Source organism: Rhodanobacter sp. DHB23 (assembly GCF_014842975.1).
GTDB lineage: Bacteria > Pseudomonadota > Gammaproteobacteria > Xanthomonadales > Rhodanobacteraceae > Rhodanobacter_A.
The window spans coordinates 223100-280770 of the sequence record NZ_JACYXK010000029.1 but is presented as its reverse complement, the minus strand read 5'-3'; the positions used below and the strand labels follow the sequence as shown (position 1 = coordinate 280770).

Here is a 57671-nt window from a genome sequence, read left to right as displayed (position 1 = left end):
GGCCACCAGATCCACGTAGCCCGGGCCGTCCGGCAAGGCGGCACGCTTGATTTCGCTGGCCAGGAAGTCGCCCAGCAGGCGGGTGAAGCACCAGCCCAGCCAGGCCAGGCTCAAGGCCAGCAGCACCCAGGCCAGCGGTTGCACGCGCAGGCGGCGCAGCTCGAGTCGGAACATGGGCAAGAGCCGGCTCATGGTCTCCAAGTACCCCGCGTTGTCATCGAGTGGCTGTCGGGTGGTAGTGCGTGGCGCAGCGCCTGACTGGCCGTCAGGCCAAGCCGCGTGCTGCCGCATGGCGGCCACTCGATGGCAACCCGCAGGGCCGGGTCTGTTTGCCCGCATGCCGGCGTCATCACTCGGTCGTGGACGGACGTCCACTCCCTCCTTCTTCCTTGGCCTGCGCGCAAACAGCTCCCGGCGCGGGGTACTTGGAGACCATGAGCCGGCTCTGTCATGCGGCGCGCGCCTGCATGGCGATCTCGAAGAAGCGGCGCTCCAGGGCGGCATGATCGTCGGCGTGTACCGGGCCTTCGTGGCACAGGCGTCCTTCGTGCAGGATGGCCACGCGGTCGCAGACCGCGGTGACTTCGACCAATACGTGCGTGGAGAGGATCACTGCCGTACCTGCTGCGGCCTGTTCGCGGATCAGCTTGCGCAGCGCGTCGACCTGCACCGGGTCGAGCGCGTTCGCCGGTTCGTCCAGCACCAGCAGGGCCGGCCGATGCAGCAGGGCGCAGGCCAGCCCGAGGCGCTGGCGCTGGCCTTGCGAGAGCGTGCCCGCCAGCCGGCGCAGCAGCGGCTGCAGTTCCAGCCGCGCGACGGTGGCTTCGCGTGCAGCGCACAGTCCGGCACCACGCAGGCCGCGCAGGCGGCCGTGGGCGTCCAGATGCTCGGCCACGGTGAGTTCCGGCCACACCGGCGCGCGCTCGGGCAGCCAGCCGATCAGGTGCCGCGCCAGTTCCGGCTGTTCCAGGAAGTCCTCGCCGTTCAGGCGGATCGCGCCGCTGTCCGGCCGCAACGCGCCGGCGATCATCGCCAGCGTGGTGGACTTGCCCGCGCCATTGACGCCCAGCAGGCCCAGTACCTGGCCGGGCGCCAGCGTGAGGCTGAGGCCTTGCACGGCTTCGCGCCCGGCGCGGCGGCGGGCGACCTGGTCGAGTTGCAGGACGGGCGGTGCGGTGGCTCGGGCGGCGGTCATCCCGCGATTGTCGGGGCGGTCCCGGTTTCACACAACCGGAGGTGGTCGCGGCAAGGCGACCCAAGGGGCCGGGTCCGTTTGCCCGCATGCCGGCGTCATCTCTCGGTCGTGGACAGACGTCCATTCCTTACGCTCTTCCTTGGCCTGTGCGCAGACAGCTCCCGGCGCGAACCACACGGAGACATTGGACAAGCTCTTAACGAAACGACAAGTGGCCATTACCTACCATGTCGGATTCCCAAGCAAACATGCTGGCGAGTACGGCAAACCCTCGCCTAGACTGTCCCCCGAACCCTCCCGAGTCCCGCCCCGATGCTCGATTCCGTGCTGAATTTCCTGACCCATGGCTTCACCCACGCCAGTTGGGTCGGTATGCTGGTCTACCTGCTGGTGGTCACCCAGCTCACCATCTTCACGGTGACGCTGTACCTGCACCGCAGCCAGACCCATCGCGGCGTGGATTTCCACCCGGCGCTGGCGCATTTCTTCCGCTTCTGGGGCTGGCTCAGCACCGGCATGGTCACCAAGGAGTGGGTGGCGGTGCACCGCAAGCACCACGCCAAGGTGGAAACCGAGGAAGACCCGCACAGCCCGGTGATCTACGGCATCAAGAAGGTGTTCTGGGACGGCGTGTCGCTGTACCGCGACGCCTGCGCCTCGAAGGAGGACATGCAGCAGTACGGCCGCGGCACGCCGGATGACTGGGTGGAGCACAAGGTCTATGGCGCGCACCCGTATTCCGGCCCGGCGCTGATGCTGGTGATCAACCTCGCGCTGTTCGGCGTGATCGGCGCGGCGATCTGGGCCGTGCAGATGGTCTGGATCCCGTTCTGGGCCGCCGGCTTCGTCAACGGCATCGGCCACTGGGCCGGCTACCGCAACTTCGAAAGCGCCGACACCTCGCGCAACCTGATCCCGTGGGGCTTCTGGATCGGCGGCGAAGAGCTGCACAACAACCACCATGCCTTCCCCAGCTCGGCCAAGTTCGCGCTGCGCAAGTGGGAGTTCGACATCGGCTGGGCGGCGATCTGCGCCTTCCGCGCCATGGGCCTGGCCAAGGTGCTGCGCGTGGCGCCCACGCTGGACGTGCGCCCCAACGTGCCGCTGCCCGACGCCGAGACGCTGAAGGCCGTGCTCACCCACCGCTTCCTGGCGATGACCGACTACTACCGCAACGTGATCGTGCCCACCATGCGCGAGGAAGCCACGCAGGCCGGCGAGACCATCAAGGCCGTGCCGCGCCGCCTGCGCCGTGCGCTGGCCGATGGCGGCCGCTGGCTGGACACCGACAACAGCAGCAAGCTGCAGGCCATGCTGGCCAAGCGGCCGACCCTGCAGACCGTGTGCGACTTCCGCAGCCGTCTCGCCGTGCTGATGGAACAGCGCGGGGCCGAGCAGGCGCTCAAGGGCCTGCAGCAGTGGATCGTCGAGGCCGAGCAGAGCGGCATCCGCGCGCTGCAGGATTTTGCGGCACGGCTCAAGGGTTACGCGGTCGCCGCCTGATCCGCAAGTCACGCATCGCAAACCAAAGAGCCCGCCAATTGGCGGGCTCTTTGGTTGGTGCAACCGGAAATTCCCGGCTCAGAGCTGGTCGGGCCCCTTGCGCAGCCAGCGGTCGAGCAAGGCCTTCTCGTAGCGCAGGTTGTCGCTGTCCGACAGGTTGATGCTGTCGTAGAGGAAGGCCGGGTCGCGCAGCTTGCGCGTACCTTCGCGCAGCACCTTGCCGTTGGCGTCGAGCAACTGGAAGCGCAGGTCGATGCGCGGCGGGTAGATGTCCTTGACGATGCGCACCTCGCGCATCGGCATGGGACGCCACGGCTCGAAGTTGCCCGCGCGATCGATGTCGGTCACCACGATGGCCAGCCGGTCGCCCGGCGGGAGCATCCTGCTGGCGCGGTCCTCGGTGTACGACTTCAGCACCTTCAGGTAATCGTCGTCGGCAAGCTGGGGCGCCAGCGCGCGCACCTTGTGCGTTTCGGTGAACTGCTCGGGATGGTCGTAGGTGACGGTGACATTGGTGGGGGCTGCCTTCGTCGCCATCGCGGGCGCTCCGAACAGCGCCAGGGCGGCAAGCAGCACATGCAGGGCGGTGCGGCGTTTCATGGCGGTTTCCTCCGGCGGGCGATCTCGCCCGGATATGCACGATAACGCTGCTGCGGCATCGCGGTGTACCGCGCCGGCTTTCCGGTCCGGGCACACGCGTGGCAAGCTCCGGCAGTCCGATGGCGCGTCGAGGGGAGGGCAGGGATGGGGTTGCGGGTGGTCGTCCTTGGCGCGACCGGCGTGTTCGGCTCGCGTATCGCGGCAAGGCTCGCGCACGACGAACGTTTCGAGCTGCTGCTGGCGGGGCGTCGCGCGGCGCCGCTGGAGGGGCTGCGTGCGGCCATGGGCGACGCGCGCGTGCGCATCCATGCGCTGGACACGGCGGCCGCGGATTTTCCGGCGGAACTGGCCGCATTGCGCCCGCAACTGGTGATCCACGCCGCCGGTCCGTTCCAGGGGCAGGACTATCGGGTCGCCGAGGCGTGCATCGATGCCGGCAGCGATTACGTCGACCTTGCCGATGGCCGCGATTTCGTCAGTGGGTTCTCCCGTCTCGACGAACGCGCGCGCCGCGCCGGCCGCCTGCTGGTCAGCGGCGCATCCAGCGTGCCGGCGCTGAGTTCGGCCGTCGTCGATGCCTTGCTGCCGGAGTTCGGCGCGCTGGACGCCATCGAATATGCGATCAACCCCGGCAACCGCACGCCGCGGGGCGATGCCACGGTGGCGTCCATCCTCGGCTATTGCGGGCGCCCCATACGTCTTTGGCGCGACGGTCGCTGGGACGTGGCGCATGGCTGGCTGGACAGCCGGCGGCAGTGGTTTCCTTTCGGGCATCGCCGCGTGGGCGTCTGCGATATTCCGGACCTGGCGTTGTTCCCTGCACGCTATCCACAGGCGCGTTCGGTGGTCTTCCGCGCAGGCCTGGAACTGCCCCTGCTGCAATGGGCCACCTGGGGCATGGGTGTGCTGGTGCGGCTCGGATTGATCCGTGACCTCGCACGGCATGCACCCGCGTTGCGGCGCATGAGCGAGTGGTTCGTGCGCTTCGGTTCGGATGTCGGCGGCATGGCGGTGGAGTTGCGTGGCAGCGATGGGCAGGGCAGCCCGCTGCATCTGTGCTGGTGGCTGGAGGCCGGCGAGGGCGACGGGCCGCAGGTGCCGGCGACCCCGGCGGTCGTGCTCGCGCGCCGGCTGGCGGACGGCCTGGTGGAAGCCAGGGGCGCCATGCCCTGCATGGGCCTGCTCACGCTGGGGCAGATCGTCGAGGGATTCGACGGTTTCGCGTTGCGTACCGGTATCCGGACGGCGCCGGTCAGTCGATGAAACGCCACGCCTGTTCCGGCTCGGGCAGGCGGCATTGCGCGCGCCGGCCGAACAGGCGGTAGCGATGGCGGGCGATCCAGCGATAGGCGGGATCGCGCAGGCGCCGCGGGATCGCGCGCAACGTCGCGCCGGCGATTCGCCACGGTGCGCCCAATTGCCCAAGCACGCGGGCGATCGCATCGGTGTCGCTGTAACCCTGTCCCTGGTCGACCAGCAGGAACGACACCGGATCGTCCGGCGACAGGCCGTGCGCGACGAGCAGGGCACGTCCGTGCTGCCCCTGCATGGCCGCCAGCCGGAAGCGGCCGGCGCGGTCGTGGCGCAGGATGAAATCCACCCAGCGGCTGCACAGCACGCAGACGCCGTCGAAGACGATGACGGCGTGCCGGGATTCAGGCGACATGGTCGATCTCCAGCCAGCCGCGGTAGGCGATCAGTCGGCCGATCCCTGGCAGGCGCGTGTCGATGTCGAAGGCGTAGCGTCCGTCGCGCATGCCGCTGCGCGACAGCACGGTGCCGCAGAGGGCGCGCGGCAACGGCATGCCGAGCAGGCGCACGCCTTGCAGCTGCCATTCGATGGCGTCGCCGTCGCGGTGCAGGGCGAAGTGCAGGGTGACGGGGCCGAGCCGTTCGTGCAGCTGGCCGTCGTGGCCGGCGCGCAGCGTCGAGTGCATCTGGCTGCGGAGGAAGTGGCGACTCCAGCGTTCGTGCGTCGGGTGGCGCTCGATGGTGACCGTGATGGCTTGCCCCGCGCCCGGTTCGGGCAGGGTCAGCAGCCGGCGCAGCAGTCGGGCAGGGAGGTGTGTTTCGCCTGCGACATCGGCTTCGCCGCTGGCCTGGACGATGCGGCCTTCGGCGTGCATGCGTTGCACGGTGGGTGCCAGTTGCGGCCAATCGGCGGGTGGCAGCAGGGTGCGGAACAGGGCGGTGGTCGATGGCATGGAGCCATCTTCGTGGGGGTGGTTGAACGGGGCAAGAAAAAACCCGCCATGAAGGCGGGTTTTTGCGTATCGCGCTTGTCCGGCTTTCGCCGGGATGACGTCATGGCAGGCCACGCGCTGCGCGCGTGGGCCATGACGTCACTTGATCTTGCCTTCCTTGTAGATCACGTGCTTGCGCACGACCGGATCGTACTTCTTGAACTCGAACTTTTCCGGCGTGTTCTTCTTGTTCTTCTGCGTGGTGTAGAAGTGGCCGGTACCGGCCGAAGAAATCAGGCGGATCTTGTCGTTTGCACCCTTAGCCATGACTGTTCTCCTTAGACCTTCTCACCGCGGGCACGCAGCTCGGCGATCACGGCCTCGATGCCCTTCTTGTCGATGGTGCGCAGCGCGTGGTTGGAAACGCGCAGCTTGACCCAGCGGTTCTCGCTGGCGACCCAGAAGCGACGCTCGTGCAGGTTCGGCAGCCAGCGGCGGCGGGTCTTGTTGTTCGCGTGCGAGACGTTGTTGCCGGTCTGCACACCTTTCTTGGTGACTTGGCAAATGCGGGCCATGATGAGCTCCGTAATGTTCTGTTGACCGCCCGTTGGCCAGGGCGACATCGGCCCAGCGGCGCCATTGCGCCACGCGATGCTGGAGGGTGTTGCGCTCGCTGCGCCGCGAGGCCCGCATCGCGTGGCGGGCTCCCCGAACGGGTCGGGTCGGCGTGGTGAGCCGCGCATTATCCAGCAAAAACAGGCTGGTGCGCAATCCGCCAGGCCCGGCGCGGGTGCACGCGGCCGGCAGGTATGAAACAATCGGCCTCTTTTGACGCCAGACAGATCGAGGATTCCCATGGCAGAAGTCGCCTCCAACGGCCAGGCCAGCGCGCAGGGCGGCATGCCGCAGCTGGTGCTGCAGAAGATCTACGTGAAGGACGTCTCCTTCGAGGTGCCGGGCGCGCCGCAGATCTTCCAGGAGTTTTCCGGCGAGTCCGACCAGGTCGCGCCGCAGGTGCAGCTGAACCTGGGCCACAAGGCCATGGACCTGGGCAACGGCCTGTACGAGGTGGTGCTCAGCGTCACCCTCACCTGCACGCTGGGCGAGCGCACCGCCTACCTCGCCGAGGTGGAGCAGGCCGGCCTGTTCGGCATCGCCGGCTTCGGTGCCGAGGAGCTCTCCGGGGTGATCGGCAGCTACTGCCCGAACCTGCTGTTCCCGTATGCGCGCCAGGTGATCTCCTCGATGGTGCTGGAGGGCGGCTTCCCGCCGTTCCTGCTGCAGCCGATCAACTTCGACGCCCTGTACGCCGAACAGCAGCGCCGCATGGCCGGCGGGGACGCGCCGTTCCAGCTCAACAGCTAAGAGCCTGTTCATGGTCTCCAAGTACCTCGCGTTGCCACCGAATGGCCGTCAGGTGGTAGTGCGTGGCGCAGCGCCTGACTGGCCGTCAGGCCAAGCCGCGTGCTGCCGCATGGCGGCCACTCGATGGCAACCCGCAGGGCCGGGTCTGTTTGCCCGCATGCCGGCGTCATCACTCGGTCGTGGACGGACGTCCACTCCCTCCTTCTTCCTTGGCCTGCGCGCAAACAGCTCCCGGCGCGAGGCACTTGGAGGCCATGAGCAGGCTCTGGCCGCATGACGCAGCATCCGACCCTGGCGGTACTCGGTGCCGGTTCCTGGGGCACCGCGCTGGCCGCATTGACGGCGCGCAACGGCGTGCCGACGCGGCTGTGGGGCCGCGACCCGGACGCGCTGGCGGCGATGGCCGCCGCGCGCTGCAACCAGCGCTACCTGCCGGGCATCGAGTTGCCGGCGGTGCTGGGCTACGAGCCGGATCTGGCCACGGCTGTGCGCGACGCCGCCGTGGTACTGCTGGTGGTGCCCAGCCACGCCTTCGCCGCGATGCTGGATGACGTGGCGCCGCTGCTGGCGCCCGGCGCCACGCTGGCCTGGGCCACCAAGGGTTTCGAGCCGGGCACCGGGCGTTTCCTGCACGAGCTGGTGGCACAGCGCCTGCCGGGCCATCCGGCGGCGGTCATCACCGGTCCTTCGTTCGCCAGGGAAGTCGCGGCCGGCCTGCCCAGCGCGGTCACCGTGCATTCGGAAGACGCCGCCTGCGCGCAGCGCGTCGCCAACCTGCTGCATGCGCCCAACCTGCGCGCCTACACCGGCGGCGACATGCTGGGCGCCGAACTCGGCGGTGCGATGAAGAACGTGCTGGCGGTAGCCACCGGCATCGCCGACGGCATGGCACTGGGCCTCAATGCCCGCGCCGGCCTGATCACCCGCGGCATGAACGAGATGCTGCGCCTCGGCGTGGCGCTGGGCGCGCGGCCGGAAACCCTGATCGGCCTCTCGGGCCTGGGCGACCTGGTGCTCACCTGCACCGGCGATCTCTCGCGCAACCGCCGGCTGGGCCTGGCGCTGGGCAAGGGCATCGCGATCGACGAGGCGGTGCGCCAGATCGGCCAGGTGGTGGAAAGCGTGCTCGCCGCCGACGAAGTGGCGCGACTGGCCGACCAGCACGCGCTGGACCTGCCGATCAGCGCCGGCGTGCGCGCCGTGCTGCACGGCGAGGTCACGCCCGCCGAAGGCCTGAGGATGCTGATGGCGCGCGAGCAGAAGCCCGAATACCCGCACGGCCTGTTCGGCAACGCCTGACCGCCCCCGCACCCGGAATGCCGCCATAGGAGCACACCCTGTGCGCGATGGCCTCGTGCTCCGATCGAAGCGCAAGGCCATCGCGCACAGGGTGCGCTCCTGCCCGATCCGCCTGCTAAGCTCGGCGTTTTGGTCGTCGCCACGGGGCGCATGCGCATGCAGCAGCCGGACGGGAAACCACACGCCATGCCGGTCGGCAACCTGCCGACGATCTGGCGTCACCTGCTGGAGACGCCCAGGGCGCCGGCCGGCGGTGAATCCGTCGTGTTGGGCTTTTTCCTCGAGGTGATGCCGGACGAAGGCGCCGCCGCGGCGCACCTCGACGTGGCGCCGGTGCTGCTGGCAGTGGGCGAGCACGGCCGCTACCTGCGACCCACGCCCCTGGACGGCCATCTGCTGGTGCAGGCGCCACTGCCGCCGCACGAGCAGCGCCTTGCAGCCGCCGTGCTCGGCCTGCCGCAGAGCCAGCGCAAGAGCCGCAACTATGCGCGGCTGGGCGGCCACGTCGGCGACAGCCTGCTGGTCGAACTGCTGGACACCGCCCCCTGTTTCCTTGGTGGCCTGGCCGGGCTGCGGCTGTCGCGGGGCCGCGCGCATGCGCTCAACTGGCACTGGCAACTGGAGCCGGACGGCAGCCAGCGCCTGTTGCCGCAGTTGCCGCACAGCCAGCGCCTGCTGCGCATCGACGGCCTGTGGTACCTCGATGCCGAGCACGCCACGCTGGGCCATCTGGAAGCCGCGCCCGAAGAGACGGCATGGCTGGACCTGCCGCCGTTGAAGCACGACTACGGTCACAGTCTCGCCGAGGCGTTGCCGGTCAGCCGGCTGGCCGCGCGCATCCCGCCGCCGCAGGTGTTCGAGGAACTGCAGCGTGCGGAACTGGCGCCCCGGCCGGTGCTGACCCTGCACGCGTTGACCCGCCATGCGCGCCTCGCCGCCGGCACGCCGCCGCTGGCGTGGGCGCGGCTCTCCTTCGACTACGCCGGCGAACGCCTGCCGGGCCGCGGCGGCGAGCCGCTGGTGCGCCGCGTGCGCAACGGCCAACTGGTGGAGATCGCGCGGCGCCGCGCGGAGGAACTCGCCACCATGGAACACCTCGAACGCGCCGGCCTCACGCCTGCGGTGGATACCGAAGGCCTGCCGTGGGACATGGCGGATACCTTGCCCGACGACGCCTGGCTGTTCCCCGGCACCGGCCACGCCGGCGCGCTGGAAGTGAACACGCCCGCGCGCTGGCTGGCGCTGCGGCCCAAGCTGGAAGCCGACGGTTTCGTGCTGGAGTACGCGCCGAGCTTCCCGTTCGAAGTGCTGGAAGGCCCGGTGCGCTGGTACGGCCAGGCGGCGGAAGACGCCGACGACCACGCCTTCGACCTGGAAATCGGCATCGAGCTGGAAGGCAAGCGCCACAACCTGCTGCCCGCGGTGGCGCAGGCGCTGGCCGACCACCAGCTCAACCTCAGCCCCGCGCCGAACGAGCCGGAAGATGCCGTGTGGTATGCGCCGGTGGACGAGCGCCGCCGCGTGCCGGTGCGGCTCAAGGAGCTGCGCGGCCTGCTGGCGCCGCTGGCCGAATACCTGGAGAAGCCGCGCGACAAGCTGCACCTGCCGCGCGTGCAGGCCGGTCGGCTGGATGAGCTGGTCCAGGCGTTGCCCAGCGACGGTGCGCTGGAGGCGCCCGAAACGCTGCGCGGTTTCACCACGCGCCTGCGCGACGCCGCCGAACGCGCCAGCGATACCGTGCCCGACGGCCTCACCGTGGAACTGCGCCCGTATCAGCGCGAAGGCCTGCGCTGGTTGAACGCGCTCGCCGAAGCCGGCGTGGGCGGCGTGCTCGCCGACGACATGGGCCTGGGCAAGACCCTGCAACTCATCACCCACCTGCTCGTGCTGAAGGAACATGGCGCGCTCAACCAGCCCGCGCTGGTGGTGGTGCCCACCAGCCTGATCCCGAACTGGCAGTCCGAAATCGCGCGTTTCGCGCCCGCGCTCAAGGTGCTCACTCTGCATGGCCCGCAGCGCGCCGACGCGTTCGCCCAGCTCGGCGCGCAGGACATCGTGCTCACCAGCTACGCGCTGCTGCCGCGCGACGTGGTGCCGCTGCGCAAGCAGCCGTTCGCGCTGATCGTGCTGGACGAGGCGCAGCAGGTGAAGAACCCGCGCACCCAGGCGCGCCGCGCCCTGCTCAGCCTGCGCACGCGCCGCCATGTCTGCCTCACCGGCACGCCGCTGGAAAACCACCTCGGCGAACTGTGGTCGCAGGTGGATCTCGCCGTGCCCGGCCTGCTCGGCGACGAGAACGCGTTCCGCCGCTACTACCGCGTGCCGATCGAGAAGCAGCGCGACGAGGAATGCCAGCAGCGTCTCAACCGCCGCCTTGCGCCCTTCATCCTCCGCCGCACCAAGGCGCAGGTGGCATCGGAGCTTCCGCCGAAGACCGAGATCACCCGCCGCGTAGTGCTGGAAGGCCGCCAGCGCGAACTCTACGAAGGCCTGCGCCTGTCGCTGGCCGAGGAGCTGCGCGAGGTGATCGCCCAGCGCGGCATCCAGCACTCCGGCATCGTGGTGCTGGACGCGCTGCTCAAGCTGCGCCAGGTCTGCTGCGATCCGCGGCTGGTGAAGCTGGAAGCGGCGCGCGGCGTGCAGGGCTCGGCCAAGTTCGAGCTGCTGATGGACATGCTGCCGCCGCTGCTGGACGAAGGCCGCAAGGTGCTGCTGTTCTCGCAGTTCACCGGCATGCTCAAGCTGATCGCGCAGGAACTGGATCGCCGGCACATCCCCTACGTCACCCTCACCGGCGAAACGCGCGACCGCGCCACGCCGGTGCAGCAGTTCCAGCAAGGCGAAGTGCCGCTGTTCCTGCTCTCGCTCAAGGCCGGCGGCGTCGGCCTCAACCTCACCGCCGCCGACACCGTGATCCACTACGACCCGTGGTGGAACCCCGCCGCCGAGGCGCAGGCCAGCGACCGCGCGCACCGCATCGGCCAGGACAAGCCGGTGTTCGTGTTCCGCCTGATCACCGCTGGCACGGTGGAGGAGCGCATCGAGGAGCTGAAGGCGCGCAAGGCCGAACTCGCCGAGGCCGTGCTCGAAGGCGGCGGCAGCCGCGAGAAGCTCAGCTTCGACCAGGACGACCTGGACGCGCTGCTGGCGCCGGGTTGATATTTTTGCGCCGCAAATTCATGCGGTATGAGAATGGTTGGACAATGCAATTGGGTAATTAAAGCAGGTGGTTTCGAATGATTCGCGGGTGCAATTTTATGCGTGATCGTTGTACTTTGGCCTGAAGTTGACAGGTTGGACGGATTCATTTAGCTTCACCTAGGCACACTGTTCATGCGTGTGCATTTCGAAGTGTTCATTTTATTTTTGCTTTGGATTTATAAATTACACGGAGAGAAAAATGAAATTTCGTACTAGGCATTTTGCATGTGCAGCAGCGGTGACTGGATTGATTTTCGCTGGAATTGGCACCGCATTGGCTGCGGCTAAGCCTGGCGGTGGGTTTTATACTCCGTATTACAGTGATGCCTCGCATACGACGATGGTTGGCGCTTTTGGCATCTCGTGTAGCACTGGCATGCCGGTGAGCTGGGGGCAGACGACGGCATTCGCTGGGCCTGAAGTGCATACCACGTGTGGTGGTGGGTGGGGTCTGCCTCCGGATCCATACGCGCCCATGCCGTAATAACGGGAGTGGCTGCGAGTGCCATGCCGCTTGCAGGCTCAATAGCTAGGCCGATTGCTCTTTGAAAAATTTGGCCTCTTGATTGCAAGATCCGCTATTGGCTTTCTTTCGTTTTATGCAGGCGTCACGTCATCTGGTGTAATGCGTCTTTTCGATAAAATCGAAAAGACGCATTACTGTGGGTCAATGTGAGTCATAAGCCATTTCCTGATTCCCCACCTGTCGCATCCTGTGATGCGACAGGTGGGGAATCAGGAAGGAAAGAGTGCGATCCATCTTGCACGGGTCCATGCGGAGCGGAAGCGAAACTTCGTAGGGCAACATTTCTGGGCGCGGGGCTACTTCGTGTCGACGGTAGGGCGAGATGAAGAAGTGATTCGAGCGTATATCCAGAATCAGGAGAAGGAGGATGATCGACTCGATCAGCTGGAACTCTTGCGTTAGCCCAGCCACCGCAAGGTGGCGCCGACCCAGGGGGGCGTTAGCGCCCCCGCAGCTGCTTTGAGCGGCTCACATCCAAAAGCCCCGGCTCTGCCGGGGGATGGTTACCTGATTCACTAATATATAACCTTGTCTACTACGATTGAGCTGATTAGGCTGATAAAATTTTTGCCGAAATATTTTCAAGTTTAGCTATTTCGGTTGACGGCTGTACTCGGAATCATGTCGTAGGCTTTGCGATGTCGATTGATGGCAGGCCCTTTAAAAGGGCCTGCCATCGTGCAGCTTCCTATTTCGTCCTGAAGGTATGCTCGCAGTTCGTTTATGTAGATGCGCTTTGGTGAAGTTCAAGATCTAGTCACAAACAATCTTGCTTCGATCATGTGACAAGTCAAAATCCCTCTTGTGGGGATCCGCGTTCGGTGATATTAAAGAGGGGCAGCTAAATGGCTGCGTAGGGAGAGACTAGTATGAAGATTGATCGTACTTTTATTGCAGGATTGCTTGGTGTGTCCGTCATGTCAGTAAGCGCGGTAGCTTTAGCTGCGCCTTCAGAGCAAATTATTATCACTTACTATTCAAGTGCTGCGAAGACTGTGCAGGTGGGGCAGGAGGCAATTTATTGCACTGGCGCCAACGTTCGGTCGGGTACAACGACTGCATATTTCACCGAGCAAGTCACCAAGTGCTTTCCCTACAACCCGAATCCCTATCCTTATGGTCCATAGTGTTACTCATGCCCCGCCCTTTATAGGGCGGGGTAACTGATTGATCATAGATGAAATTCAGCTTATCCAAAGCTTGGGCTATATTTTTTGTTATAGGCACAGAGTTCTTGGGATCTGCTAAGTTTTTATAAGTTATATTGCGTCCTATTCACGCAACATATATCTGGCTCTACTACTTTAACCATTAACTGACGCGATCAAGTTTTCGTATTTATCGGCAAAGGGTGGACTTCTACTACTTCTCATCGAATGGCCTGTGTCGATCGCACAATAGAGTTTCCATTTTTTTGAGGTGCAGATATAGATGATTGCGAGCTTTAAATTACCCTGGTTTTGGTGTGTTTTTGTAAATGGCAAAGGTTTTGCACCGAGGTAATCAATTTGCATCGAGGTGATTGAATGGTCAACATGGATGAGTTGACCCGCCATTATCGGGTAGGTGGGCAAGCCATCTCTGCACTTGATGGAATAAATTTGAACGTACCGCGGGGCCAGTTTGTGGCCATCGTTGGGCCATCTGGTTCGGGTAAATCGACCTTGCTCAACATGCTCGGCTGCCTGGACCGTCCCGATCATGGGCGCTATCTACTCGATGGCGTCGATGTTTCCACCTTCGATGACGAACGCGCCAGCGATTTCCGCAATCGGCGCATCGGTTTCGTGTTCCAGGCCTTCCATCTGCTGCCCCGGCTCAGTGTGCTGGAAAACGTGCTGCTGCCGCGCCGTTTTCTGCGCGGCCCTGACGAGGGACTGGAAGAACGCGCGCGCATGCTGCTCGCCCGTATGGGGCTGGAGCGGCATCTTGTGCACCGGCCCGGCCAGCTCTCCGGTGGCCAGATGCAGCGCGTGGCGATCGCCCGCGCCCTCTTGATGAAGCCCGCGTTGTTGCTGGCCGACGAACCCACCGGCAACCTGGATTCGAAAAGTGCCGCGGATGTGCTGGCCCTGCTTGCGGAAGTGCATGCGGCAGGGCAGACCATCGTGATGGTGACCCACGACGCCGAAGTCGCCGCGCGCGCGCAGCGGCAGATCGGCCTGCGCGACGGAAGGATCGGGCATGATTCGTTGGCCTGAAGCCCTGGCGTTGCTGTTCGTGTTCGTTCCGGCGGGGGCCGGTGCCGTGGTGTTCACCGGCGAAGTGCAGGTGAACGGTGCACAGGGCATCTATACGCCGCCATCGCTCAGCTCGCCGGTGGTGCTGCGCTACTACGTGGGCGATGGCAACCGGGTACGCAAGGGCGACGAGCTGCTGCGCATCGACGCTGGTCCGGCCGAGAGCCAGTTGCGCACCCTGCAGGCGCAGATTGAACAGACGGAGGCGAAGAACGTCAAGGAAATCGCCGAACTCGAGCTCAAGCAGGTCGATGCGGAACTGGCGCTGGCCGATGCACAGGCCGAACGCGACACTGCCGCAGTGGACGCGGCCATCCCCAGGGCGTTGATCTCCGCGCTCAACTACGACCGCTACCAGGGCGAGATGCGCCGCACCGAACAGGCGCTGGCATTGAAGAAGACGGAGGCTTCGCAGGCTGCTGCCGCGGTGACGCGGCGAAGCGAGGACGGTGCGCTGGAACTGCGCAAGCAGCAGTTGTCACTGGGTTTCTATCAAGGCCAGGTGGCGCGTGCCGTGGTACGGGCCGAGCATGACGGCACGGTGGTGCATGGTTTCGACAACCTGTTCGGCGCCGGTAGCCGCTACGAAGAGGGTTCGTCCAGTTATCCCGGCACCGAGGTGGGCGAGGTGGTGGGTACGGGCAGCGGCTACGCCGTGCGCGGCTGGGTGCTGGAGCCCGACAGCGCCGGCCTGCACGCGGGCATGCCGCTGCGCCTGCACTTCGACGCGCTGCCGGGCCACGATGCCATCGGTCGCATCCGCACGATTGCGGCGGCGCCTTCCAGCAAGAGCGCCTGGGGCGATGGTCGCTACGTGGAGGTTGGCGTGAGTTTGCCAGCCGACCTGCACATGGCGCTGCTGCAGGGTATGAGCGTACGCCTGGACAGCGACCTCGACGATCCGGGCGACCGCGAGTCCACGGGGCTGCCGCACCGCGGCAAGCCGCTGCAAGTGGATGGAGAAATCTATGCCCAGCGCAGCCTGGCGATTTCGCCGCCGGCGGTGGACGGGCTGTGGCAGATGACCGTGACCCAGATGGCGGGCGACGGCGCCAAAGTGAAGAAGGGCGACCCGGTCGTGGTGTTCGAAGGCACCACGGTAATGAAGGACCTCACCACCAAGCAAGGCCAGCTCGACGAGAAGCGGCGCAGGCAGGAACAGTTGCGGCTGGATCTGGCGGACCGTGCGCGTGAGGCGGAGCTCGCCACCGCACAGGCCAAGGCCGACCTCGACAAGGCCGTGCGCAAGGCGAACCAACCGAAGGAATACGTCGCGCGGGTGGACTACAGCAAACTGGTGATCGCACGCAGCAAGGCCGAGCGCCGCTACGCGCTCACCGAGCAGCGCGCTCGTGTGGCCGCCGCCGAGCGCGCCGCCGAGCAGCACATGGCCGATGCCGAGGTGACCCAGCTAGACGCGGAAGTGGCCAAGCTGAAGGCTGCGCTGGCCTCGCTCAGGGTGCCCGCTCCGCGGGACGGCATCGTGCTGCACCAGAGCAGCTTCGGCGGCGGCAGGGTGGACGTCGGCTCGCAGATCTGGATGGGTCAGTCGGTGGCGCAGATGCCGGACCTTTCCACGCTGGCCGTGCGTGCCGCACTGCCCGAGCGTGACCTTGATTGTGCGCAGATCGGCCAGCGGGTGCGCGTGGTGCTCTCTGGGGGCGGTGAGCGCGGTCTGGACGGACGCATCGCCGAGATCGGCAACACCGTGCACAGCCGCTCGCGGGTGGACGCGGTGCCGGTGGTCGATCTGGTGGTGACGCTGGATCAGGGGCTGGCCGGACTCAAGCCGGGCCAGGCGGTACAGGTCGACATTCCAGCGCAGGGAGCGGCAACGCGATGAAGACGCACGGTGCAGGCCTGCTCTGCCTGCTGTCCTTGTCGTTGGGCGCCTGCCGCCACGCCGCCACGGATGGCCTGGTGCTGGAGCGGGCGCAACCCGGGCCATTGCAGTTCACCGTGCACGGCGAGGGCGAGTTGCAGTCGACCCATCCCACGCCCCTGCTGGTGCCGGGTACACAATGGACGTCGCGCCAGCTCAGCTGGATGTTGCCGGACGGCAGCCGGGTGGAGAAAGGCGAGCTGGTTGCGCGTTTTTCGGCCGAACAGAGCAAGCAGGATCTTGCCGAGGCGGAAATCGACCTCGACCGCAACACGTTGGAGCGCACTGGGAAGCAGGCCGAGCTGGCCGTCAAGCGCGGCCAGCTGGGCGTCGACCTCACCCAGGTGGAGACGCAATACGCGATTGCCGAGCGTTACGCGAACGTGCCATTGGAGGCGATGGCACGCAACGACATCCTCGACGCGGTGCAGGATGCGCACTATCTGGAAGTGCGCCAGCGCATCCTGCAGTGGCGCGAGCAGCAGTCGACCGCGCGCGGCGAGGCCGAGCTGGCCGTGCTGGACGCCCAGCGCAGCAACTACGCCACCTTGGAGAAGCAGAAGCAGGGCGATCTCGATGCGCTGGAATTGCGGGCGCCGCATGCCGGTGTGCTGATGCTGGAGCGCAACTGGGCGCAGCAATTGCCGCAGGTGGGCGGCACCCTCTTCGCCGGTGACAGCTTCGCCAAATTGCCCGACCTCGACACCCTGGAAGTGGAACTGTTCGTGCCGCAACTCGAGGCTCGGGGCATCCGGGTGGGTGATGCCGTGGAGTTGCATCGCTGGGGTGCGCCTGCCGAACGGGCAAGCTGCAAGATCGACTGGGTGGCCGCGGCCGCGCAGCCGCGCAGCCAGGAAAGCCCGGTGAAATACCTCGCGCTGAAGGCCAGCGTGCCATTGGCCGTGGCGCGTCGCTATGGCTGGGTGCCAGGCCAGCGCTTCGACGCCAGCATCGTGCTGTTGCAGGTTGAGCGTGGCTACAGCGTGCCCAATCTCGCTCTGGGCCAGGATGGCGACCAGGCCACGGTACAGGTGCTGGCCGATGGGCGGCGGCAGACGCGCCGGCTCGAACTTGGCGTGCGTGGCCCCACCCGTACCCAGGTGCTGGCTGGCCTGCAGCCCGGCGATGCCGTCCTGCTCGCGGCGGCGGCGAAGGAGGCGAAGTGATCGCGGCGAGCTGGCGCGAAGCCATTGAGGAACTGTCGCGGCGCAAGCTGCGCACCCTGCTTACCCTGCTTGGCATGATCTTCGGTGTAGGCGCGATCGTCGCCATGCAGGGCGTGGGCGAGGGCAGCCGGCGCGAAGCGCTGAGGCTGGTGGAAAGCCTGGGTCTGCACAATCTGATCGTCGAGGCCAAACCGCAGGATGGCGATGCGCTGAAGGAAGCGCGCATGCGCAGCCTGGGGCTCACCGTGGCCGACGCGCGTGCCGCCCTGGACGTGGTGCCATTGGCCGAACGCTATGCCGCCGAGAAGCGGATCAAGCATTGGGCCGTGTTCAGCAGCGAGGGACAGGCCGAGGCCGAGGTCAGCGGCGTCAGCCCGGATTACTTTCTGCTTGCCTCATTGCGCGTCGCTGCCGGGCGCGAGCTGACCGCGCACGACGACATCACCTTGGCGGCGGTGGCCGTGCTGGGTCATCAGGCCGCGCACGAGCTGTTTCCGGATGGTAATGCGCTGGGGCGGCTGCTCAAGGTCAATCAGGTGTGGCTGCGCGTGGTCGGCGTGCTGGCCGACCGGGATCTCGGGCAGGACAAGTTCGAAGGCGTGGCACTGGATGCGGACAGCAACCGCATTTTCGTGCCGCTGGCCAGCGCGCGGGCGCGCTTTCGCTTCCAGCCGATGGAAGATGGGATCGATCGTTTCCTGCTGCAGCTGAAGAGTCCCGGCGGACTCACCGCCGGCGCGCGCGTGTTGACCGCGTTGCTCGACCAGCGTCACGCCGGCATCGACGACTACCAACTGGTGGTGCCGCAGCAGTTGTACCAGCAGAACCAGAAGACGCAGCGCATCTTCAGCGTGGTGATGGGCTCGATCGCGGGCGTCAGCCTGCTGGTCGGCGGCATCGGCATCATGAACATCATGCTGGCCAGCGTGCTGGAGCGGCGCCGCGAGATCGGCCTGCTGCGGGCGATCGGTGCGCGCAGGCAGGACATCGTGCAACGCTTCCTGCGCGAGGCGCTGGTGATCTGTATCGCCGGTGCGCTGATCGGCATGGTGTTCGGCGCGGCTTTGGCCTATGCCATCGCCGCCTTCGCGGGCTGGCAGGTCGCCTGGGCGCCACTGGGGGTGCTGGCCTCTGTGCTGGTATGCGTGGCGATCGGCCTGGGCTTCAGCATCTACCCCGCGCGCCAGGCCGCCGCGCTCGATCCGATCGCGGCGATCCGCGACGAGTGAGGCCGGGTGGGCCAGTCGCGCTGCCCGTTGGCGCCGGCCAAGGTGCCGCGTGCAATGTGTCCGCGGATACCCGGGTGACGAAGCGTGGCTTGGTCAGCACGCAGGCAGGCCACGGTGTCGCGCAGGCGCTCGCGCTCGCGTCGGCTGGGCTGGGCGAAGGCCACGCAGGAACCGGTCGAGGTAGGTGAATCGTTTCACGTGGCGGTTGCCAAGGAACGCGGCGACAGCACGCCGAAACGCACGCGGCGGCAGGTGTCGCATGCGCTGCGCCGACACAAGGCGGCCTTCTGGATGACAGCGTCCTCCGTGGATGACACGGTCGAGCTTGCGCAAATGAGCCGACGCGGCTGAAGTCGGTGACTGGCCGGAACTGCCGATGGCACGTTCAGCATCAAATGCTCAGGAGAGCACTGGACGGCTTTTTCCGGGTGCTGCTCCCGGTCATGGAAGTGCCATTCTCTTGACGAAAGAAATTCATACGACGTATGTTTATGAACATCGTTCAAGAAAGGTGTCCGGGATGAAAGGTGCAGAGCCAACGCCGGAGCCCGCGGGGCGCAGGCAACGGAAGCGGCAGAAGACGGCGTCTCATCTTGCGGACGTCGCCTTCGGGTTGTTCGAGGAGCAGGGCTACGAGGCGGTCACGATGGAGCAGATCGCGGCCGAAGCAGACGTGGCGAAAGCCACGTTGTACAGCCATTTCCCGATGAAGGAGGCGCTGGTTGCCCATCGGCTCAGGGACGAGATCGTCGAGGGCATGTCCGCGCTTGCCGACCAACTGGCGCGCCACCGCAGCTTCGTGTCGCGCATGCAGTTCCTGTTGCGCGAATCCGCGGCATGGCATGCGGCGAAACGCACCTACCTTCCGCACTATCTGCGCTACCTCCACAGCATCGCCGATACCGCCGACGGCGGCGCCATCGAGGATTCGGGCAGCATGGCGACGTGGAACGCGCTGGCCATGATGTTCCGGGCCGCGCAGCAGGACGGCGAGGTGACCCGGGCCATTCCCGCCGGGCAACTCGCCTGGTCGCTGCAGTACCTGCTGTACGGCGCGGTCACGCACTGGCTGCTGCATCCCGGAACCGACCTGGCGAAAGCCTTCCTGCAGGCATTCGCCCTGCTGATGAACGGCGCCGCCGCGGACAGGCCGGCCCGTGTGCGCAAGCCGGCCTCGACCGGCAAGACAAGCCCCGGGAGCAGCCGATGACGGCGCAAGCAGAGGCCATCCGGCCGTGGCCCCTCGGCCTGCCGTTGCTGCAGGCCATCCGCCGCGACCCGTTCGGCTTCGTGGCGCAACTGCGCGCGCGGTACGGCGACACCGTGAAGCTGCAGGTGCTCTCCACCAGCATCCACTACCTTTTCCGGCCCGAGGCGGCGCGCCAGGTGCTGGTGAACCACCAGGACGATTTCGCGAAGGACCCGCGCGCGCTGGACATCATGCAGTCGGTGCATGGCGCCAACGTGATCACGACGGAAGGCGCCGTGTGGGAGCGCCAGCGCCGGATGCTCGCGCCCGCCTTCGCGCCGAAACGGATCGCGGCGTGCGCGGCATTGATGGCCGCGGCGGCGGACGAATGCGCCGGCGGGGAACTGCCGGCCACGCCCGGCGCCAGCAGCGTGATCGACGTGGACGGATTGACCACGCGCATCACGATGGACGTCATCCTGCGGGCGCTGTTTTCCTGCCGGTACGGGCCGGAGGAGGCCGCCTCCGCGTCCGCAGCCATCCGCGCGCTGTCGCGGCAGCTGATGCGGGAGTTTTTCTGGCCGGTGCGGCCGGTGGCGGGATTGCCCTATCCGGGACGTGCGGAAAAGGCGCGCAGCCTGGCCGTGATCCACGGCCTGATCCGGGCGCGGATCGATGCGCGCAGGCGCGACATGGCTGGCGGCGCGGATGCGGGGGAGGACATTCTTGGCCTGATGCTGGCGGCGCGCGACGAGCAGGCCGGGGCATCGCATGAGGCGCTGGGCGATGCGGAAATCCTGGACAACTGCGTCGGCCTGTTCGGCGCCGGGCACGACACGTCGGCGACCGCGCTGACCTGGTGGGTGGGATTGATGGCCATGCACCCGGAGATCGCCGCGCGGGTACGCGACGAGGTGGCCGACCTGCCGGAAGAGCATGCCGCGGCGGCCAGCCAGGTGGTGGAGGCGCGGTTGCTCAACGCCACGATCAAGGAGGCCATGCGCCTGTATCCGCCGTCGGCGGCGACGTTCGCGCGGCGTGCATTGCGCGACGTGGAAATAGACGGCCGGATGATTGCCAAGGGTGCGCTGGTCGTGGTCTCGATCTGGAACCTGCACCACGACGAGCGCTGGTTTCCCGAGCCCGGCGCGTTCCGCCCCGAGCGTTTCCTGCCGGGCGCACCGGCCCTGCCGCGCAGCGCCTTCATGCCGTTCGGCATCGGGCCGCATTTCTGCCTGGGACAGCAGTTCGCCACGGTGGAAATGGCCTTGATCGCGGCGCGGCTGATCCGCCGCCACACCTTCTCCCTGGTCGACGGTGCGGCCCTGCCTGCCCCGGTGGTGGATCTGGTGCTGAAGCCGCGCGAGCGCTTGCAGGTACGGTTCACCAGCCTCGCCTGATTCGTCGCGGCGAGCACCCCGTGCCGCGGATGGCCGGCGGTTCCATGCCCGGGGCATCCGCGGGGCGGTGCACCGGGCATGCCGGTCCAATGTCGCCCTGTTCCGGCAGTCCATCGATCTGGATGTCCAGTCGCTCATCCGGAGTGCGCGGAGGATTCGGGCTGCCCCCTTGTGGCAGCGCCGGACCATTTGGGTCAGCAGATGGCACGTCGGGCCGGCACATTTCCCGTCGCATGGGGCGGAGGATGTGCGTGAAGCGTGTCGCATGACACGCAGGAAGTGCGATGGATGCCGCATTGCCGGCGTATCGGGCCGGTGCGAGCCGACAACCGGGTTTTCTGGTACGAAACTCGCTTGTTCTCAATGACCGCATACAGGCGCATCATCGGCGCCGTGGCTCGCTACCCTGGGGGAGGGCAGCATGAACAAGCACATCTGGGACAAGGATTCGATCGGCTTCTGGCTCGCGGTCTGCATTTACCTCAGTGCATCCGCCGGCTGGCTGATGGTGCATTTCCAGATAATCCGCTGAGCGTCCTGGCGGGCTGGTCCTGACGGCGCCGTCCGCGCGCCGGGCCCAGTCGCGTTGCGCCGATGGGTGGCACCTTTCCCGACAAGGATGCCGTGGGCAATGCCGGCATGCTTAGCCGGGCTCCTGCTCCCTGGCGTCCGGCGCGAACTTGCCGTCCTCGGCCAGGCGCGCGAACAGCCCGCCCTGGCGGATCAGCTCGTCGAAGCGCCCCTGTTCCACCAGCCGGCCCTGGTCCAGCACGAGGATCAGGTCGGCGTTGCGCACGGTGGACAGGCGGTGCGCGATCACGAAGGTGGTGCGGCCGCGGGTGAGCGCGTCGAGTGCGCGCTGGATGCGTGCCTCGGTGGCGTTGTCCAGTGCGCTGGTGGCTTCGTCCAGTACCAGGATGGGCGCGTCCTTCAGCATCGCGCGGGCGATGGCGAGGCGCTGGCGTTCGCCGCCGGACAATGAGCGACCGCGTTCGGCGACCAGCGTTTCCAGCCCTTCCGGCTTGCGCGCGATGAAGGCGGCCGCCTCGGCGGCGGCGACGGCTTTCTCGATGTCCTCGAGTCCCGCATCCGGCTTGCCCACGCGCAGGTTGTCGAGGATGGAGCGGTAGAACATGCCCGGGTCCTGGAACACCACGCCGATGTTCTGCCGCAGCGAATCGAGCGTGACGCCGCGGATGTCGTGGCCGTCGATGGTGACGGTGCCGCCTGACGGATCGTAGGCGCGGTACAGCAGGCTCAGCGCGGTGCTCTTGCCGGCGCCGGTGGGGCCGACCAGGGCGATGGTGTCGCCCGGCGCGGCGCGGAAGCTCAGTTCGTGCAGTGCCGGCTGCACCGGGTCGTAGCCGAAGCTGACCTTGTCGAACACCACCTCGCCGCACACGCGCGGCAGCGCGATGGCGCCCGGTGCATCGACGATGCCGGGGCGCAGGTCGAGCACGGCGAAGAAGTCCTCCAGCGATTGCGTCTGGAAGAACAGCGTGGAGAGGAAGCTGGCGAACTGCTCCAGCCGGCCGATCAACATGATCGCGAAGCCCACGAAGCTGACGATGCCGCCCACGGTGATCTCGCCGCGCGCATGCAGCGACGCGCCCAGCGCGAAGATCGCCACGATGGTGAGCGTGCTGGCCGCGCGGTTCAGCACCGACAGGATCGCCCAGCCGCGCAGCACCGGATATTGCGCGGCCAGCACGCGCGTCATCATCGATTTCAGCGCCGTGGCTTCGGCACTCAGCCGCGTGAAGCTCTGCACCACGGTGACATTGCCGAACACGTCGCCGGCGCGCGTGGCGATGGCGTTGTGCAGTTCCTCCACCTCACCCTGCGCCTTGTGTGTGCGGCGCACGGTGACCGCGTTGGAGATCGCGAAGACGAGCATCAGCGTGATCATCAGCAGCGCCAGCTTCCAGTTCATCGCCAGCGCCACCGGCACCATCACGAGGATGGACAGCAGGGTGGCCAGGTGTTCGCGGAAGAAGCTCAGCCACAGGTTGAACAGGTTGCTCACGCCGTTGTTCATGATCCGCGCGAGGCGGCCGGTGTGGTACTCGCCATGGAAGGCCAGCGGCAGCGCGGCGGCATGCTCGAAGAACGCAGCGATGGCGGCCAGCCGGCGCCGGTGCGCGAGGCGGTCCGCATGCAGCGACGCCCACACCGCCGCCGCCACGCCGCCGAAGCCGACCAGCGCCCACAGCGAGATCAGCCGTGGCGCATCGCCCGCACGGGTGGAAGACAGCGCGTCGACCACGCGGCCGAACAGCACGGGTTCGAGGAAGTACACGCCGGCCAGCGCGAGGTTGGCCAGCGCCAGCGCGACCGCCAGCCTGCGTTCGGGGGCGAGCAGCGCGAGCACGCGCGCGTACAGTCGCAGGATGGGCATGGCGGGCAGCGCTCCTTGGCGGTCGGGCGGATCAGGGCCGTGTTGCCGATTTTGCCCGCATGCCTGCGGGAGCGCTGCTGCCGGATCCGCTCAGGCGACGGCCGCGCGCGCGGCACGCGGGTGCGGGCGCCTGCGGTACTCGTCGCACAGGTGCTCGACCAGGGCGCGGTGGTCCGGCAGGTCGTCGAGCGCCTGCGTGGCCGCCTGCCGGATCATGGCGAATTCCCGGCTGGCTTCGACGCCGCGCGGGTAGGCGCCGCGCAGGGGTTCCAGGTCGGTCTGGAACTCCATGCCGTAGAGCATGTATTGCCAGCTGGACACCAGGAACATTTCCAGGTCGCCGACGAAGTCGAGGCGGTGCGGCGGCCGGTGCCGCCATTGTGCCAGCTTGTCCTGCAGGCTTTGCGGGATGGTGGCCGGGTCGGCGTTGTCGATCCAGAAGGCCGAGTCGCGCCGTTGGCTCAGGCAGTAGTGCATCTTGATGAAATCGACGATGCGCTCGTAGCGCGCGGACATCATTTCATTGAAGTGGCGCGCCGCGCGGCCCATGTCGCCGCGGTCGCCCGGCAGCAGGTGGGTGAGCAGGTAGGCGCCCAGCTCGACCAGCGCGATGCCGGTGGACTCCAGCGGCTCCATGAAGCCGCCGGACAACCCCACCGCCACGCAGTTGCCGCGCCAGGCTTCCGGGCGGTAGCCGTTGTCGAAGCGGATGTGCATGGCCTCCTGGCCGTCGGCCGCGCTGCCCAGGTAGCGGCGGAAGGTTTCCTCGGCCCGCGTCGCGTCGACGTGCCGCGAGGAATACACGTAGCCGACCCCGCGCCGCTGCTGCAGGCCGATGTCCCAGACCCAGCCCGACTCCTGCGCGGTGCACAGGGTGAACGAGGGGATGGGCGCGTCGGGGCGCGGGTAGGGCGCCTGCATGGCGACCGCGCGGTCGGTGAACAGCACGTCGCTGCAGCTGCGGTACGGCGACTGCAGCGCTTCGCCGATCAGGCAGGCGCGCATGCCGGTGCAGTCCACGTACAGGTCGGCCTCCAGCTCGCCGAGTTCGGCGGTGACCAGCCGGGCGATGCCGCCGTTGTCGTCCGGCACGGCGCGCTCCACGGTCGCCACGTGCCGCCGGATGCCCAGCGCCTGCTGGCCGTGTTCGGCCAGCAGCATGGCGAAGCGGCCGGCGTCGAACTGGTAGGCGTGGTTCATCGGACCGAGATAATCGGCGTCGCGTGCGCGCTTGGGCGCGCGCGAGCGGTCGACCAGCAGGCTCTGCATGGTCACCGCGTCGGCGAAGCCCAGGCCGGCGGGCGCCGTGCCCAGCAGCCAGTACGGCAGCAGCTCGGGGCCGCCGGGGCGCTGGCTGGGCACGCTGAAGGGGTGGAAGAAATGTTCCCTGCCGGGCGTGCCGGGTGGCCGCACCCAGTGGCGGAAGCGGATGCCCTGCTTGTAGGTGGCGCAGGCTTCGACCAGGAAGCGCCGCTCGTCGAGGCCGATGGCCGACAGGGTGCCGCGGATCGACGGGAAGGTGGATTCGCCGAAGCCGATCAGGCCGATGCGGTCGGATTCCACCAGGTGCACCTGCACGCTGGCCGGGTTGGCGGCGTTCACCGCCTTGGCCAGATAGCAGGCCGTCAGCCAGCCGGCGGTGCCGCCGCCCACCACGAGTACCTTGCGCAAGCGCTGCATGCCCGCTCCTTTGAAGAAGAAACGCCGGGCTCCGGTCGGGGCCCGGCAAACGCCATCCCGGGGAGGGTGGGCGGCGCCCCCGATCGGGCGGTGCCGCCGCAGAATGGCAAACCGTGGGCGGCGCGCGGTGGCCCGGCGCCGCCCGTGCGTCGCGTCAGAACGAAGTGCCGAACTGGATGCCGTAGGTGCGCGGGGCGAGGTACTCGGACACGTACTCGAAGCTGCCGTTGGGCATCAGGAAGCGCGAGGCGTTGGTGCGCACCTTCACGTCGGTGACGTTCTGCGAGTACACGCTGACCCACCAGCGGTCCTGCGGCTCGCTGTAGCGCAGCGACAGGTTGCCGAGGAAGTACGCCTTCTGCTGGTCGCCGCTGCCCAGGTTGAACGGGCTGAGCCACTGCATGCTCTGGTACTGGCCGCTGAAGCGCGGCGTCACGCGGCCGCCGTTGGACAGCACGAAGTCATGCTCGTAGATCGCGGACAGCGACACCGTCGGCGCGTGCGCCAGGTCGTTGCCGGTGATGTCCATGCAACTGGCGATGCCCGACTGCGGCGCGCACGCCGGCAGGCCCTGGTAGTCGTTGCTGCCGGCGTATTGCAGCGTGCCCAGCGTCTTCTTCGGGATGTACGAGAACACCAGGTTCGCGCGGTCGTACTGTTGCTGGAAGGCCAGCTCCGACTCGAAGCCGATCACCTTGGTGCTGCCACCCACGTTGGAGAAGCCCAGTCCCTGGTTGCCGTTCGGATAGGTGATCGGCGCGGAGAGCTGGAAGTTCTTGAAGTTCTCGTAATAGGCCGCGCTGTTCCAGGTCAGGTGGCCGTCGAGGAAGGAGAACTTGGCGCCGATCTCGTAGTTGGTCAGCGTCTCCGGCTTGTACAGCGTGCCGGCGTCCTCCGTGCCGCCGGACTTGTAGCCGGTGGACACGCTGGCGTACAGCAGGCCGTGCTGGCCGACGTCGGTGTCGATGCGGCCCAGCCACGTCCACTGGCTCTTGGCGTACTTGGCATCGTTGTAGGTAGACACCGCGAAACCGGTCGCCGGGCCGGGGATGGTGCTCGGCGCGATCGGCACCTGGGGCACGTCGGCATCGTAGTCCCAACCCCAGCCGCGGCCGTCGACGTTGCGCTTCTCGTCGTTGGACCAGCGCACGCCGGTGGTCAGGCGCCAGTGGTCGGACATGTGCCAGGTGGCCTGCCCGAAGATGGCGCTGGAATTCACCAGTTCCTCCGGCTGGATGAACGAACCCTGCCACGCCACCGTGCCGTATTGCGTGCCGTTCATTTGCGGGATGTCGAAGCGGATGCTGTTGTCTTCGTGCCCGTAATAGGCGCCGACGATCCAGTCGATGTCCTGCTCGCCGCGCGACTTCAGGTCGAGTTCGTGGCTGTAGCTCTGGTAGATGGAGGCGTTGGTGCGGTCGTCCTGGTAGACCCCGCCGGTGGTGAAGCTGGTGGGCACCTCCACGCCGACGTCCTGGTCGTAGTCGCTCTGCCCGGAGAAATGGTTCACGCCGGCGACGTAGCTCAGCTCCATGCCGTCGTTGATGTCCCAGTCCATGCGGCTGCGCAGCGTGCCGGAGTTGCGGTGCAGGTAGGGCGCCGTGTCGATCAGCGCGGACCAGAACGACTGGCCGGCGCGCGGCGTCTGCATCAGGCTGAGGTCGGGCGTGCCGCGGTCGGTGAAGTATTCGTAGGAGAGGTCCCAGCGGAACGAGTCGCTGGGCTGCCATCGCGCGCTGACGCGGGCGGCGGACTGGTTCTGCGAGTTGTACTTGGCGCCGTTGTGCTCGTACTGGCTCGGGTCGATGGCGCGGAAATTGGCCAGCGTGCCGCCCGAGGCGAGATAGGTCGCCTGCTGTTGCGCCACGCTGGGCAGTTCGGTGGCCGGGTTCTGGTAATCGACATAGCCGTCGTGCTGCTCGTGCACGATCGCCACGCGCATCGCGAAGGTGCTGCTGACCGGCAGGTTGATCGCCGCGCGCGTGCCCGACTGGCCGTAGTTGCCGGCCTCGATCTCGGCGTAGCCGGACACGTCGCCGCCGACGTCCGGCTTGGCCGTCTCGAAACTGATCGCGCCGGCGGTCGAATTGCGCCCCCACAGGGTGCCCTGCGGGCCGCGCAGCACCTGCACGTCGTCCATGTCCAGCAGCAGGCCGGCGGCGGCCTCGGCGCGCGCCGTATACACGCCGTCGACGAAGGTCGCGACCTCGGGGTCGGCGTACTCGGTCTTGGCGCTGTCGTTGCCGATGCCGCGCATGGTCAGGGTGACCACGCCGTGGTCGCCTTCCGAGGTGCCTTGCAGGCCCGGCACCAGCGAGGTCAGGTCCTGCACCGTCATCACGCGCTGCTTGTCGAGCGTGTCGGCGTTGATCGCGCTGACCGCGACGGGCGTTTTCTCCAGCGGGGTCTCGCGCTTGGTGGCGCTGACCTCGACGGTGGCGAGCTGCTGGACTTTCTTGTTCGCTTTCGCCGGCGCGGCCTGGGCGGTGGAATCCTGGGGAGGCGCGCCTTGCCCGGCGGCCTGGGCCAGGCACGGAGCGAGGGCGAGCGACATGGCGGCGTACAACGCTGAGTAGCGCAACTTCATTTTGGAACCCCTCTGTCTGTTCTTGACTGACGTATGTGCCGTCGGCAAGGCCGCGGCGGCTGGTTGCTTCATCCCCGAATGACAGCGCTGTCTATCTTGGATGTGACAGCGCTGTCATTCCATGCTAGCGCTGTCCTTCAGGCAAATCATGCTGCGGTGCGAAATGGAGGAATGATCAATTTTCATCAGCTGATTCCCCGTTTTCATATGCGAAGGGCGGGTAGCGTCCGCGCGATGCCGTGCCGGCATCGACGGCCCGGTTCGTCCGGGAGTCGCCCGGCCATCGGGCTTTGCGCGATGTGCATCCGCGTCGTTGCGCCAGGTTCCGCGGCACCCAGGTGAATGCGACCGGAGAAGCCGGGCGTGACGACAGCGATGGACTGCAAAACATGCATCCGTGCATCGCGGCCGAAGCCCGTGCCGGCGAGGGTGCGCGGCACGCGGCACGCGGCGCACCGCTAGCGCGGGCACCCGACCACGCGGTCGGCGTTGGTGCCCAACGCCGCGCCGGAGATCGCCAGGCGCGCACCCTTTTCCGCTTCGAGCACGAAGGGCGCCACGATGTGGTGCATGTCGGCGCCGGCGGCGCGCAGGCATTTCAGCGGGATACCGACGCGCTGCCAGCCCGCCGCTGCGGGCGCGTTGCCGAGCGCGACGCGGCCGCGGCAATCGTGGCCGCAGCCCATGCCTATCCACACCGACGCGGCGGATGGCGATTCCACGCGCAGCGTGGCGACCAGCATCACGTCGCCATTGGTCTGGCGGTCGAGGTCGATCGGGCTGGTGGACGCCACCGTGAGCGATGCCGCTCCATTCCAGTCGAGGCGGCGCGCGTCCTCCTGCGCCTTGTAGTCGATCGCCGTCATGCGCAGGTGGTCGTCCGCGGTGGCGGCCGGCGTTGCGCCCACCGCAACGACCTGGCCGTCCGCACCGGCGAGCGAGAGGGTGTAGCCGGCGGTGGCCTTGCCCTTTTCCAGGTAATCGTCCACGCGCCTCTCGTTGCCGCTCACGCCGGATTGCTCCGGCAGCTTCGGCAGGGTCACGTGGTCGGCGTAGGTGAGGCCGTAGCCCAGCGGGAACTGCGGCTTGCCGCCGGCCACGGCGGTGCCCGGCCAGGCGAACGCCAGCGTGCCGTGGAAGTCGTGGTCGATCGTTCCGTCCGGCTTGCGCAGCAGCACGTCGGCCACGCCGCCGCCTTCGCTGCCCGGCAGGCCCGCGGCGACGAACGCATCCGCCGCGTTGATCTCGCGATTCACCCACAACGGTCGTCCGCTGAGGAACACGGCGACCACGGGTATGCCCTGCGCGCGCAGGCCGCGGATCAGCTCGAGGTCGTGGTCGTCGCCGGGATGGAACAGCAGGTTGGCGATGTCGCCCTGGAACTCGGCGTAGGGCGATTCGCCGAACACCACCACGGCCACGTCGGGCTTGCGTTTGTAGTGGCCGTCGGGCGCGATCTCCGCCGTGCCGCCCGCCGCCTTCGCCTGTGCGGCGATGCCCGCCCCGATGGATTGCGCGCCGGGGAAATCGGCATTGCCCAGGCCCGTGCCCTGCCAGGTCAGCGTCCAGCCGCCGCTCTGCTGCGAAATGCTGTCGGCGCCTTCGCCCGCGACCAGGATGTGCCGGTGCGGGTCCAGCGGCAGCAGGTTGCCGTCGTTCTTCAGCAGCACCAGCGACTCGCGCACCGCGCGTCGCGCCAGCGCGCGATGCGCCGCACTGCCGACCACCTGGTCGGAATCGCGCGCCAGCGGCTGCGTGGACGGCGCGCCCGCGGTGAACAGGCCCATGCGGAACTTCACGCGCAGGATGCGCGCCACCGCGTCATCCACGCGCGCCATCGGGATCGCGCCCGACTTCACCTCGGCCAGCGTGTGTTCGTACAGGCCGCGCCAGCTGTCCGGCGCCATCAGCATGTCGGCGCCGTTGTTGTAGGCGGCAGGGCAGTCCACGTTGCTGCAGCCGGGAATCTGGCCGTGCGCGTTCCAGTCGCCGACGACGAAGCCCTGGAAGTCCATGCGCCGCTTCAGCACGTCGGTGAGCAGGCCCTTGTTGCCCAGCATCTTCACGCCGTTCCAGCTGGAGAACGAGGCCATCACGGTCTGCACGCCGGCGGCTATCGCCGGCGGGTAGCCGGCGGCGTGCGTGGCGATCAGCGTGCGTTCGTCGATCTGTGCGTCGCCCTGGTCCTTGCCGTCCTTCGTGCCGCCGTCGGCGAGGAAGTGCTTGGCGCTCGCGATGGCGTGCGCGTCGTCGAGGAAGTCGCGCGTGCCGGGCGTGCCCTGCAGGCCTTCCACCATCGCGCCGGCGTAGCTGGCGACCACGCGCGGATCCTGCGAATAGCCTTCGTAGGCGCGGCCCCAGCGCAGGTCTTGCGGCACCGCAAGCGTGGGCGCGAAGCTCCAGTTGAGGCCGGTGGCGCGCACCTCGGCCGCGGTGGCGGCGCCGATGGCGCGCAGCAGCGCCGGGTCGTGCGCGTTGCCCAGCGTCGAGTTCTGCGGGAACAGCGTGGCGCCGACGGTGCCGTTGTCGCCGTGCACCGCGTCGATGCCGAACAGCGGCGGGATCGCCGTGTGGCCGCCCGAGCCGTCCATCGCGGCGTGGTAGAACGCGTCGGCCAGCGCCTTCCATTGCGCCGCGGTGGCGAAGCGTCCGCCGCCCGGCTTGGAGTTGCCGCCGGCGAGGATGGAGCCGAGGTGGTACTGGCGCATCTGTTCCGGCGTGATGCTGGCGATGTCGGCCTGGATCAGCTGGCCGACCTTGTCCTCCACCGACATCTTCGCCATCAGGGCGGCGACGCGCTGCTCCAGCGCCGCGTCCGCCGGCAGCGGCCAGTGGGCCTGCGGCCACAGGGCCGGATGCACGGTGGTGGTGCCATCGCCCAGCGCGATGCCGAGGGGGGCGCCGGCCAGCGCCGCGGCAAGCAGGATTCGGGTCAATGGCAGGTATCGGACGGGCATGCACGCGCTCCTCTGGGGCGGCCACGGGGCCGCTCGCGAGGCGGTACTGTCGGGCAATTATGACAGCGCTGTCAAATCATGATGCGGCATGCCGCGCGCCGTTCGGGCGGGAGCGGTATCCGTGGACAGTCCGGGGAGGGATGCAGGGGGCGCCGGCGCGGCGCGATCAGCCCGGCGCGGCGGCGGTCGATGCGCGCACCTGCAGTTCGTAGGGGATCTGCACGAGCCGCCCCTTGCCGCGCCCGCGCAGCTGCTCCAGCAACTGCTGCGCGGCGAGCCGGCCCATCTCGCGGCTGGGTTGCCGCACGGTGGTCAGCGAGGGCCAGAGCTGGGTCGCCATCGGCGTGTCGTCGAAACCGCAGACGGAGAGGTCGCGCGGCACCTTGAGGCCGATTTCGTTGGCCGTCCACATCACGCCGGCGGCCATGTCGTCGTTCGCCGTGAAGATGGCGGTGGGCCAGCGCTTCAGGCTGAACAGCCGGCGTGCCGCGACCACGCCCGAGCCGAAGGTGAATTCGCCCTGCACGATGTACTGCGGATCGACCGCCAGGCCGGCGGCGGCCAGCGCGTCCTTGTAGCCGGCCAGGCGCCAGCGGCTGGCGCCGTGGTCGGCGATGCCGACCACGTGCGCGATGCGCCGATGGCCGAGGCCGACCAGGTGGCCGACCAGGTCGCTGGCCGCCCGCTGCTCGTCCATGAAGACGCCGACGATGCCCTTGTGGTGCATGGGCGAGATGCAGGCATGCGCCACGCCGTGCTCCTGCAACCGCGCCAGCAGCTTGCGGTTGTCGGTGAGCGGCGGCGTCAGCACGACGCCGTCGATGTGGTGGTCGGCCACCAGCGCGTCGATGCGGCGGAGGAAGTCCTGCCCATGCACGCGCAGCGGGCAGACCATCATGCTGTAGCGGTGCGCCTCGCAGGCCTCGAGCACGCCGTCCTGGATTTCGGCGAGGTAGGTCGACGCGGGGTTGTCGTTGTTGTCATACAGCATCGCGACCAGGAACGAGCGCCTGCCGGCCAGCCCGCGCGCGGCGGGGCTGGGGCGGTAGTTCATCGACTCCATCGCGGCCAGCACCTTCTGGCGCGTGGCCTCCTTGACCGAGGGTTCTTCGTTCAGGACGCGGGAAACCGTCTTCTGCGAAACGCCCGTGGCGCGCGCCACGTCTTCCAGCCGTACTCGCATGGTGGTCCGGTTCTCCTGCCGCTGCCTCGCAACGCGCGATGGCCGGATAGTCAGCCCCGCGCCGCCACCTCGTCAATGCGCTTCAGCATGTCGGCGGGATCCTCGTACACCCGCAGCGCGCCGGAGCGGGCAAGCTCGTCCTCGCCGTAGCCGCCGGAGAGCAGGCCCACGCCGATCGCGCGCGCACGCTGCGCGGCGAGCATGTCCCACACGCTGTCGCCGACGACGATGGCGTGGTGGATGTCCACGCCCAGCCGCTCGGCGGCGGCGAGGAACAGGTCGGGGTCGGGCTTGGCGTGGCGCACCTGGTCGCGCGTCACCACCGGCACCTTGGCCGGATCGACGCCGAGGGCGTCGAGGTTGTGCCGGGCGGTGCGCAGCTGTCCGCTGGTGGCGATGGCCCAGGGAATCTCCTGCCCGGTGAGGTAGGCCAGCAGTTCGCGCGCGCCGGGCAACGGTTTCACCGCGCCTTGCGCGTGCAGCCGGTTGAACGCCTCGGCGTGGGCATCGTAGAGCCGCTGGCGGCGTTCCTCGCTAATTTCCAGCCCGGTCTCGCGCAGCAGCACGCGGGTGAACAGGCCGCCGCTCATGCCGATGCGGCGATGGATGCGCCACACCGAGAGGTCGATGTCCTCGGCGTCCAGCGCCTCCTTCCACGCCAGCACGTGCTGGTAGACGCTGTCGACGAGGGTGCCGTCGAGGTCGAACAGGAAGGCGGTGTTGCGGCGTGACATGGCGAGTCCGTCAATTGGGGAGGTCTGGATAGCCGACTCTCTAACTCGTCATTCCGGCGAAAGCCGGAATCCAGTGTCGTCGGCTTCGACCTGGAAAATCACTGGATCCCAGCCTTACCAGCCTTCGGCTGTTGTGAAGCGCCTCGCCGGGATGACGACTTTAACTGCGCGGCTGCAGCGAATGCCCCGCCGCACGCAGCGCGATGGCCGCCGCGCCCAGCAGGCCGGCCTCGGGGTGGACGATCGCCAGCGTGGGCACGCGCTCCATCGTCTCGCGGAAGCGGCCCTTGGCCTCGAAGCGCTCGCGGAAGCCGCCGCGGTGCAGCCACGGCAGCAGGAAGGGCAGCACGCCGCCGGTGAGGTAGACACCTTCCCAGCCGCCCAGGCTCAGCACCAGGTCGCCGGCCACGCTGCCGAAGATGCCGGCCAGCGTTTCCACCGTGCGCACGCACAGCGGGTCGCTGCCCGCCTCGGCGTGCGAGGTGATGTCCTCGGGCGAATATTCCTCGGCCGGCTGGCCGGCGATGTCGGCCAGCGCGAGGTAGAGGTTGACCAGGCCGTTGCCGCAGATCATGCGCTCGTTGGAAACGCGGCCGAAGCGCGCGTTGAGCCGGTGCAGGATCTCCACGTCCTCGGTGGTGTGCGCGGCGAAGCCGGCGTGGCCGCCCTCGCTCTCCAGCACGATCCACTGCTCGTTGCGCCACAGCAGGCCGGCCACGCCGAGGCCGGTGCCCGGGCCCATCACCACGAAGGTCTGCGACTGCGGCTGGTCCAGCACCGGCGCGCTCAACGGGCCGACCGGCGACAGCGAGTCGGCGGACAGCAGCGGCACCGACATGCTCTGCGCCGCGAAGTCGTTGACCAGGTGCACCGCGTCCATGCGCAGCTCGGCCTGCAGGGCCTGCGCCGAAATCGCCCACGGGTTGTTGGTGACCTTCACCGTCTCGCCATTGGCGATGCGGCCCGCCGCGGCGATCACCGCCTGCGCGGCGTGGCCGCCGGTGTCGGCGAAATACTGCCGCGCGGCGTCCGCCAGCGAGGCGAAGTCCTTGACCCGGTAGCGCCGGATGCTGTCCATGCGCAGCGGCGTGGCAACGTCGTCGCCGGCCAGTGCGAAGCGCACGTTGGTGCCGCCCAGGTCGGCGAGCAGGGTGGGGGAATTTCCTTGGGGCATCGGAGGGGAACCTGCAGGGGGGCGCACGAGCACAAGCGGTAAGCGTGCCTTGTCAGGCCGGTGCGCGTCCACTGTGTGCCTGCGTATGGGCCAGGCCCGGGCAGGCGGCGCGGACCGCGGACCGGCCTCGCGGCCGCGGTTGCACGACGGAACAGCGCGGATTTTCAGGCTTGCGGGTGCTTCGCCGCAGCGCCCTTGCCCGCGGCGGCGGTCGCCTGCGCGGCCAGCGCGGCCAGCAGCTTTTGGCCGTCTGGACTGCCGAGCCCGGTGCAGGCGTCCCAGCCCGTGCCCGCGGCATAGGCGCCGTTGTCGCCCCGGGTGATGTCGTGGAAGGCCGACTCGCCGATCTGGTAGAGCGCGGCATGCACGTCGCCCACGGCGCGGCCCAGCGACTGGTTGCAGCGGGCCAGCAGCGCGGCCCACAGCGGCGCCACTGCGCTGGTGCCGCCGATCACCTGGTCCTGGCCGTCCACGCGTACCTGGTAGCCGGTGAGCGGATCGGCATCGCCCGCCACGTCCGGCACGCCGCGGCCCGCGAAGCCGTTCGCCGCCTGCGGCACCTTGCTGCCCTGCTGCCAGGCCGGCAGCGCGTAATTCGTGCTCACGCCGCCGCCGGTGGCGCCTTCGTTGGAGGCGGTTTCGTTCCACACCACCTCGCTGCCGATCGCGCTGGCGCTGGCGGTCAGCGTGGTGCCGCCGCAGGCCAGCGAGTACGGGCTGGAGGCGGGGAAATCCACGTGCGGCTGGCCGTCGCTTTCGCCGTCGCTGGAGCCGCTGTCGCCGGCGGCGACGGTCACCGAGACGCCCAGCGCGGCGGCGTCCTCCAGCGCGCTCTGCATCGCCGCCAGCGCGGCGGCGCTCCAGTTGTCCTCCGGGCCGCCCCAGCTGATCGAGATCACCGAAGGCTTGCGCGTGGTGTCGTGCGCGGCCTGCGAGATCGCCTCGTAGAAACCCTGGTCGGTGTTCGGCGTGAAGTACACCGCGATCGCCGCGCCCGGCGCCAGCGCGCCGACCACCTCGATGTCCAGCATCACCTCCGCATCGGCGTCGCCGCCGGGGCTGTTCTTGCCGCCGGCCACCGGGACCGCGGTCACCGTGGGCGGCGAGGCGATGCCCAGCCCGGTGAAGTAGGTGGTGAGGTCGGCCTGGCTGAAGCCGCCGCCCAGTTCGATCAGCGCCACGCACTCGCCGCTGCCATCGGTGTTCGCGGGAAAGTTGTAGAGCTGCCCGATCTGCAGCGGCGTGTAGCTCTGGTTCGGCGTCGCCAGCGGCCTGCGGAACTGCGGCTTCGCCACCGGGCGGTTGTCCAGCCCCAGCACGGCGATCACGGTCGGCGCGACGTCGGCCGGCAAGGTCGGCGGCCGGTCGCAACCCACCACGTACCCGCTCAGGCCGGGCCACTGGTAACGCCCCAGTTGCACGCCGAATGCGCGTTGCAGCGCATCCACCGAGCCGCTGAATTGCAGCACGCGCCGGTGCGGTTCGCAGCCGGTTTCCACCAGGCCCTGCGTGCGCGCGTGGCCGCGTATGCGTTCGATGTCGGCCGGGGCGGCGCCGCAGTGCGCGCCGAACTCGCCGCGCGGCCAGCGCGGGTGTTGCGGCCACGCCGCGGGCGTCGGCGCCGGCCCCATGCGGCGCAACACCAGGGTGATCGTCATCGGGTCAGGGCTGGTATGCGGACCGAGGAAGCGCGCTCCCGCGGGCAGCGGGCGGGTGGCGGGAGTGGCCTGGCGTGGGGACGTGTTCATGGGCATTGCCTCGCGTGGGGTCGCAGGCCAGCCTGCATGGGGCGATGTATGCATCGCGTATGTTTGATGTTGGTGCTTCGTAGGTTCGCGGTCTGCGGCGGGATCCGTGCCATGCGGCGCTAAAATGGGCGGATTCCCGTACAAGGCCATGCCATGAGCTACCCCGCGATCCGTCCCCGCCGCATGCGTCGCGACGCCTTCTCCCGCGCGCTGATGCGCGAGCACACCGTGCTGCCCGGCGACCTGATCATGGTGGCCTTCGTGATCGAGGGTGAAGGCCGGCGCGAGCCGGTGCCCTCGATGCCGGGCGTGGATCGCCTCTCCATCGACGAACTGCTGAAGCTGGCCGGCGAATGCGTGCGGCTGGGCATCCCCGCGCTGGCGCTGTTCCCCTCGCCGGGGCAGGGCGTGAAGAGCGAGGACGCGCGTGAGGCGTGGAACCCCGGCAATCTCATGCATCGCGCCACGCGTGCCTTGAAATCGGAATATCCCGGGCTGGGCCTGATCGGCGACGTGGCACTCGACCCCTACACCACGCACGGCCAGGACGGGCTGATCGACGCGCACGGCTACGTGATGAACGAGCCCACCGTCGAGGCGCTGGTGAAGATGTCGCTGGCGCAGGCCGAGGCCGGCATGGACTTCGTGGCGCCTTCGGACATGATGGACGGCCGCATCGGCGCGATCCGCGATGCGCTGGAGGAGGCCGGCTACATCCACACGCGCATCCTCGCCTACTCGGCGAAATACGCGTCCAGCTTCTACGGCCCGTTCCGCGACGCGGTGGGCTCGTCGGCCAACCTCGGCAAGGGCAACAAGCACACCTACCAGATGGACGTCGCCAACAGCGACGAAGCGTTGCGCGAAGTCGAACTGGATATCCAGGAAGGCGCCGACGCGGTGATGGTGAAGCCGGGCCTGCCCTACCTCGACGTGCTGCGCCGGGTGAAGGACGCCTTCGGCATGCCCACCTTCGTGTACCAGGTGAGCGGCGAGTACGCCATGCTCAAGGCCGCCGCGCAGAACGGCTGGCTGGACGAGAAGGCCGTGGTGCTGGAAACCCTCACCGCCTTCAAGCGCGCCGGCGCCGACGCCATCCTCACTTACTTCGCGGTGGACGCGGCGAGGTGGTTGCGCGGGGAGTGAGCCGAGTTCACTTGTGATGATGCTTTCGGAGTGGCATGAGGGATCGATGGTGGTTCGAGATCATGAAACACTTCAGGAGTTGGTTGGACGCGATCTGTCTGCTGTGACATTCCTGTTGGACTACTTGCAATTGTGGTTCGATGGCCCGGGCCTGAATGTGATGAACACTATGGAGGTGTCGTCAAATGGGATTGTGTCCAGGGTGGGGGACGATCAGTTCCGAAATTTGGTCTGCGATCAAATCTCACGCCATGTTTCGTCAGTTCGTCTGGACTCGACGCAGCTATCCATTGAATTTGGCGATGATCGGTTTGTCGTCTTGTTGGGAGATGAGCACGACAGCGGGCCAGAGGCGGTCTACTACCATGGATTTTCGAGTGGAAAATGGGGCGTGGTTAGACCAGATTTTGAGTAGGCTACCTACGATCAAGTAGCGCGCTTCAAGAACCTCCCCGCCAACCACTTCCGCACCGGCAGGTCGTACAGCTTCAGGCACGCAAACGCGATGGCGATGCTGGCGACGAAGACCGCAGCACCCGCCGCGCACTTCGTGCCGAAGGGCAGCGCCTCGTGTTCGCCCACCCATTCGGTGTAGACGTAGATCAGGCCGTAGTGCGTGATGTAGAGCGGGTAGGAGAGCTCGCCGAAGAACCCGGCGATGCGCGTGGACAGGCCGTCGACCCGGGGCGCGCCGGCGCCGATCGCCACGATGAGCGGGAACACCGCGATCACGCACAGCGACTCGTACACGCCGTTCAACCACAGCCGGTCGGCGCCGCCGAAGCGGGGCAACGCCAGCGCCACGATCAGCAGCAGGCTGCAGGCCGCGAAGGCATGCTTGACCTGGATGCGCCTGCCCAGCCGCATCAGCAGCATGCCGGCGAGGAAGGGGAACAGCAGGCGGGCGAAACCGATGTGCAGTTGCTCCGGATCGATGGCCCAGCCGCCGATCACATCGCCGCGCTTGCCGAACACGGCGAGCTGCACGAAGAACGCGGCGGCCAGCGCGACCAGCACGCCCAGCCAGCGGTTCGACAGCCTGCGCAGGCCGACGGCATACAGGATGTTGGCGAGGTACTCGAAGAACAGCGACCACGCGGGGCCGTCGAGCGGATGCATCTCGCTCCAGCCGCGGATGTCCATGGCCGGCGGCAGCGGCAGCAGGGTCCAGCCCACCAGCATCACCAGCAGCAGCTGCCACACCGGCGTGGCGGCGATCAGCGGAAACGCCGGGCCCGCCTGGAAGTAGAACAGCAGCGCGCCTATCGTCGTGCCCATGATCACCATGGGCTGCAGGCGGACCAGCCGGCGCTTGAAGAAATCCCAGGTGCCCAGCGTCGACCAGCGGTCGTCGTAGGCATAGGCGATCACGAAGCCCGACAGCAGGAAGAAGAAATCCACCGCCAGGTAGCCGTGGTTGATCGGTTGCGTCAGCGGATGGTCCGGCCTGTACGCCTCGCAGATGTGGAACAGCACCACCATCAGGGAGGCGACGCCGCGAAGCCCGTCGAGGATGAGGTAATGGTCCTTGCTTGCCCCGGGGGCTGCGGAGTCTCTTGCCATGTGCAATGCGCTGGGTGGCCGATGAGGAGTGGACCCTGGATGCTACAAGTTCTTGCGGGGCAACATGTCAGCAAAAAACCATCATTGCGACCTTGGTCACGCCGACGTGCGTCGCAGAATGGCGCGTCACGGAATCTCCACCGTTTGCTTATCAGAAAGGGACAGCATGAAAACGTGGCCAGTGTTCTTCGGTCTGCTGCTCGCATGCGCGGGCACGCATGCGGCGGAAGCGGCATGGCAACCCTCGGCCGGCCACGTGCAGCTGTCGTTGTGGCCGGGCACGCCACCCGACATGAAGGCGATGCCGGGACCGGAATACGCGGCATTGCGCAAGGAGCACCTGATCGCGGGCAAGCCATGGCTGGAGGTGGCCAACGTATCGCAGCCCACGATGACGGTCTATTCCCCACGCGGGAAAAACACGGGTGCCGCGGTGGTGGTGTTCCCGGGTGGCGGCTTCGAAGTGCTGGCCATGGATCTGGAAGGCACCGAGATCTGCGACTGGCTGACCTCACGCGGCATCACCTGCGTGTTGCTGAAGTACCGCGTGCCGGGCGCACCTTACGACTGGCACTGCAAGTGTCGCCCCGATGATTACGAAGTGCCGACGATGGCGCTGGAGGACGCGCAACGCGCGATGGGTCTGGTGCGCCTGCATGCGAAGGAATGGAGCATCGATCCGCACAAGCTCGGCGTGGTCGGCTTCTCCGCCGGTGGTTTCCTCGTGGCGGAAATCAGCACGCACTTCGGCAAGCGCCTGTACAAGCCGGTGGACGCGGCGGACAAGGAAAGTGCGCGCCCGGATTTCGCGATGGCGATCTACCCGGGGCACCTCGCGCTCGATGATGGCAAGTTGAATCCCAATGTACCGGTTACCCGCGACACGCCACCCACCTTCATCGTGCAGGCCGAGGACGACGACGTGGATGGCGTGCAGCAGGCGCTGACGTATTTCGCCGCGCTGAAAGCAGCCGATGTGCCGACGGAAATGCACATCTACGCGCAAGGCGGCCACGCCTTCGGCGTGCGGCACACGGACAAGCCGATCACCGCATGGACGAATCTTGCGGATGCGTGGATGCGCACGATCGGCGTGTTGCCGCGCTGAGCGTGCTCACGCGTACTGCGCGATGCCGTTGCCGAACGACCAGTTCTCCTTCGCCGTCTCCAGCAGGTTGATGAAGACGTCCTCGGGACGCAGGCCGGGATCGGCGGCGAGGTTCCCGGCGACGCGGCGGTAGAACGCCTGCTTCTGCGCCACCGTGCGCGTGTCGTTGCAGGCGATCTGCACGATCACCAGGTCGTCGCTGCGCGCGATACCGAGGTAGTTCGGGTCGCAGTCGAACTCCTCGGCGTCGTGCTGGTGGAGCAGGATGAAGCGGTCGTCCTCCGGCACGTTGAAGGTCTCGCGCATGGCGGCGTAGATGCCGTTGCGCAGGGCGGCGAGATGGGCCGCGGACTTGCCGCGGCGCAGGGAGATGCGGACGAGGGGCATGGGATTTTTCCGATGAGGGCAGTTGCGGGGGCGGTGTAGGAGCACCTTGTGCGCGAATGCTCTGGCTCCGGTCAGGCATCGAGGCCGTTGCGCACAGGGTGCGCTCCTACGGCTGTTCAAGGGCGGGAGTGGTTTGCGAGACATGGCCGACGCGGTAGAGCTGCTGTTCCTCGCGGGCGGGCCCGGGGGGCAGGCCTGGCCACAGGCGGAAGCGCAGCAGCGCCCAGTCGGTCGGGTTGCAGGCGGTGACCGCGGCGAGCGCGCCATCGTCCACGGCCGCGCGCGCCAGCGCGACTTCCGTGTCTTGCCGTTCCGCGAGGTCGGCGTGGCCGGGCAAGGTCAGGATTTCGCGCGTCGCGCAAAGCGCGCCGCGCAGGTGGCCGGCCACCTCGGCCTGCCACGGTATCCATGTGCGCACTGCAGGACGGCCGAAATCGTGCGACAGCGCCGCGAAGCCGGCGCCGTTGAGGAAGGCGTTCATGCCTTCGCCGTCGCGCCACAGGTAGAACGGTGCGTAGAGATTGTCGCGGACGGGCAGCGCGCGGTCGTCGCGCGCGGCGTACAGCCAGGCCTTGAACACGAGGCCGGGGAAGCCGTCCAGCAGGTGGCCCTTGTCGGCGATGCGGCGGCGGATGGCCGCCATGTCGTAGTCGGCGGGCAGGGTGATGGCGTATTGCATCGCGATCATGGCGCACGCTCCGCCTGCAGCTTGCGCAGCACGCCGATGGCCGAGAACGCGCAGGGCCAGCCGGCATAGAACGCGAGATGGGTGATCAGCTCGACCAGTTCATCGTCGCCGATGCCATTGTCGCGGGCCCGGCCGAGGTGGAACGGCAATTGTTCGGTGCGATTCAGGGCGACCAGCGCCGCCACCGTGGCGATGCTGCGTTCGCGCGGGCCGAGCTCCGGGCGCGCCCAGACGTCGGCGAACAGCGCGTCGTCGGTGAGGGCGGCCAGTTTCGGTGCGATGTCGCCGATGCCCTTGCGGGCGTAATGCGGGTCGTGGGCCATGTTGGCAGTCTCCGTGGGCATTTGACGGGAACCACGGTAGCGATCGATGATGATCCTGAAAATCGGGAAGTTTGGAACTAAGGATCCCGAAAAACAGGATCATTGGCATGTCCCGCATCAACTTCGACATCGATACGCTGCGCAGCTTCGCCACCGGCATCGAGCTGGGCAGCTTCGCGCAGGCGGCCGTGCGACTGAACCGGTCCACCTCGGCGGTGAGCGCGCAGCTGAAGAAACTGGAACAGCAGGCCGGCATGCCGTTGCTGCGCAAGGCCGGCCGCGGCATGACGCTCACCGAGGCGGGCGAGACGATGCTGGGCTACGCGCGGCGCCTGCTGGAATTGAACGACGAGGCCGCGGCGGCGATCCGCGGCGTGGAGCTGACGGGGCGCGTGCGGCTGGGCATGCAGGAGGACTTCGGCGAGAACCTGCTGCCCGCGGTGCTTGGCCGCTACGCACGGACGCACCCCAAGCTGCGCATCGAGGCGCGCATCGCACGCAACGCGGAACTGCTCGACGGCGTGAACAAGGGCAAGCTCGACCTGGCGCTGGCGTGGGAAGCCGGCACGGGCAGCCCGCATGCGGAACGCGTGGGGCGCTGGCCGATGCGCTGGATCGTCGCGGCCGATGCGCCGGCGGCGAAACGGCATCGGCGCGGCGAACCCTTGCCGCTGGTGGTGCTGGAGTCGCCCTGCCTGCTGCGCAGCGCCGCGATCGAGGCGCTGGATCGTGCCGGCATCGCCTGGCGGGTCGCCTTCAGCAGTGCCAGCCTCGCCGGCACCTGGGCCGCGGTGAGCGCGGGGCTGGGTGTGAGCGTGCGCACGACGCTTGGCCTGCCGGACAACGTCCGCGCGTTGAGCGCAAAGCAGGTCGGCCTGCCTGCGCTGCCCATGCTCGGGCTGGCGTTGCATCGCGCCGAGGCGAAGCCGCCAGCGGCGGTGGCGCAGCTGGCCGACATCGTCCTGCGCGAGCTGGCCGCGCGCTGATCGTCTCCGTAGGAGCGCACCCTGTGCGCGAATGCCCTGGTGCTTCGATCCAGGCCAAAAGCCATCGTGCACAGGGTGCTCCTACGATGGATTCATGCCTGTGGCGCTTTCAGTGCCCGTGCTTCGGCGGCACCAGCCTGATCTCGTACAGCTTCGGCCAGCACTTGCCGGTGACGAACAGGCGATCGTGCTGGGCGTCGTAGGCGATGCCGTTGAGCACGTCGTTGGTGGGGTCGGCCAGCGTGTCGGCCGGCGGTACGAGGCCGGCGAGGTCGATCCAGCCGACCACCTTGCCGCTGGCCGGATCGATGCGCGCGATGCGCGTGGTGAGCCAGACGTTGGCGTAGAGCTGGCCTTTCACCCACTCCAGTTCGTTGAGGTTGGCTAGCGGCTGGCCGTCGGCGGTGACGTCGATCCGGCCGACCTGCCTGAGCGTGTCGGGATCGAGGATGCGGATGGTCGGCGTGCCGTCGCTCATGTAGAGCCGCTTGCCGTCGCTGGTCAGCGCCCAGCCCTCGCCGGGATAGGGGAAGCGCGTCTGCGGCTGCAGCGTGGCGAGGTCGTAGACGAAGCCTTCGTGGTTCTGCCAGCTGAGCTGGATCAGCTTGTCCTTCCACACCGCGATGCCTTCGCCGTAGTCCGGCCACGGCGTCGGCGCGGACTGCAGCACCTTGCCGGTCTGCAGGTCCACCTTGCGCACGCTGGAGGCGCCGACCTGGCCGGTGCTCTCGTACAGATGGCCGTCCAGGTAAAGCAGGCCTTCGGTATAGGCCTTGGTGTCGTGCGGATAGCTGTGCACCACGCGGTAGCCGTAGACGGGGATGTCGTCCTGCGCATGCAGCGGGGCGACCAGGGCGATGGCGAGTGCGGCGATGGCGACGAGGGTTTTCATGGCCGTGGATGATCCCATGGACCGGTGGCGTGGGGCAGCACCGGGGATGAATGGTGGATGGAGCATATTGCCGGGCGCACGTTCCGTCGGGGCGATTCGCCGCCTGGCCCTTCCACGGGCTGGGCATGCCTCGAAGCACCCATTGCAAAACGTGCGGCACGGACACGCCGGCATCCACGCAACCAGCGTGGAATAATCAGGCCTCGCAAACGGACCGGAGCGCACGTGGACAGCCATCATTTCCTGCAGGTGGCCGTGGTGTTCCTGCTGGCCACGGTGATTGCGGTACCGCTGACCAAGCGCTTCAAGCTTGGCGCGGTGCTGGGCTACCTGCTGGCCGGCGTCGCGATCGGGCCGCAGGCGTTGCGGCTGGTGCCCGACAACGGCGGCATCGCCGCGATCTCCGAGTTCGGCGTGGTGCTGATGCTGTTCGTGATCGGACTGGAGCTGTCGCCGCAGCGCCTGTGGGTGATGCGGCGCTCGGTGTTCGGCACCGGCCTGCTGCAGGTGCTGGCGACCAGTGCAGTGATCGGGGTGGTCGCGTGGTGGTTGCTGGGCTTCACGCCGGGCGCGGCGTTGATCGTGGGTGGCAGCCTGGCGTTGTCGTCCACCGCCTTCGGGTTGCAGATACTCGGCGAGCGCAAGGAGGCCGGCACGGCCTACGGGCGGCAGGCGTTCGCGATCCTGCTGTTCCAGGACCTGGCGGCGATCCCGCTGATCGCCGCGGTGCCGTTCCTCGCCAGCACCACCGGCCACGGCTTCGACCTCACCGGCGCGTTGCGCACGGTGGGGGTGATCGTGGCGGTGGTGGTGGGCGGTCGCTACCTGCTGCGCCCGGTGTTCCGCTTCGTGGCGAAGGCGGATGCGGTGGAGGTGTCCACCGCCACCGCGCTGCTGGTGGTGATGGGCGTGGCCTTGCTGATGGAGGTGGCCGGCGTATCGGTGACGCTGGGCGCCTTCCTCGCCGGCGTGCTGCTGGCCGACTCGGAATACCGCCACGAGCTGGAATCCAACATCGAGCCGTTCAAGGGCCTGTTGCTGGGCCTGTTCTTCATCAGCGTCGGCATGTCGATGGACATCTCGCTGCTGTTGCGCTCGCCCGTACAGGTGTTGCTGCTGGTGGCCGCGTTGCTGTTGCTGAAGGGCGCCCTGCTGTGGCCGCTGGGGCGCATCGTGGGCGGACTGGAGCGCGGCGACGCGTTGCGCCTCGCGGTACTGCTGGCCTGCGGCGGCGAGTTCGCCTTCGTGGTGCTCAAGCTGGCCGACGAGCAGAAGCTGATCAGCGCGCGCCAGCACAACCTGCTGGTGCTGGCGATCACCTTGTCGATGGCGCTGACGCCGTTGCTGGTGGCGGCGCTGGCGAAGCTGCTGGGCGCGCACAAGGTGCGCAAGCCGGCGCGCGATTTCGACACCATCGTGGCGCACTCGCCGCGCGTGATCATCGCGGGCTACGGGCGCATGGGGCAGATCGTGTCGCGCGTGCTGCGCGCGGAAGGCATCCCGTTCGTGGCGCTGGACCACTCGGTCGAGCAGGTGGACCTGGTCCGCCGCTTCGGCCGCGGCAGCGACATCTTTTATGGCGATCCGGCGCGCCCCGAATTGCTGCGCGCCGCGCAGGCGGACAAGGCCGAGGTGTTCGTGCTGGCCAACGACGACCCCGAATCCAGCCTGCACGTGGCGCGCGTGGTGCGACGCATGTACCCGCACCTGAAGATCGTTGCGCGCGCACGCAACCGCCAGCACTTATGGCGCTTGATGGATCTCGGCATCGACGAACCGATCCGCGAGACGCTCTATTCCAGCCTCAAGATGACCAAGCAGGCGCTGGTCGCGCTGGGCCTGACGCCTGAGCGCGCGATGGACCGCGTGGAACGTTTCCGCCGCCAGGACGCCGAGCTGATCAAGATGCAGTACCTCGTCTACGACGACGAGGCCAAGCTGGTGCAGACCACGAAGGAAGCGCTGGCCGACCTCGACAAGCTGTTCGAGGCCGACGACGGGCCGGAGGCGCGCGAGGCGCGCGAGCGCGACGCGAGCACACCGTTGACGAGCGCGGACTGAAGGGCGGTTCGTCGCGCGGTCCCGCGCTGTCCGGGGGATCGCGGACAGGCTGCGGGATGGTCCCGGGCATGCAAGTTCTTGCCGTCAACGGGGCCTGCTGCGGGGCGTTCGGATGGGCATGCCCCAGGCCCCGCATCCTCTCGTCATCCGCTTCGGCCGGCTCGACGACGCCGTGTCGCTGCAGCCGCTGCTGCACAAGTTGCAGCAGCGCTACGACGAACCCTGCGACCTGTTCGCCATCGGCGGGTGGCCGGGGGAGCTGTACGCGGACCAGCTCGAAGTGGCAGACGTGTCCGCGCTGCGGGCGCCGCGCCGGCCGCTGCTACTGAGCCGCGAGCGCTGGCGCGCGATCGGCTGGCTGCGCCGGCGGCGCGATGCGCCGGTCTACGTGTGCGAGCAGCAGCCACGTGCGCTGCTGCGGATCCGGAGCATGCTCACGCTGGCGGGCGTGCCGGCGGAGCACCGCGCGTACCTGGCCGATACGCCCCCGCGCGAACACGAGCATCGGGTCGACCACCTGCTGCGCTTCGGCGACAGCACCCCACCCGCCTTCCACGGCCGCTGCAACGCCTTGGCGGTCGATCCCGGCGCCGCACCGCAGTTGCGGGTGGACACGGCGGCACGGGCCGACTGCGAGGGCTGGTTGCGGGGCCGCGGCCTGCATGGCCGGCCGCTGGTGCTGTTGCAGCCCGCCGGCACGCACGCCATGCGCTGGAATGGTATGCGCGCGACCGCGGACGGTGACAGGTCATGGCCGCTGCAGCATTGGGCGGCGCTGGCGTGGACGATCCTGGAGACGCTGCCCTCGGCGCGGGTGCTGCTGTGCGGCTGCCCGCGCGAAGCCGGATACCTGGAAGGCATCCGCGCCATCGCGGACAACGCGGCGGTGGTGTCGCTCGCCGACGAATTGCCGCTGGCGCGGCTGAAGGCCTTGCTGGCATGCGCGCACAGCATGGTGTCGGTGGATACGGGGCCGGCGCACCTCGCCGCTGCGCTGGGTTGTCCGCTGGTCGTGTTCGGTGCAGCCATGCCTGCGCAGCGGGTGCCGCGTGCCGCGCCCGGTGGCGTGGTGACGGTGCTGGGTGGCCCGCTGCACGGCACGCGGGTGGATGGGCTCGCCGTGGAGCAGGTCGCCGCGGCGTGGCGCGGCCTGCCGCTGCGCCACGCGCACTGGCGCGCGGTGGCCTGAACGGCTACGGCGGGACCGTTGGCGCCCGGGAGCGCGGGTGTCCGGGGCGTCCCCGGAGCGCCGTTACGCGATCGGCCGGTCCGGCGCCGGCATCACTCCGCCGGCTGCGCCGGTTGCCGCAGGGTCTGCCGCACGCTGGGGATCGCACTGGTGCGTACGGCGAGTTCGTGGGCGATGTCCACGAAGCCGAGCTGGCGTGCCACGTCGGCGGCGGTGCGGCCGAAGGCATCGGCGGCGGCGCGGTCGGCGCCGCGCGACAGCAGCACGCGGGCCGGCGCCAGCAGGGCGTGCATGGCGCAGGCATGCAGGGCGGTGACGCCACGCTGGTCGGCATGCGTCACGTCGGCGCCGGCTTCCAGCAGCACGGGCACCAGTGCGCCGAGGTGGGTGGCGTCGCATTCGCTGCCGGGGCGCTGCGAGGCGCCGAGCAGCAGCAGCAGCGCGGTCTTGCCTTCGCTGTCGGCGCGATCGACGGTGGCGCCGTGCCTGAGCAGCACGTCGAGCAGGCGGCGTGCGCGCAGGCTGTCGTTGTGCTCGAAGCCGTACTGCGCGGCGGCGTGCAATGCGCTGTGGCCCTGCGCATCGACAGCGTCGACGTCGGCACCGGCGGCGAGCAGCGCCTCGGCCAGTTCGGCGCGGCCCATCGCGGCGGCCACCATCAGCGCGGTGCTCTGGTTCGGCAGGCGCTGGTCGACCGCGGCCTTGCGTTCCAGCAGCAGCGCCGCGGTGTTCTCGCGGCCCGCGGCCACGGCGGCCGCCAGCGGGGTGATGCCGTTGGGAGTGGTAAGCACGGGATCGGCGCCGGCATCGAGCAGGCCGGCGGCGATTCCGGCATGGCCGGCGCCGCAGGCATGCAGCAGCGCGCTGGCGCCGTGCGCATCGACGGTGTCGACGGCGAAGCCGAGTTCCAGCAGGCGCTGCACGGCGGTCAGCGCACCGGCCTGCGCGGCCGCGGGCAGGTCGTCGGCGCGCAGCGGGCGGCGCGGGCGCGACCAGGCGCCCCAGTCCAGCCAGCGCTCGATGACGGGATGTTCCAGTGCCAGGCCCAGCGGCGTCTCGCCGTTGGCATCGGCGGATTCGGCGTCGGCGCCATGGGCGATCAGCAGGCGCACCATCGGCAGCGCCGCCTCGCCATGTTCCAGCGCGGCGAACAGCGGCGTGCGGCCGTCGCGGTCGCGGCAGTTCGGGTTGCCGCCGCGGGCGAGCAGGACCTGCAGCAGTTCGATCTGGCCGTTCGCCGCGGCAAGCTGCAGCGGCGTGCGCTCGCGTGCGTCGGGGCCGAATGGATCGGCGCCGCGTTCCAGCAGCGCCAGTGGCAGGGCCGCGCCCTGCGTGGCGCCGCCGAGGCGTTGCAGTGCCTGCGCCAGCAGGCCGGCACCGGCCGGTGTGGCACCCGCCTGCAGCAGGTCCTCCATGGCTTCGGTGGCGGCGGGGAGCTGCAGCAGCAGGGCGTCGAACAGGCGGCGCCCCAGCGGCGGCAGTGCACTGCCTTCGCCGTCGGCGACCATGTCCTCGTCGCCGTGTTCGTCGTCGAGCTGCTGTGCGGCGAGCCGCGCTTCGGCGTCGAGGCCGTGGTCCAGCAGCCAGCGCCGCGCCTGGCTCTGGCCGGGCTGGGCCAGGTCGAGATAGAGCTGGGCGAGTTGCGCCTGCGGCCACTCGCGCACGCGTGCGGCGAAGCCGGAGACGATGGCCCAATGGCCGAAGCGCAGCGCGTCGAGCAGGTGCGCCGGGGTGTCGGCGCCGCTGGACAGCACGGCCTGGCCGAGACTGGCCGGCAGCGGGGTTTCCGGATCGAGCAGGGCGACCAGGTCCCAGCGGCCGGTGGCGGCGGCGTGGTCGAGCGCGCTGCGGCCGTCGCTGCCGGGCGTCTTCGGTTCGGCGCCCAGCGCGAGCAGGGCGCGCACGGTGTCGGCGTGCGCGCGCGGCGACTGGCAGGCGAGGGTGAGTGCGTCGCGGCCGTGGCCGTCGCGCGCGCGTGCATCGGGCTGCGTTTCCGCGAGCCGCTGCACGATGCCCACCGCGCCGGCGCGCGCCGCTTCCATCAGTGCGGTGCTGCCGTGGTGGTCGGCCAGCGTGGCGTCGGCGCCGGCGGCGCACAGCGCGCGGGCGATCTGTTCGTGGCCCTCGGCGGCGGCGGCGATCAGCGCGCTGCGCCGGCGCGCGTCCACCGCGTTCACCGCGGCGCGATGCTTGAGCAGCAGCTTCACGCCGGCGGTGTCGTCGTCGGCGATGCCGGCGGCGGCCACCAGCGCGGGTTCGCCGTTGGCGGGCGCGGGCTTGGCGCCGCGTTCGAGCAGGAACTTCGCCAGCGTCCAGTTGGCGGCGCGGCAGGCCGCCGCCAGCGGGCTGGCGCCGGCCCGGTCCAGCGCGTTGATCGGCGCGCCGGCGTCCAGCAGCATCGCCGCCACCATCGGTTCCTCGCACAGCACCGCGCCGTGCAGCGCGGTACGGCCTTCGGCATCGGTGGCGAGCGGGTTGGCGCCGTTGGCGAGCAGGGTCATCACCGCTTCGGCGCGGCCGTGCAGGCTGTCGCGCGTGGCGGCGAGCAGCGGGGTGAGGCCACCGCTGGTGCGGTCGACGTCCGCGCCCTTGGCGATCAGCGCGCGCAGCAGGCGGGTGTCGGGCAGCAGCGCGGCGAGCATCAGCACGGGGCGCTGGTCGCGGTCGCCGGCGGGCGGCGCGGTGGCCGGGTCGGCGCCGGCCTCGACCAGGGCCAGCGCGCGCTCGATGTCGCCATCGCGGGTGGCGGCGAGCAGGGCGGCGGCCTGTTCCGGCGTGCCGGCAGTGCGTTCCTGTTCGCTCAACGGCGCGGCGACCGCCGGCGCGGCGGACCCGGCGGCGATCATGGCATCGGCATGCTCGGTGCGCCGGCGATGGCGGTCATGCTGCGCGCACAGCAGCGTGCGCAGCGTGCGGTTGGCCACGATCAGGCAGCCCAGCGGCAGCACCAGCACGCCATACAGGGCCAGCGCGGCGATGCGGATCTCCGACGGCAGCATGCCGTACAGGCCGCTCAGCGCAATGGCGCCCCAGGTCATCGCCAGCAGGGCCAACGCGGCGGGCAGGAAGTGGCTGAAGAAGCGTTCCTCGCGGGCGAGATGGCGGCCGAACATCAGGCTGCGCAGCGTGGCGGTGAAGATCCACGAGCCGTCGTGCTTCGCCGGGTAGGCGTCGTCCCACACGAACACCAGCCCGAACGCAGGCCACGGCCGCCACAGCACGGCCAGCGCCAGCACCAGGGTGGCGACCAGGGCCAGCGTGGCGGACAGGCTGTGCGACTGCGAGAGCGAGAGCATCGGCCACGCCACCAGCACGAACACGATCACCGCGTAGGCGGTGAGCATCACCAGGTGCGCGGCGCCCCGGCGCAGCACGGTGCGCGCGAAGCTGGGTTCCGGTTCGAAGCCGATCGCATGGCATACCGCGGCCATCGTCAGCGCGTTCGCCAGCAGCAAGGGGATCAGCGTGAGCGGGTGGGCGACCGTGCCGGCCAGCGCCACGGCGAGCAGGCCGGGAATGAACCAGGCGAGGGCCTGCAGGAATGGAGGGCGTCGGCGCGATTTGATTTGAGTCATCCCCACAGTATAGGAATCGGGATGGGGTCAGACGGTAACCTCGCGTTAACGCGTCGGCCGCGCGCTCAATCGTGCGTTGTGTCGCGCAGCGTCGCGCCGTAGGCGGGATGGCTCGCGCCGGTCAACGCATGCTCCGGCGGCAATTGCAGGTGCCAGCCCTGTCCGCGCAGGTGCGCGAGCACTTGCGCGGCGTCCTCGCGCGGCAGGCGTCGTTGCGCATCCAGTGGCAGTTCCAGCGCGAAGCGCAGTTCGCCCAGCCTGTTGCGCAAGGGCTCGGGCAGGATGCCGAAACCATCGCGTTCGGCCAGCCACACGTAGGTGCCGGGTTGGCGGCGGCTGGCGTAGACGTAGCACTGCATGGGGTGTCCCTGATGTTCGACGGCGGAAGCCGGGAATTATCCCCTGCGATTGCTGCGCCAGCACTTGCAACACATGGGACGAGCGGGCACAGTGCCGCGGAGTGATGTTAAACGCCCGTATGAATTTCGTGTGGGATCTGTCCGGCACGCGAACCGCCCAACTCCAATGATGCAGGAGCATGTGATGCACAAGTCCAACCGTCTTCTCCCGAACGCCACCCGTCCACTGGCGCTTGCCGCGCTCAGCACGGCCGTTGCGGTCGCCCTGGTCGCGCCGGGCATGGCCCATGCCAGCGCCTTCCAGTTGCACGAGAACACCGCACAGGGCTTGGGCCGCGCCTACGCGGGTTCCGCCACGGCCGGCGGCGACGTGTCGGTGGTGGAGAACAACCCGGCGGCGATGAGCGACCTCGACGGCACCTATGTGCAGGCCGACATCACCGCGGTCAATTTCAGCGCCAAGTTCAGCGGTTCGGCCAGCAACGCGATCGGCCAGCCGATCAGCGGCAGCAACGGCGGTGACGCCGGCACCACGCTGCCGGTGCCCGCGCTGGCGATTTCCACCAAGGTGAGCGACCGCGTCAACCTTGGCGTCGCCTTCGACGTGCCGTACGGCTTCCAGACCGAATACGACAGCAACTGGGTGGGCCGCTACGACGCCATCAAGACCCTGCTGCGCTCGTACGATTCCACGCTGTCCGCCTCGTTCAAGATCAACGACCAGTGGAGTATCGGCGCCAGCGCCATCGCCGAGCGCACCAATGCCCAGCTGACCAATGCGATCAACCTCAATGCCATCGGGCTGAAGGTGCAGCAGGGCATCGGCCAGCAGGCGGCGGCGGGCATCGCGCAGCTTCAGGCGGCGGCTGCCGCGGGCCAGATCACGGCGGCGCAGGCCCAGGCGGAGGCGGCAGCCATCGCCGCGGAAGCGCAGGCCCAGGCGGCGGGCGTGGCCGCGCTGCTCCCGCAGGGTTCGGACGGCTATGCCAACGTCCAGGGCAGCAATTGGGCGTGGGGCTGGCAGCTGGGTGCGTACTGGAAGCCGACCGCGAACGATCGCGTGGCGCTGGATTACCGCTCGCGCATCACGCACGACATCGATGGCACCGCCAACTTCAGTCTCGGCGGTGCCGCGGCCGGTTACAGCCTGGTCGAGAGCCAGTTGCCGGCGGGCAGCATCCCGTCGTTCCAGCACACCGGCGGCATGGCGCGCCTCACCAACCCGGCCACCGCCACCCTGAGCTACTGGCACCAGGAGTCGCAGTTCGGCATCGGCATGGACGCGTCGTGGACACAGTGGAGCGTGATGCGCGACCTCACGCTGGTCTACGCCAACCCGACGCAGCCGACCACCACGTTGCCGTTCAACTGGCGCAACACCTGGTACGTGTCGGTGGGCGGCGAGTACTACGCCACCGACAAGCTGACCCTGCGCGCCGGCGTGGCCATCGACCAGGCGCCGATGAACGCCGACAACCGCGATCCGCGCGTGCCTGACGCGGCGCGCCACATGGTCACCTTCGGCATCGGCTACAAGGCGACCGAGAACTTCCAGATCAACGCCGCCTATGCGCACATCTTCGTCGCCCACGCCGGCATGAATGGCTCGGTCGATTCCACCGGCGACATCCTCACCGGCAGCTTCGACGACTACGGCAACCTGCTGAGCCTGTCGGCGCAGTACAAGTTCTGACCGCCGCGCGATCGGGCCTTCGCCAGGAAACCTCCCCGCGTGAGCGGGGAGGTTTTTTCATGTGCGCGCCACGGGTCCTCAGCCGCGCTTGAGCAGCACGCCCAGCATCTGCCGGAAGCGCTTGCCGTAGGGCGGGTTGAGCAGGCCGGCGCCGTTCCAGCGCGCCTGGCGGAACACGGGTTTCACGTGCGAGAAGGTGCGGAAGCCGGCCTCGCCGTGGTAGCCGCCCATGCCCGAGGCGCCCACGCCGCCGAAGGGCAGGCCGTGCTGGGCGATGTGGTAGAGCGTGTCGTTGAGGGTGACGCCGCCGGCGTGGGTGCGCACGAGCACGCGGTCGATCAGCGACCGGTCCGTCTCGAACAGGTAGAGCGCGAGCGGATGCGCGCGCGCGCCGATGAAGGCGATCGCCTCGTCCAGCGTGTCGTAAGGCACCAGCGGCAGCAGCGGGCCGAAGATTTCTTCCTGCATCACCGGCATGTCGTCGCGCACGTTGGCGATCAGCACGGGCGGCAACAGGCGGCGCGCGGCGTCGGGCGCGGCATCGGTCAGTGGTTCGATCGAGGCGCCGGCGGCCTTCGCGTCGTCGCGCAGCACGGAGAGCCGCGCGTAGTGGCGGTCGGTGGCGATGCTGGCGTATTGCGCATTGCGCGCGAGGTCGGGATACAGGCGCGTGGCCGCCGCACGTGCCGCGGCGACGAATTCGTCCATGCGCGCGCGCGGCAGCAGCACGTAGTCGGGCGCGATGCAGGTCTGGCCCGCGTTGACCAGCTTGCCGAACACGATGCGTTCGGCCGCATGCTCCATGCGCGCGCCGGGGCCGAGGATGGCGGGCGACTTGCCGCCCAGCTCCAGCGTCACCGGCGTCAGGTTGGCCGCGGCCGCACGCATCACGTGGTGGCCCACCGCGGTGGAGCCGGTGAACAGCAGGTGGTCGAAAGGCAGCCCGGCGAAGGCCTGGCCGACGGCGGCGTCGCCGTTGACCACCAGCACCTCGTCGTTGCGGAAGTACCTGGCGACGAGTTCGGCGAACAGGGCGGAGAAGCGCGGCGTGTATTCGCTCATCTTCAGCATCACGCGGTTGCCGGCGGCCAGCGCATCCACCAGCGGCCCCACCGCGAGGTAGAGCGGGTAGTTCCACGGCACGATGATGCCCACCACGCCCAGCGGCTGCGGCCGCAGTTCGGTACGCGCGGGCAGGAACAGCAGGTCGGCGAAGCGCCGCTTCGGCCGCATCCAGCGCCGGCCGTGGTGCAGGGCGTGGCGCACGGCCGAGAGGCTGGGGAAGATCTCCAGCAGCTCGGTTTCTTCCGCGGGACGGTTGCCGAAGTCGGCGTGGATCGCCGCGGCCATGCCGTCGCGATGCGTGTGCAGCAGGCGCTCCAGCGCACGCAGGCGGGTGGCGCGCGCGGGCCAGTCCGGCAGCGGGTCGCGGGCCTGCGCTTCGCGCAAGCGGCGCAGGGAGGTATCGAGGTCGGACATGCTGGGCGAACCTTGGATGGGGCGGTTCGCGGTCGAAGCCGCTCCTACACGGCGCGTCGTAGGAGCGGCTTCGGCCGCGATGCGTCTGCGTCAGAACTTCACGCGCAATTCCGCGCCGTAGGTGCGCGGCGGGTCGATGACGGCCCAGGGCGTGCCGAACACCGTGGTGGTGAGGTTGGTGATGCCGATGTAGCGCTGGTTGAAGACATTGTTCACGAAAATGCCGACGTCCCAGCGCTGGTCCGGCGTCTGCCAGTCGAGGCGCGCATTGGAGTGCCGCTGCGCCGTGCCCACCTGGAAGTTCGGGCTGGTCTGGCAGGTGCCCTGGACTTCCGATTCGCCGTTGCAGCGGGTCTTGCTGCGGAAACCGTACTGGAAGTTGAACACCACGTTGCCGTTGGCCACGTTGTGCACGGTGTAGGCCATGCCGGCGGTGGCCGACCACAGCGGGTTGCCGGTGGGCTGGCCGTTGAGCACGGTGCCGTCCGGTGCCGTCGATTGCAGGTAGCGCTGGCTGATGTAGGCCACGTTGGCGTTGAACTTCAGCGGCTCGACCGGCTGCCATTGCGCCTCGAGATCGACGCCCTTGGCTTCCTCGTTGCTGACGCTGGTGGTGTAGTACGGGATGCCGGTACCGTTGGAACCCGGCTGCCCGGTGACGTTCGGGTTGAGCACCTGCTCCTGCAGGTTGTAGTAGCGGTAGTAGTACACCGAGCCGTTGAACAGCAGGTTGTACTCCGGCATCACCGTCTTGATGCCGGCCTCGTAGTTCCACACCTTCTCCGGCGCGAAGTGCGAACCGATGTCCAGGCTCTCGTAGCCGCCGGCCTTGTAGCCCTTGGCCACCGAGAAATAGGCCATCACGTCCGGGGTGAACTTGTAACTGAGCACCGCGCGCGGGCTGAAGTCGTTCCAGGTGTTGTGCGCGCTGACCAGGGTGCCGACGGGCGCGCCGCCGCTGGCGGTGAAGATCTCGTTGCTCTGGAAGGCGTTGAGCAGGGCGGAGGTGGGGATGCCGGCCATGGCGGCGGCCATGTCGAGGATGCCGGCCTGCTGGAGCTGGCTCAGCGTGTTGTCCAGTTGCGGTGCCAGGCGCGGGATGTTGAACCAGGTGAAGTCGCGCTCGTCGTGGGTGAAGCGCGCGCCGGTGGTCAGGTCCAGCTTGTCGCTGAGGTGCCAGATCACGTCGCCGAACGCGGCATAGGACTTGTAGTTGCCGTTGTTGTTGATCTGCTCGGTCCACGGGTCGCCCAGCAGGTTGTAGGGCAGGCCGTAGGCGTCGAGCATCGACTGGAAGTAGTGGAACAGCGTGCCGGTGGGCGTGCCCGTCTGCGCGCCGGTGTTCACCGCCAGCGTGTCGATGCTGTTGGTGTTGACGTCCACCTGGTTGCCCTGGCGCGCCTGCTCGCTGTACCAGCTCACGCCGGTGACCCAGTCGAGCAGGTCGTTGCTGCCGGCCAGCTTGAACTCCTGCGAGAACGCGTTGTTGTGCTCGATGTTGGCGGTGGCGAGGTAGGTGTCGATGTTGGCGGTGCCGTCGCTGTCTTCGAGGTTGAAGGTGTCGAAGTTGCGCCACGCGGTGGTCGAGGTCAGGCTGCCCCAGGCGAAGTTGTGGTCCACGGTCAGGGTGACGCCGTCGAAGCGGCGCCGCTCGTCGGCGCCCACCGCATCGTTGTAGAGCGGCGCATGCAGCGGGTTGAGATACGTCGATGGATTCGCCGGGAACGGCGGCAGCACCAGGCCGGAGGGTTGCTGCAAGGTGAAATCCGACAGCGGCACCAGGCCGACGGCCGCCTGCGGCGCCTGGTTGAGCTTCTCGTGGTCCCACGACAGCAGCACGCGGGTATCCGGCGTGAGGTTCCAGCGGAACACCGCGCGGGTGCCCCAGTCGCCGTTGTCGCCGTAGTGCTGGCCGGTCGCCTGGTCCTTGATCCAGCCGTCGCTCTGGTTGTCGTAGGCGCTGATGCGCAGCGCCATGTCGTTGTTCAGCGGGATGTTGACCAGGCCGTAGGCATAGCGCTCGCCGTAGTTGCCGTAGCGCAGCGTGGCATCGCCCTCGAACTTGTCGCTGGGCTCGTTGGTGACGATGGAGATCGCGCCGCCCGCCGCGTTGCGGCCGAACAGCGTGCCCTGCGGCCCTTTCAGCACCTCGATGCGCTGGATGTCGTTGAACGCCAGCATCGAGCCGCCGGTGCGGTCGGCATAGACGCCGTCCACGTACACGCCCACGGCCGGTTCGGTGCCGATGCCGAAATCCTCGGTGGTGATGCCGCGCAGGGTGTAGCCGGGCTGGGTCGGCTGGCTGGTGGTGACGACCAGGCCCGGCACGAAGTACTGCATCTGGCTGATGTCGGTGGCGGTGACGCTCTGGATGTCCTTGGCGGTGACGATCTGCAGGGCGATCGGCACCTGCTGCATTTCCTGCGTGCGGCTCTGCGCGGTCACCGTGATCTTGCCCAGCTCGGTGGTGCTCTTGTCGCTTTTCTGCGTGCCAGGCGATGGCGTGGCGTTTGCGGCCTGCCCGGTGCCGCCGTCCTGCGGCGCATCCGCGGCCAGCGCGGCCAGTGGCGTGCCGATCAGCATGGCGCCGCCGAGCAGCGCGAGGCGCAGTTGGACGGACAGTGGTCGCAGACGCATCGTCATAGCTGTTCTCCCCAGAACCTGGTGATGCATGGCGCCTTGGTCGCGCCGAGGTTTTCGTTCACCGCGACCGTGCTCAATGCACGATGTCGCAGTTCCCCTTGAGCGAAAGAATCCAGGCGCGGATCAAGGCCTCGCCTTCGCGGTCCACGGTGCTGCGGCCGATCTCCGGCATCATCGTGCCGGGCCGGGTGGAGCCGATGCGGTTCATGATGATCGACTCGTCCGGCTTGCCGGGCACGATGTCGAACAGGCGTCCGCCGGTGGCCGGGCCGGCCGCCTCGGGCGACTTGCAGATGCCGAGGTGGTGGTCTTCCGGCACGTCGGTGCCGAGCGAGAAGCCGGTGACGCTGGCCTCGCCGTGCGGGTTGTGGCACATCGCGCAATTGACGTCGAGCCAGGCGCGCGCGCGCGCATCGAGCGAGGCGCTTGGGTCGCGCCAGTCGGCGGCCTTCGGCACGTCGGCGAGTTTGGGCATGTCCATCAGGTAGCCCAGTGCGACCAGGTGTTCCAGCTGGTTCTCGCGGCCGCTGCCGTAGTCGTATTCGCGGTTCATGTTCCGCGCCTTGGGGCCGATCGGCAGGATGCTGCGGCCGATCATGTCGGCCTCGTGGCAGTTCACGCATTGGCCTTCGTCGGGCACCACGTAGTTGAAGTCCTCGCGCTGGTCCTGCGCGTCGACCAGGGTGAGCGCCTGCACGTCGCCGGTGCGCACCAGGGTGGCTTCGGTCTGCTGCGGGTTCCACACGTAGACGAAGGGCGTCCAGCCTTCCTTGCGGCGCACCAGCAGGCGCGTTTCCACCAGGTGCACGCTGGCAAGGTTCAGGTCCTGGCCGATGAAATCGCCGGAGTAGTCCAGCGTGCGCGCCACGTCGCTGAACTTGCCGTCGGCGGCGCGCGGGTAATAGAAGGTCTTGGTGACGACGGTGCCGACCGGGAAGTCGAAGGTGTTCTTCGCGTCGTACTTCGCCGCCACGCCCTTGGGCATCCACACCGTGCGCAGCTTGTGCACATAGTCGGTGAACAGCGGCGTGTTGAGGTTGTACGGCACCACGCCGGCGTTGAGTTCCAGCTTGCCGTCGCGGGCTTCGACCATGTGCCAGTCGCTGAGCCTGGGCGGCTTGCCGTCGGCGTGGAATTCCGCCGGCGGCATGCCGCGGTGGCAGCCGGCCAGCAGGAGCAGCGCCAGCAGCGCGGAGTGTTTCGCAAACTTCACCGGTACGCCCTCAGATCTTCGGCTCGGGGTTGAGCGTCACGCCCGGCAGCTTGTCCAGCGTGCACTGGAACGGCTTCATGTCGGTGTTCGGATGCTTGTAGCCGTTGGGGCCGTCGGCATCGACCACGCCGCTGACGTCCTGGATGCAGATGCGGTCCTGCGGCGGCAGCGTCTTGTCGGTGAATTTCGGGTCGCTGTAGCCGTCCCACAGCACGTCGGGGAAGTGGCCGCCGAGGCCGAACAGCGCGATCTTCAGCGTCTTGAAGTCCAGCCCGCTGGGCGAGTCGCCGCCGCCCTTGAGGCGGTTGCCGTACACGAAGATGCCTTTCGGGTACGGGTCGTAGTTGGCCGCCACGCCGGTCTTGCTGGCGTAGTTGGTGGAGTAGAAGCTGGAGATGATGATGTTCGCCGTCTTGTTGTCGGCGATGTCGTTGTCGAAGATCTCCACCTTCGGGTTGGAGTTCACCACCACGCCCGAGCCCGCCGGCACGCTGGCCACGGCCGAGCCGTTCGCCGCGAAGTTGTCGTGGTTGTTGGCGATCACCTGGTTCTTGTAGACGCGCGTGCCGCCGCCTTCCATCAGCAGGTCGGGCATGTTGAACACCAGGATGCCGCCGGAGTTGTTGGTGGCGGTGTTGCCGTACACGTCGGCGTTCACCGTGTTCTCGATCTCGATGCCGGCCACGTTCTGTTCCGCGCGGTTGTTGCGCACGATCACGTTGGTGGACTGGCCGACGTAGATGCCCGAGTCGGAGGCGCCGATCGCTTCGGAATCCTCGATCAGCACGTTTTGCGTCTTCACCGGGTAGATGCCGTACGGGCCGTTGCTGGTCTGCGAGCCGTCCGTCCACTGCGTGCGCACGCCGTGGATGGTGATGTTCTTGCCGTGGTTGATCTTCAGCGCATCGCCCTTGGTGTCCTCGATGG

Annotated in this window: 46 protein-coding genes (2 of these 46 running past the window's edge); 20 read left to right on the top strand and 26 right to left on the bottom strand. The window is 68.3% G+C overall.

All coding sequences use genetic code 11. The features are described from left to right. Together IHE47_RS16060 and IHE47_RS16055 are read right to left on the bottom strand one after the other, a co-directional pair. Positions 1–174: the start of an ABC transporter permease subunit gene (locus IHE47_RS16060; RefSeq protein WP_225562015.1), read on the bottom strand. It extends 567 nt beyond the left edge of the window; the window shows 174 of its 741 coding nt (coding positions 1–174); it begins with the start codon at positions 172–174; its stop codon lies beyond the left edge, outside the window. 274 nt (positions 175–448) lie between these two features. Beyond that, entirely contained in the window at positions 449–1195 is a 747-nt protein-coding gene (locus IHE47_RS16055; RefSeq protein WP_192107701.1) for an ABC transporter ATP-binding protein, read from the bottom strand. A gap of 312 nt (positions 1196–1507) precedes the next feature. On the opposite strand from IHE47_RS16055, the gene IHE47_RS16050 reads away from it, so the two are divergent. Beyond that, positions 1508–2698, top strand: a complete 1191-nt coding sequence (locus IHE47_RS16050; protein WP_192107699.1) for a fatty acid desaturase — start codon at positions 1508–1510, stop codon at positions 2696–2698. Between the two features lie 78 nt (positions 2699–2776). Here the strand turns inward: IHE47_RS16050 and IHE47_RS16045 are convergent, their stop codons facing one another. After that, positions 2777–3298: a DUF3016 domain-containing protein gene (locus IHE47_RS16045; protein WP_192107697.1), complete on the bottom strand. Its 522-nt coding sequence runs from the start codon at positions 3296–3298 to the stop codon at positions 2777–2779. 144 nt (positions 3299–3442) lie between these two features. Here IHE47_RS16045 and IHE47_RS16040 point away from each other — a divergent pair, with 144 nt between their 5' ends. Next, on the top strand, positions 3443–4561 hold the full coding sequence (locus tag IHE47_RS16040) for a saccharopine dehydrogenase NADP-binding domain-containing protein (protein ID WP_192107695.1): 1119 nt from the start codon (positions 3443–3445) through the stop codon (positions 4559–4561). Here IHE47_RS16040 and IHE47_RS16035 read toward each other — a convergent pair. From IHE47_RS16035 to rpmB, 4 genes are all read right to left on the bottom strand, one after another. Further along, a complete protein-coding gene (locus IHE47_RS16035; RefSeq protein WP_192107693.1) occupies positions 4551–4964 on the bottom strand; it encodes a thiol-disulfide oxidoreductase DCC family protein in 414 nt (137 codons plus the stop codon). The two genes, IHE47_RS16040 and IHE47_RS16035, sit on opposite strands and share 11 nt — an antisense overlap. After that, positions 4954–5502, bottom strand: coding sequence for a DUF4166 domain-containing protein (locus IHE47_RS16030; RefSeq protein WP_192107690.1), 549 nt, complete (start codon positions 5500–5502; stop codon positions 4954–4956). The genes IHE47_RS16035 and IHE47_RS16030 overlap by 11 nt, the downstream gene beginning before the upstream one ends. A gap of 138 nt (positions 5503–5640) precedes the next feature. Next, positions 5641–5808 (bottom strand): 50S ribosomal protein L33, encoded by a 168-nt coding sequence (rpmG, locus tag IHE47_RS16025; RefSeq protein WP_181303365.1) that lies wholly within the window; start codon positions 5806–5808, stop codon positions 5641–5643. A gap of 11 nt (positions 5809–5819) precedes the next feature. Next, a complete protein-coding gene (gene rpmB / locus IHE47_RS16020) occupies positions 5820–6056 on the bottom strand; it encodes a 50S ribosomal protein L28 (protein ID WP_192107688.1) in 237 nt (78 codons plus the stop codon). Between the two features lie 280 nt (positions 6057–6336). Here rpmB and secB point away from each other — a divergent pair, with 280 nt between their 5' ends. The 12 genes from secB (at position 6337) to IHE47_RS15960 (ending at position 20978) form a co-directional block, all read left to right on the top strand. Beyond that, entirely contained in the window at positions 6337–6846 is a 510-nt protein-coding gene (gene secB, locus IHE47_RS16015) for a protein-export chaperone SecB (RefSeq protein WP_192107686.1), read from the top strand. 273 nt (positions 6847–7119) lie between these two features. After that, entirely contained in the window at positions 7120–8145 is a 1026-nt protein-coding gene (locus tag IHE47_RS16010) for an NAD(P)H-dependent glycerol-3-phosphate dehydrogenase (RefSeq protein ID WP_192107685.1), read from the top strand. Positions 8146–8301: 156 nt separating this feature from the next. Next, entirely contained in the window at positions 8302–11304 is a 3003-nt protein-coding gene (locus tag IHE47_RS16005) for a DEAD/DEAH box helicase (RefSeq protein ID WP_192107683.1), read from the top strand. A gap of 721 nt (positions 11305–12025) precedes the next feature. Then, positions 12026–12274, top strand: a complete 249-nt coding sequence (locus IHE47_RS16000; protein ID WP_343227506.1) for a transposase — start codon at positions 12026–12028, stop codon at positions 12272–12274. A gap of 467 nt (positions 12275–12741) precedes the next feature. Next, entirely contained in the window at positions 12742–12999 is a 258-nt protein-coding gene (locus IHE47_RS15995; RefSeq protein ID WP_192107681.1) for a DUF6289 family protein, read from the top strand. A gap of 399 nt (positions 13000–13398) precedes the next feature. After that, complete coding sequence (locus IHE47_RS15990; RefSeq protein ID WP_192107680.1) at positions 13399–14073, top strand: ABC transporter ATP-binding protein; 675 nt, start codon at positions 13399–13401, stop codon at positions 14071–14073. Beyond that, positions 14057–15955, top strand: coding sequence for an HlyD family efflux transporter periplasmic adaptor subunit (locus IHE47_RS15985; protein WP_192107678.1), 1899 nt, complete (start codon positions 14057–14059; stop codon positions 15953–15955). The genes IHE47_RS15990 and IHE47_RS15985 overlap by 17 nt, the downstream gene beginning before the upstream one ends. Further along, a complete protein-coding gene (locus IHE47_RS15980) occupies positions 15952–17160 on the top strand; it encodes an HlyD family efflux transporter periplasmic adaptor subunit (protein ID WP_192107675.1) in 1209 nt (402 codons plus the stop codon). The genes IHE47_RS15985 and IHE47_RS15980 overlap by 4 nt, the downstream gene beginning before the upstream one ends. Further along, positions 17157–18389, top strand: coding sequence for an ABC transporter permease (locus IHE47_RS15975; protein ID WP_192107673.1), 1233 nt, complete (start codon positions 17157–17159; stop codon positions 18387–18389). Before IHE47_RS15980 ends, IHE47_RS15975 begins: the two co-directional genes overlap by 4 nt. 198 nt (positions 18390–18587) lie before the next feature. Beyond that, positions 18588–18740 carry a hypothetical protein gene (locus tag IHE47_RS15970; RefSeq protein ID WP_192107671.1) on the top strand — a complete coding sequence of 51 codons (153 nt, stop codon included), beginning with the start codon at positions 18588–18590 and terminating at the stop codon, positions 18738–18740. 25 nt (positions 18741–18765) lie between these two features. Then, the gene (locus IHE47_RS15965) at positions 18766–19599 is read left to right on the top strand and encodes a TetR/AcrR family transcriptional regulator (RefSeq protein ID WP_225562014.1); all 834 of its coding nucleotides are present in this window, start codon (positions 18766–18768) and stop codon (positions 19597–19599) included. Further along, positions 19596–20978, top strand: coding sequence for a cytochrome P450 (locus IHE47_RS15960; protein WP_192107669.1), 1383 nt, complete (start codon positions 19596–19598; stop codon positions 20976–20978). The genes IHE47_RS15965 and IHE47_RS15960 overlap by 4 nt, the downstream gene beginning before the upstream one ends. Positions 20979–21621: 643 nt before the next feature. Here IHE47_RS15960 and IHE47_RS15955 read toward each other — a convergent pair. The 8 genes from IHE47_RS15955 to IHE47_RS15920 all read right to left on the bottom strand — a co-directional run bounded on the left by IHE47_RS15955 (position 21622) and on the right by IHE47_RS15920 (position 35439). Beyond that, positions 21622–23376, bottom strand: a complete 1755-nt coding sequence (locus IHE47_RS15955; protein ID WP_192107663.1) for a glucan ABC transporter ATP-binding protein/ permease — start codon at positions 23374–23376, stop codon at positions 21622–21624. 90 nt (positions 23377–23466) lie between these two features. Then, positions 23467–25056 carry a tryptophan halogenase family protein gene (locus IHE47_RS15950; RefSeq protein WP_192107661.1) on the bottom strand — a complete coding sequence of 530 codons (1590 nt, stop codon included), beginning with the start codon at positions 25054–25056 and terminating at the stop codon, positions 23467–23469. 154 nt (positions 25057–25210) lie between these two features. Next, complete coding sequence (locus tag IHE47_RS15945) at positions 25211–27643, bottom strand: TonB-dependent receptor (RefSeq protein WP_192107659.1); 2433 nt, start codon at positions 27641–27643, stop codon at positions 25211–25213. 458 nt (positions 27644–28101) lie between these two features. Then, a complete protein-coding gene (locus tag IHE47_RS15940) occupies positions 28102–30600 on the bottom strand; it encodes a glycoside hydrolase family 3 N-terminal domain-containing protein (protein WP_192107657.1) in 2499 nt (832 codons plus the stop codon). Positions 30601–30766: 166 nt separating this feature from the next. Next, entirely contained in the window at positions 30767–31783 is a 1017-nt protein-coding gene (locus IHE47_RS15935) for a LacI family DNA-binding transcriptional regulator (RefSeq protein WP_192107655.1), read from the bottom strand. A 50-nt stretch (positions 31784–31833) separates the two neighbouring features. Continuing rightward, positions 31834–32517, bottom strand: coding sequence for an HAD family hydrolase (locus IHE47_RS15930; RefSeq protein ID WP_192107653.1), 684 nt, complete (start codon positions 32515–32517; stop codon positions 31834–31836). Positions 32518–32677: 160 nt separating this feature from the next. Further along, the gene (glk, locus tag IHE47_RS15925) at positions 32678–33691 is read right to left on the bottom strand and encodes a glucokinase (protein ID WP_192107651.1); all 1014 of its coding nucleotides are present in this window, start codon (positions 33689–33691) and stop codon (positions 32678–32680) included. Positions 33692–33855: 164 nt separating this feature from the next. Then, on the bottom strand, positions 33856–35439 hold the full coding sequence (locus IHE47_RS15920; protein ID WP_192107650.1) for a S53 family serine peptidase: 1584 nt from the start codon (positions 35437–35439) through the stop codon (positions 33856–33858). A 153-nt stretch (positions 35440–35592) separates the two neighbouring features. Between IHE47_RS15920 and hemB the strand changes: the two genes are divergently transcribed. Beyond that, positions 35593–36585 (top strand): porphobilinogen synthase, encoded by a 993-nt coding sequence (hemB, locus tag IHE47_RS15915; RefSeq protein ID WP_192107648.1) that lies wholly within the window; start codon positions 35593–35595, stop codon positions 36583–36585. Positions 36586–37011: 426 nt separating this feature from the next. On the opposite strand, the gene IHE47_RS15910 is transcribed toward hemB, so the two are convergent. Then, entirely contained in the window at positions 37012–38148 is a 1137-nt protein-coding gene (locus IHE47_RS15910) for an acyltransferase (protein WP_192107646.1), read from the bottom strand. A gap of 166 nt (positions 38149–38314) precedes the next feature. On the opposite strand from IHE47_RS15910, the gene IHE47_RS15905 reads away from it, so the two are divergent. Continuing rightward, complete coding sequence (locus tag IHE47_RS15905) at positions 38315–39256, top strand: alpha/beta hydrolase (RefSeq protein ID WP_192107644.1); 942 nt, start codon at positions 38315–38317, stop codon at positions 39254–39256. Between the two features lie 6 nt (positions 39257–39262). Here the strand turns inward: IHE47_RS15905 and IHE47_RS15900 are convergent, their stop codons facing one another. From IHE47_RS15900 to IHE47_RS15890, 3 genes are all read right to left on the bottom strand, one after another. After that, the gene (locus IHE47_RS15900; RefSeq protein ID WP_192107642.1) at positions 39263–39643 is read right to left on the bottom strand and encodes a tautomerase family protein; all 381 of its coding nucleotides are present in this window, start codon (positions 39641–39643) and stop codon (positions 39263–39265) included. A gap of 106 nt (positions 39644–39749) precedes the next feature. Further along, positions 39750–40331, bottom strand: a complete 582-nt coding sequence (locus IHE47_RS15895; RefSeq protein ID WP_192107641.1) for a DUF4865 family protein — start codon at positions 40329–40331, stop codon at positions 39750–39752. Continuing rightward, a complete protein-coding gene (locus tag IHE47_RS15890; RefSeq protein ID WP_192107639.1) occupies positions 40328–40654 on the bottom strand; it encodes a carboxymuconolactone decarboxylase family protein in 327 nt (108 codons plus the stop codon). The genes IHE47_RS15895 and IHE47_RS15890 overlap by 4 nt, the downstream gene beginning before the upstream one ends. Before the next feature lie 107 nt (positions 40655–40761). Here IHE47_RS15890 and IHE47_RS15885 point away from each other — a divergent pair, with 107 nt between their 5' ends. Continuing rightward, positions 40762–41640 carry a LysR substrate-binding domain-containing protein gene (locus IHE47_RS15885; RefSeq protein WP_192107637.1) on the top strand — a complete coding sequence of 293 codons (879 nt, stop codon included), beginning with the start codon at positions 40762–40764 and terminating at the stop codon, positions 41638–41640. Positions 41641–41749: 109 nt separating this feature from the next. Here the strand turns inward: IHE47_RS15885 and IHE47_RS15880 are convergent, their stop codons facing one another. Further along, entirely contained in the window at positions 41750–42532 is a 783-nt protein-coding gene (locus tag IHE47_RS15880; protein WP_192107635.1) for a glutaminyl-peptide cyclotransferase, read from the bottom strand. 225 nt (positions 42533–42757) lie between these two features. Here IHE47_RS15880 and IHE47_RS15875 point away from each other — a divergent pair, with 225 nt between their 5' ends. Together IHE47_RS15875 and IHE47_RS15870 are read left to right on the top strand one after the other, a co-directional pair. Then, positions 42758–44593, top strand: a complete 1836-nt coding sequence (locus IHE47_RS15875) for a monovalent cation:proton antiporter-2 (CPA2) family protein (protein ID WP_192107633.1) — start codon at positions 42758–42760, stop codon at positions 44591–44593. Positions 44594–44711: 118 nt separating this feature from the next. Continuing rightward, positions 44712–45782, top strand: coding sequence for a glycosyltransferase family 9 protein (locus IHE47_RS15870; RefSeq protein WP_192107631.1), 1071 nt, complete (start codon positions 44712–44714; stop codon positions 45780–45782). Positions 45783–45874: 92 nt separating this feature from the next. On the opposite strand, the gene IHE47_RS15865 is transcribed toward IHE47_RS15870, so the two are convergent. Both IHE47_RS15865 and IHE47_RS15860 read right to left on the bottom strand, forming a co-directional pair. Then, the gene (locus IHE47_RS15865; protein ID WP_192107629.1) at positions 45875–49357 is read right to left on the bottom strand and encodes an ankyrin repeat domain-containing protein; all 3483 of its coding nucleotides are present in this window, start codon (positions 49355–49357) and stop codon (positions 45875–45877) included. A gap of 65 nt (positions 49358–49422) precedes the next feature. Further along, on the bottom strand, positions 49423–49716 hold the full coding sequence (locus IHE47_RS15860; protein ID WP_192107627.1) for a YcgL domain-containing protein: 294 nt from the start codon (positions 49714–49716) through the stop codon (positions 49423–49425). 184 nt (positions 49717–49900) lie between these two features. Between IHE47_RS15860 and IHE47_RS15855 the strand changes: the two genes are divergently transcribed. Next, positions 49901–51409, top strand: a complete 1509-nt coding sequence (locus IHE47_RS15855; protein WP_192107625.1) for an outer membrane protein transport protein — start codon at positions 49901–49903, stop codon at positions 51407–51409. Between the two features lie 78 nt (positions 51410–51487). Here IHE47_RS15855 and IHE47_RS15850 read toward each other — a convergent pair whose 3' ends face one another. The 4 genes from IHE47_RS15850 to IHE47_RS15835 form a co-directional block, all read right to left on the bottom strand. Then, positions 51488–52888: a coniferyl aldehyde dehydrogenase gene (locus IHE47_RS15850; protein WP_192107623.1), complete on the bottom strand. Its 1401-nt coding sequence runs from the start codon at positions 52886–52888 to the stop codon at positions 51488–51490. A gap of 90 nt (positions 52889–52978) precedes the next feature. Further along, a complete protein-coding gene (locus tag IHE47_RS15845) occupies positions 52979–55531 on the bottom strand; it encodes a TonB-dependent receptor (RefSeq protein ID WP_192107621.1) in 2553 nt (850 codons plus the stop codon). Between the two features lie 73 nt (positions 55532–55604). Further along, positions 55605–56744: an SO2930 family diheme c-type cytochrome gene (locus IHE47_RS15840; RefSeq protein ID WP_343227494.1), complete on the bottom strand. Its 1140-nt coding sequence runs from the start codon at positions 56742–56744 to the stop codon at positions 55605–55607. Positions 56745–56754: 10 nt separating this feature from the next. Continuing rightward, positions 56755–57671, bottom strand: partial view of a parallel beta-helix domain-containing protein gene (locus tag IHE47_RS15835; RefSeq protein WP_192107619.1) — the 3' portion only. 319 nt of this gene lie beyond the right edge of the window; only the last 917 of its 1236 coding nucleotides appear in the window; its start codon lies off the right edge, out of view; its stop codon occupies positions 56755–56757.

What these genes read in the sequence shown, in the direction of transcription:
- IHE47_RS16055 (WP_192107701.1), bottom strand. Translation starts at nt 1,195, where the DNA reads ATGACCGCCGCCCGAGCCACCGCACCGCCCGTCCTGCAACTCGACCAG.
- IHE47_RS16050 (WP_192107699.1), top strand. Translation starts at nt 1,508, where the DNA reads ATGCTCGATTCCGTGCTGAATTTCCTGACCCATGGCTTCACCCACGCC.
- IHE47_RS16045 (WP_192107697.1), bottom strand. Translation starts at nt 3,298, where the DNA reads ATGAAACGCCGCACCGCCCTGCATGTGCTGCTTGCCGCCCTGGCGCTG.
- IHE47_RS16040 (WP_192107695.1), top strand. Translation starts at nt 3,443, where the DNA reads ATGGGGTTGCGGGTGGTCGTCCTTGGCGCGACCGGCGTGTTCGGCTCG.
- IHE47_RS16035 (WP_192107693.1), bottom strand. Translation starts at nt 4,964, where the DNA reads ATGTCGCCTGAATCCCGGCACGCCGTCATCGTCTTCGACGGCGTCTGC.
- IHE47_RS16030 (WP_192107690.1), bottom strand. Translation starts at nt 5,502, where the DNA reads ATGCCATCGACCACCGCCCTGTTCCGCACCCTGCTGCCACCCGCCGAT.
- rpmG (WP_181303365.1), bottom strand. Translation starts at nt 5,808, where the DNA reads ATGGCTAAGGGTGCAAACGACAAGATCCGCCTGATTTCTTCGGCCGGT.
- rpmB (WP_192107688.1), bottom strand. Translation starts at nt 6,056, where the DNA reads ATGGCCCGCATTTGCCAAGTCACCAAGAAAGGTGTGCAGACCGGCAAC.
- secB (WP_192107686.1), top strand. Translation starts at nt 6,337, where the DNA reads ATGGCAGAAGTCGCCTCCAACGGCCAGGCCAGCGCGCAGGGCGGCATG.
- IHE47_RS16010 (WP_192107685.1), top strand. Translation starts at nt 7,120, where the DNA reads ATGACGCAGCATCCGACCCTGGCGGTACTCGGTGCCGGTTCCTGGGGC.
- IHE47_RS16005 (WP_192107683.1), top strand. Translation starts at nt 8,302, where the DNA reads ATGCAGCAGCCGGACGGGAAACCACACGCCATGCCGGTCGGCAACCTG.
- IHE47_RS15995 (WP_192107681.1), top strand. Translation starts at nt 12,742, where the DNA reads ATGAAGATTGATCGTACTTTTATTGCAGGATTGCTTGGTGTGTCCGTC.
- IHE47_RS15990 (WP_192107680.1), top strand. Translation starts at nt 13,399, where the DNA reads ATGGTCAACATGGATGAGTTGACCCGCCATTATCGGGTAGGTGGGCAA.
- IHE47_RS15985 (WP_192107678.1), top strand. Translation starts at nt 14,057, where the DNA reads ATGATTCGTTGGCCTGAAGCCCTGGCGTTGCTGTTCGTGTTCGTTCCG.
- IHE47_RS15980 (WP_192107675.1), top strand. Translation starts at nt 15,952, where the DNA reads ATGAAGACGCACGGTGCAGGCCTGCTCTGCCTGCTGTCCTTGTCGTTG.
- IHE47_RS15965 (WP_225562014.1), top strand. Translation starts at nt 18,766, where the DNA reads ATGGCACGTTCAGCATCAAATGCTCAGGAGAGCACTGGACGGCTTTTT.
- IHE47_RS15960 (WP_192107669.1), top strand. Translation starts at nt 19,596, where the DNA reads ATGACGGCGCAAGCAGAGGCCATCCGGCCGTGGCCCCTCGGCCTGCCG.
- IHE47_RS15955 (WP_192107663.1), bottom strand. Translation starts at nt 23,376, where the DNA reads ATGCCCATCCTGCGACTGTACGCGCGCGTGCTCGCGCTGCTCGCCCCC.
- IHE47_RS15950 (WP_192107661.1), bottom strand. Translation starts at nt 25,056, where the DNA reads ATGCAGCGCTTGCGCAAGGTACTCGTGGTGGGCGGCGGCACCGCCGGC.
- IHE47_RS15945 (WP_192107659.1), bottom strand. Translation starts at nt 27,643, where the DNA reads ATGAAGTTGCGCTACTCAGCGTTGTACGCCGCCATGTCGCTCGCCCTC.
- IHE47_RS15940 (WP_192107657.1), bottom strand. Translation starts at nt 30,600, where the DNA reads ATGCCCGTCCGATACCTGCCATTGACCCGAATCCTGCTTGCCGCGGCG.
- IHE47_RS15935 (WP_192107655.1), bottom strand. Translation starts at nt 31,783, where the DNA reads ATGCGAGTACGGCTGGAAGACGTGGCGCGCGCCACGGGCGTTTCGCAG.
- IHE47_RS15930 (WP_192107653.1), bottom strand. Translation starts at nt 32,517, where the DNA reads ATGTCACGCCGCAACACCGCCTTCCTGTTCGACCTCGACGGCACCCTC.
- glk (WP_192107651.1), bottom strand. Translation starts at nt 33,691, where the DNA reads ATGCCCCAAGGAAATTCCCCCACCCTGCTCGCCGACCTGGGCGGCACC.
- IHE47_RS15920 (WP_192107650.1), bottom strand. Translation starts at nt 35,439, where the DNA reads ATGAACACGTCCCCACGCCAGGCCACTCCCGCCACCCGCCCGCTGCCC.
- hemB (WP_192107648.1), top strand. Translation starts at nt 35,593, where the DNA reads ATGAGCTACCCCGCGATCCGTCCCCGCCGCATGCGTCGCGACGCCTTC.
- IHE47_RS15910 (WP_192107646.1), bottom strand. Translation starts at nt 38,148, where the DNA reads ATGGCAAGAGACTCCGCAGCCCCCGGGGCAAGCAAGGACCATTACCTC.
- IHE47_RS15905 (WP_192107644.1), top strand. Translation starts at nt 38,315, where the DNA reads ATGAAAACGTGGCCAGTGTTCTTCGGTCTGCTGCTCGCATGCGCGGGC.
- IHE47_RS15900 (WP_192107642.1), bottom strand. Translation starts at nt 39,643, where the DNA reads ATGCCCCTCGTCCGCATCTCCCTGCGCCGCGGCAAGTCCGCGGCCCAT.
- IHE47_RS15895 (WP_192107641.1), bottom strand. Translation starts at nt 40,331, where the DNA reads ATGATCGCGATGCAATACGCCATCACCCTGCCCGCCGACTACGACATG.
- IHE47_RS15890 (WP_192107639.1), bottom strand. Translation starts at nt 40,654, where the DNA reads ATGGCCCACGACCCGCATTACGCCCGCAAGGGCATCGGCGACATCGCA.
- IHE47_RS15885 (WP_192107637.1), top strand. Translation starts at nt 40,762, where the DNA reads ATGTCCCGCATCAACTTCGACATCGATACGCTGCGCAGCTTCGCCACC.
- IHE47_RS15880 (WP_192107635.1), bottom strand. Translation starts at nt 42,532, where the DNA reads ATGAAAACCCTCGTCGCCATCGCCGCACTCGCCATCGCCCTGGTCGCC.
- IHE47_RS15870 (WP_192107631.1), top strand. Translation starts at nt 44,712, where the DNA reads ATGCCCCAGGCCCCGCATCCTCTCGTCATCCGCTTCGGCCGGCTCGAC.
- IHE47_RS15865 (WP_192107629.1), bottom strand. Translation starts at nt 49,357, where the DNA reads ATGACTCAAATCAAATCGCGCCGACGCCCTCCATTCCTGCAGGCCCTC.
- IHE47_RS15860 (WP_192107627.1), bottom strand. Translation starts at nt 49,716, where the DNA reads ATGCAGTGCTACGTCTACGCCAGCCGCCGCCAACCCGGCACCTACGTG.
- IHE47_RS15855 (WP_192107625.1), top strand. Translation starts at nt 49,901, where the DNA reads ATGCACAAGTCCAACCGTCTTCTCCCGAACGCCACCCGTCCACTGGCG.
- IHE47_RS15850 (WP_192107623.1), bottom strand. Translation starts at nt 52,888, where the DNA reads ATGTCCGACCTCGATACCTCCCTGCGCCGCTTGCGCGAAGCGCAGGCC.
- IHE47_RS15845 (WP_192107621.1), bottom strand. Translation starts at nt 55,531, where the DNA reads ATGACGATGCGTCTGCGACCACTGTCCGTCCAACTGCGCCTCGCGCTG.